Genomic DNA, 55706 nt, shown 5'->3' with positions numbered 1-55706 from the left:
TCGTACTTCTCATTTAACAAATCTTGAAGCTCAATGTTATCCGGCAATTACTTCACCCTCTCTCTCCTCCTGTAACAGCACAAACGCCTTAAAGGCAAATTGCCACCCTTCATCGCCCTTCTCAATCAAACCCGTCCCCGACGCTAGTGGGACGTTGTTTTCATTCACGAGAACCGCTTTTTCAATGTCGCCAACAGGTTCGTCCTCAATTTCGATGTAATGCTTTAAAAATCCGTCACGAATGACCGTCTTCGTGATTGGATACTCATATTCTTGACCGGCAATCGTGATGATTGCTTTCTTAGCTATGGTTGCTGCTAGGCGACGGATCTCCTCAACCCAATACTCTTCTATTTTAAATTCAAACAAAATTATCCATCTCCTTCCGCATAGAATTCGCCACACACTGGATGGTGGATGCCAAAGTCATAGAGTTCACCTCTTGCAACCGCGCCTCCCGCTAATGTTGTGACGCGTTTATTAAGCGGCTCCATATCCCCGGTCACCGGGTAACGCTTGATGTAATCGTACGTGTCGCTTTTCACTTTCGTTGTATCTAAGTTGATTTGATAAGACATTCTTTCAACCACGGGATATTCGACTATGTAGTCATAACCGTCATCAACTACACCGAGTTGTCCGACATTGAATTGCCCGAACTCTTTTTCTCCACTGAATTCTCCACATGTTTTATAAAATACAGGGTAGTCATACGAGTCATCAAACACCAAGATATCTCCACCGTCGAGCACAATTACAAACCCATCAAACCAACTTCTAGTGTTTTTATATTCCATCACCAATCGCCGCACGTCATCAATGTTGGATACTTCTCGCGTAGGTTGCAATTCCACGGCAAAATGATATGGTTCCGCGTCATACTCAAACCACTCGACCACTTCGCCTCTCAGCCCGACCGCTTTCAACACGCCCTCAATAGCGTGTGGCGTACCTTTATGCCGGTGCAACTCAATGGACGATTCTAGCAATCTGATTTTATCCTCCAACGAGCGAGCAAGAAGTAAACCTTCCTCAGCACGATGCATATGATTTTCCCAAAGCAAATGGTCAATAACTTCTTCGGGTAATTCATGTAGGTTTTTTGTGTAATTAAGTTTGTAGGCATACACATTCAAGCGATTTAATTCACCCGTTAATACTTCTGCTAATTTGGCTACTTTACCATCCCGCAATAAATTTTCGGGCATAACATCCTTCAATTGTATCGCTTTAAATTCAATCATCTTCATCACCGCCGAACGCTATATCGACCGAAGCCTCATGTGCGACGTGACCCTTTAAAACTACGGTGAATGCCGGAGAAATCACCTCGACCCGTTTGGCGCCCGCCCTTACACAGTCTGAAATCAACTTAGACGGGTTAATGTCACGCCCGATTTTCGACTTTTGCCACAAGATATAATCCTGTACAGCCTGTTCGATATTTTGTTGAATTAAAGTTTTATCAGCAGCGCTACGGTCGATGTAATAGCGGAACTCTAAATCGTATTCAACCACAGTCGGCGCACCCACAGTCACGTTGTCGGTCAAAGGCCGAACTTTACGATCACTAAGCATTTTCAAAACAACTTCAATTATTTCTTCGCTCGGTAATTCGCCGTCCTCCATCAAAACTTTAACGTCCACATAACCGGGCTCCGGACTACCAACATAGACATCAGCAATGGCAGCAGACGCACTTCTTGCGAAGTATTCATAAGCACCATCAGGACCTGCGGTAGACAATTTCTCGGGAGATTGCTGAATGCGCGCACGATAAACGTCGTTGCCTTCTTCCTCCGTACCACCAGCAGAAACAGTTACATTTTCAACCCTCTGAATATAGACGAGCGGGTGCAACATTGTATCGATTTCCCCTACCTCATACCCGTTTCCAACCTTCCCTGGAGTTTCACAGGAAGCTCTGACATCGACGAAATTCGCCCAGGGCTGAATGACACCCTCCTCAAAAGTTTTAAACAGTAAATCTCCGTCGGCTGTCACGACTGTATTTCGCGGAATTATTTTAGCCACACCCATTATCTCGGAAATGTAAAAACGAATAACCGTTGTTGCGGGCTCATTCCCCAAGCGAGGAGTATTCCACGCGTAACCTTTATGATCAAGCACGCCGTCACGAGAATAACGCAGTAAGTTCTGTCGAGCAGAATCATTTATAGCGACAGACTGTTGCACAACAACATTAGCTATTGACAACAAAAAAAGTCTAACGGGATCGGCTTCAGCGAGCGACCTCTTCGTCAGACTTTCGTATCCAGAAATTATTCCTTCAGTAATTTCCCTTGAATTAGTTTCTATAAAATTAACTTCGGGTAGCACAGTATTGCTCAAGTGATTTTCACCCCTTCCTTAATTCGGATGGATAGGATTGGTTGCAAAAAACCATCCATTTGCTCACTAGCAAAGCGCACCTCTTCGACGATAACACGACTTTCGTATAACTCTACTTTTTCTATAATTTCCCCAACTAATTTGGATTGCGCAATGATATTTGGATTGTCCAAATAAGCTGCACTAGTCCCGAACTCACGGAAGAGGGGGACAGAAAAAAAGGTCGTCGAAATAATCGTATAGACGTTTTGAAAAATTTCTTCAAGCACTGTAGCTGGGGAGAAGTTGATTTCTTTGGGGTTCATCGTGACGGTATAGATCATACGTATTCCTCCAATGAAACAGCAGCTTGAGCAACTAACACATTGCCTCTGTTATCGACGCGTAAGAAATCTACTTTCACGTCTTGTAAACTCCACTTCCCAAGCCCAAAGCGCCGACCACCAAGAATGAATTGATAAGCCTTACCATCCCGAGCCATCCGTATCAAGTCGTCAGATTCTTTCCTTGGATTTATGCCATGCATCACGTCGAAGCGCATTGTGAATGCTAAGGTGCTCAAATCGGGTCCTAAAAATTCCGCAATGGGTTTTTTTCCAACCACATCATGTTTCGCCCATCGCCCAGCTTCAGTTCGACTCAATCCGTCAAATGTCTTTACTTGCGACTCCGAAACCGCAAATACTATCAGTCCAAACGTCCCAATCATGACGCCACCTCTTTCTTAGGGGACAACCGAACCGGAAAATGTGCCTACAAATAACGGCGCCGACACTGTTCCGCCCACGGATAAATTACCGCTTATATTCATGTTCCCGGTAATATCCACATCACCGATAACTGTAATAGGATTGGTATTTTTAATCGTAAGTATTTTCTCGGACACATCATATTGAATGAACGTCCCGTCCTCGAACCATATCCCTTTTTTGCTAACATCTCCAACTGGCACTCCATCTACATCGGAATACGAGGAACCAAGAATAAATCCGGTCTCCATTCCGTTGCCTAAAAAAGCACACAGTACCGTTTCGCCTATGTCAGGAAGCCAGTAATGTTTTGTTCTCATCGTTTGAGCAGTCACGATGTGTAAATCATATGAAACAGTATCGTCTCGATCTTCAAAAAAAACTTTTGCCGTACACTTCTGCGCATCAATAGATGATACAACGCCTATTCTGATCGCCTCGGAAACTTCTTCTTTCCCTCCAAAGATATCAATAACTGAGCACCTCCCGAATACTGATACTAACCACGTACCCGTTGTTAGTGACGTGAGATGTACTTTCAATGAAGTATTTCCCGTCGAAAGCCTTGAACCCCTCGATGTTGATTGTCATGCCTTGTACAAGAGTCGTGTCGCCAATAAGTGTTAGCTTGCCAGTTTTCGCTTGTTTATTCTTATTACGTACAGCTTTCTTCGCCCACCTAATCGCTTCGGCTAAAGATTTCGCTCGTTCGTTTAATTTTAGCGTTGGGCCTTTCTCCACTTTTGGAACGTCGTAAACGTATTTTAAATTCTTTTTTTTGCTTGAGTCGAAATATGAAATTTGAACTTTTTTATATTCTTTATCCGCTGCCGCGAGAGTAAACGAGTACCCTGTGATATCACTCTCTCCGCGTTTAATCGTGCGCACAGAACTTTTTGATTCATAACTTTGCTCATCGTATAAGACAAGTTGCTCTTTAGTGACTTTTACAGAGATTCCTTCTTTTTTTGCCCGTTTCTTCAAAAAGGCCAAGTCCGTTTCTCGAATTTGGTCTACACGATCGTACAAATAGTCCGGAGCATCGTATAAAAGAGTTAATCCTGCGCTTGCCGCAATATCGCCCGCGATTGTTGAAAACGTCGCTTTTTCCCATACTCTGGATCGCTTCGAGTTTTTTCCGCCATCTTTATACGGGATTGACAGTGCTTTAATCGTGAGAGTGTCCGGAGGTCCTTTAAAATCGATTGTATCCACGTGAAATGAACCGCAATCCAATCTCTTCTTTTCTCCTTCTTTTAGCCAGTTCTCAGTCTCTATCACCGCCGTTATTACGTCGCCTTTTTTCATCAACCAATCTCCGTGCCACTTTCCATCGCGATCTTGTAACGAGATTTGAATATCGTCACCAGCACCCTCATTGTCCGCATAAGTGAAATGTGTTAAAAATCCTTCAAGCGATTTTGAAATATTCACACCGTTATATTTCAGTATTGTCCGCACTCTGCGCACCTTCATTTACCTTCACCTCTTCTTAGCCCCAAGGTGGAACGGATGCCGAAGCTTGCACTGTATCAATTTCCGGGGTCTGAATGACAACCCCGGCTCCAAATACTGCAATAGCAACATGCTCAATGTTCGCCTCTATAAGCTGTTCCATGACATAGCCTGTTCCGTATATTCTGTATGATATCGAATCCCACGTATCACCCTGTATTGTTGTGTAATTCAACCGAACGCCCGCCTTTCAGCATCTAAAAGTTGTTCTTTCAGCTGATCAAGCAAATTATTATTCGAGTTCTCAAATGCTTGTTCAACTTCTCTTTGCCCTTGGCCCCCCTGAATTATGATGGTCGGCTCATTGCGCAAATGGATTACAGCTTGACCGCCACTATTATTAGTAACGCTTCCAGTTGGAATGTCGAAAGGGCTCTGCTTAGAAGAGTCCTGCATTCCGCCATCATCGAACATGCCTAGCGCTCGGCCCGTCTGAGCCCATAAATCTATTGAACGTTTCGAATTATTCCAAGGGATGACCGACTCGGTATCTCCACCCTCACCAATCCAAGCGAGTTCCGGAGCAGACACAATACCACCTTCCGCATAGCCTTTAACTTTCCCCATAGCCTTCACAGCCGCTCCTCTAATAGGTGCGGGAATCATGTCCGTGACAGCGTTAATTACCGCACTTCCCATTGACTTAATGCCGTCAATCAATCCGGTAATCACTGATTTTCCGGTTTCGTATAAATTAATTCCCTGGAAAAAGCTAATAATGTTATTCATGATTGTTTCAGCCGTCGCTTTTATAGCATCCCACGCCCCGGACCAATCACCCTGCAGTAACGCCATAGCAGTTTGGATGACACCGTTAATAATAGCTAGCGCGTTTTCAATGAGCATCTGAATATAAGGAAACACGATTTGAACGACCGCCAAAATCGCGTTAATCGCCGGGATTAACACGCCATTTATCACAGCTATTAATACCCGCAAGACGGTAGCTATCACCGGGATTATCATCTGAACAACGGCCAACACGACAGGTAAGACAGCTTGTATCACGGTCAGAATCATTGGGATGACCGTCTGCACTAATTGTAAAATAACATTAATTACAATCGTGAGGAGCGAGGTGAATACAGGTAGCACACTCTGAATTATGGTCAATATAATCGGGAATACCATCTGGATAACACTCAGAATTAAAGGAATAACCGTTTGTACTAACAACAGGATAACCGGTATGATAGACGACAACAATTGCACTACTATCGGGATAACCGTACTTATAATCGTCATAATTAAAGGGAATACCATTTGCACAACACTTAGAATTAAAGGTAATACAACTTGTACCAATGTTAGGATAACCGGTATAAGTGACATTATCGTCTCAGCAATTAAAGGAATAACCGTGGTAACAATGGATAAAATCAATGGAAATGCCATCTGGTAGACTTCAAGCAATGCCGGCACGAGAGATACGATGGCCGAAAAAACGTCGACTAAAGCGCCGAAGAGAACAGGGCCTAATTCAGCTAATGAAGCGCCAACTTCCGCAAATACTGGAGCCATTTCGGCAAAACTTTGCGAGATCACTTCGATTGTCTCCGTTAGTTGTGGCCCGACCTCAGTGGCGAATTGCGAAATACCGTCGCTAAAGGCATCAATGACTGGGGCGAACGCTTCTTTAACCGCGCCCCATGCGGAAGATATTACCCCTGCCACATTTTCATTTGTTTTGGATAAACGGAACAAAAAACCCACTAAACTAACGACTGCAGCTATGACCCAACCAATCGGGCCACTAATCCCTAGGAAAGACAAGCCAATCGTCGTTAGCATCGGGGCCGCCATGGATAATATGCCAGGCAAACTCGACAGTCCTGTTTTAAAACTATCGACAAAGTTACCAATAATCTCGCTAACCTTGCTTATTAACCCTTCCCCAAAAACTGCACTAACTCGCTCACCGACACCACTAACGCCAGACACTAAATTGTCCCACGCCGCCAGTGTTATACTCTCGATATAACTAACTGCATTCAAAACTACTGTTCTCACTTCCATAAGCGACGAACCAATAGCTGTGCCGGCGTCACTCACGCCTGACACAAAACTCGCCCACATTATCGGAGCTACATCTTTAATGTAATTAACAGTATCCAAAACAATCTCTTTCACTTTTAAAAACGTAGAATCGACTATATTTCTAAATGCTTCGGATTTCTTGTAAGCAACAACAAACGCTGCCCCCAAAGCTATTACCGCAACACCAATAAAAATGAATGGATGTGCGAGTATCACTGCGTTCAACGCAGCGAAAGCAGCCGCCATTACCCCGACAACGCCCGCAACTCCACCACCATGAAAAGCATAAGTCAACATGGCGATTTGGTGAGCGCGAGTTATTGCTATACTTAGCTTTTGCACAAGACTAAATGCCAAAATCGCCGTCTTTGCCGCTCTGAATGCTTTGACTGTAGTAGCCAAAGAGGTAATCAACGTTCCTGTAATGATCAAAAGAGGTCCAACGGCTGCCGCTACACCAGCAATTACCATCGTCGTTTTAATTGTACTTTCGTCTAGTTCGGAAAACTTATCAATCCACACGCCCAACTTATCGACAACCACCAACACCATGGGGAGTAATATAGTTCCAGTGGTTATAGCTACATCAGTGATTTTATTTTTCAGCGTAGCAAGTTGCGAAGCTGTCGTGGCATAACGTTGAGCAGCTTCGTTAGAGAGCGCAGTGTTTTCCGCCCAAGCTTCGTTGGCTGTATCGACTGATTCTGACAATAAATCAGATGCTCCTGCCATACGCAAAAGAACATCTTGTTCGCGAATACCTTTGATTCCTAAAAAAGCAAGAGTTTCCGCGAGATTTCCGCCTGCAGCCGACGAGTCGCTTAGTCCTTTTGTAAACATATCAAGTGCCGCGATAGGATCGTTGTTCCAAGCCGCCGCAAAATCCTTAGCATTGGTTCCAGCCGCTTCCGCGAAATGGTCCAAAAACTTTCCGCCCGTCTTAACGGCAGAATTCATCTTTTTGAGAATGGTCGTCATCGCGCTTCCGCCCGCTTCAGCTTCAATCCCCAAACTGGACATTGTTCCTGCCAGCGCCATGATTTGCGATTCCGTCAATCCGACTTGCTTACCTTGAGCCGCTAGTCTCATGGACATATTCACAATTTCCGCCTCAGTTGTTGCCATTGAGTTTCCTAGCGCAACGACAACAGATCCAAGTTTGTCAAATTCTGTTTGCGGCATCTGTGTGATGTTTGCGAATCGCGCAAACGCCGTAGCTGCTTCATCAGCCGTTAAGTTTGTAGCAACTCCTAAGTCGCTCATCGTGCTTGTAAAAGCTAGAATGTTTTTATTTTCTATGCCTAACTGCCCGGCTGCTTCTGCTATTTCAGCCAATTCACTGGCACTTGATGGCCCAGCTTTCCCCATATCACGAATACCTTTTTCAAGTGCTGCAAACTCATCCTCTGTTGCTTCGACTGTTTTTCTCACACCAGCGAAAGCTGATTCGAAATCGACAGCTGCAGCAATTGAAACTGCACCCATTGCAACAATTGGAGCAGTAACAGTTTTAGTCAAAGTTTTTCCTGCACTCTTCATTTTCTCTCCAGCCTTGATCAAGCTGTCCATAGAATTATTGGCTGTATTAAATGCGTCATTGAAACCTTGTGTCAGTTCTGCACCTAGCCTAAAGGCTACTTCAAAAATTTTTGCCATCAGCTACACCTCATCCCTGCATCTCCTTTATCGTCGCCACCCATAGAGCCAATCGCTTAATGGATAAGTCCATAAAGAAATCTACAGTTGTTTTGGATTTAACGGCGCAAAAAAGAGCGGATCTCCTAATCCGCTCTCCTGGGCTCTCATTTAACCCTGCGTCAACAAAAAAATCTGAACCTTCATAGTGATGCTCGCATACTCATTCGCGCGCAAAGAGCGAATTAATGCAACGTTAACTTTCCCGGCTTTCGCAGCCAACAATGCTTGGTATCCTTTAGACATTTCCTTTAGCGGTGTTTGTGCCGCGGTCGAAGGGTTCTCACTAACGAACTGCACTTCTGCCACTTCTAAATCCTTCCCTGTCAAACTATCTAAATCCAAGGTAATTCCTTCATACGTCACACCCTCGAATGAATGTGGCTTCGAGAAGCTGATGAAATTTGGGTCAACAACTTTCCCCTCCATTACTTCTACCTCTTCTACTGCCTTTTCTTTTTTATCTATCATTTTCTCCATCTCCTTATAGTCCTAGATTTTTTCTTACTTCTTCAAGCGCATCCAAGCCGTCGACGAAAGAAATAAAGTTGAATTTATCGATTTCTATCAATTTCTTTCCATCAATTTCAAGTTTGTAATAAACGACTTCCAATTCATTGGCAGTGCCGGTAGTTGCTCCGACTTCGAATTTACCGGATTCCAACGTTTTCGGGATTGCCCGCAGCGTCACTTTCACGCCTTGATGCTCATAGGCACCATTGCCCGCATTATAGATTTGTTGTGAACCTCTGAAATCAAGCGCGTGCGTTTTTTGCGCCGCCAGTGTAACCGACGACCCGTTAAGCGTGCGCCAGTTCAACTTAGTTGTCATAGAGCCATAGTGCCCGATAACTGGGCTGTCAATTTCACCAGCAATGCCGGCACCTTTTACCGTGTCCGTCAATGCTTCTAAAGATGGCAATTCCAAATCAACGGTACCGAGAAAATCGGTACCGTTGAGGAATGCGGAGTAGTTCGTTAGTTTTTCTGGAATTTTATTCGTCATTCAGTTTTCCTCCTCATCCAAATAGCGTGCTGAAATAACTTGGATCAAATTCTACTAAGAACTCAATCTCTCTTGCCGGTGTAGGTGGTGTAGCATAAACGTGAAATGTCACTTTGCCATCGATTAATGACGCCAGTGGATTTTCAGATTCCAAGAATTCGACACGACCACCGAGCAATTGTCCTCGCGCGGACATTCCGTTTAACCAAATATTGATACTGTCTATCACGGTTTCAATCAGTTTTTTATTGGTAGGCGCATCAACCTTTTGCCAGTACGTCAAAATAAGCGTATTTTGAATAAAATTCATCATACGCCGAACCGGTATAAAGCTATCTTTCGGGTCTGTTACACCTGGGTAAATTGCAGTTCGGTTCCCCCAAAGTTTCCACCCACCAATGAAGTTTAACGCTGTCACAATACCTTCTCCGTTTAGATATGCCGCTTGGTCTTGCCCGAGCGTAATCTCCGTCCCGTCTTCCAAGACTGCACTGTCGGCTTGTAAATTCTGATTAGACGGAGAAACGTACGGAATATCACCGTTAGCCGCATCTGTCCGATTAATAACACCAGCCGCCTGCGTACTCATGTGGTACTGCTTCCCACCGAGTGACACCTTCGGCCAAAAGGCTGCTTGGTGCGTAGATACGATATTATTGTCATTTTTGTACGCCGCCGCATTCGTATAATTTGTAACCCCGTCAACTCCGGTGGGAATATCAACAAGCCCGAGTGCTTTGAATAGACCGTTAATGTTGTTTGACTTCGCCCCGATTACAGCGGCTACTCCCGTATCCGTAGAGAACTTAGGTGCCAGTATTAACCCAGGCACTAACCGGAACAAAGGGAATACATGATTGACTAATTCCAATCCTTTATATTGCCCATCGACCGATACACCACCGATGATATTCGTAACATCCACCATCGATGGATCAATCACTTCGAACTCCACGGCGATTTCATCAGCTACACTTGTGAAAATATGCAAGTAACCATCATCGTCGAATTCGGTTTCATAATCCTCTTCACCATAAGTTGTCGTTCCGTCCGAATTTTTAACAACAAGCGTTTTCGGTAAAACCCCGTGAACTTTAAGTAAAGCCTCTTGTTTGGTTACAGTGAGAGTAGCCGGAACTCCTGGCTTTTTATGAATCTTCGGATCTAAGACATTTATGAATACTGCCGGCGCAACATTAAATAACGAGAAATGAGACGACATGAATTCGCAAAGCGTGTAATCCCCGAAGTTGTCGCTATAACCCAATTGTTGCACCGCTTCTCCATACCGATAACAAAGTATCGGCTTGTTAACAAGCGGGTTTTCTACTAAATTCACCGGGGCCGTTCCAAATACGATTGGCAAGCCGGCTGATGTAGAGACCGATGGCACAATGGACGTCGGGATTTCCTGAGTGCTGACTCCGTGTTTATAGGCCATTTTTATTCAACCCCATTTCGTTGCGCACTGATAAATTCAAGCACTTTGATATAATTACGGTGTTCGATAGTACCCTTCGTCTTCGTGCGTGGTTCAGCTGTTGTCAATTCCGCAATGGGGACGAACAGCTTTTCAACAGCAGGACACTTCTCAATCAGCGATTCGATATTTTTCGGAAAATCCGATTCAACGACTGTGTAAGTTGTCAATTGCAACATATTTGGACCAATAAAAATGCGCTGCACCTTTTTAGGTGACAGCGCATTTTTAACTTGTTCTGAAGTAACTAGTACTTCTTTCTTTTTAATTTCAACCATGAATAAATCCTCCTGGATTCGTATTTATGAGCGTATGTGATTCCCACATTGTTTCTATACCTACGTAGTAATAAGGGTAGGTATTTTCTTCGACTGTCGCCCAGGAAAACGGATACTTTGCAACATACCGTTTATCAATCAAGGGGTCTTTGTTGAAATCCCCCATGATCGCTTCCATCACCGCCAACGCATCATCAAAGCCTTTTCCGCCCAAGTCTTCATTTTTGATTCCGATTACTAATTGCACAACATTTTCTTGCGTCCCATGGTTTTCTTCTTTCAACCCATTTGATAGTTTCACGACAACGAATGGATAAAGCGCTTTTTCGGAATCTTTATCCTCCGAATAGTCATTTTCATCCATGTGTTGTTCGGGCACATTTTGCTTAAATATCTTAAATGGTGCCAAGTCGTTATATCCGGTTCGCAAAGGAAAGTCTTTTAAGACTTCTTGCAAGCGCTCCATTATTTTGTTTTGCAAATCAGCCGGCGTCATCTGGTCAACCTCCCAATCTTGCTAAGAGTCGATTAATCTCGTGATCCAATCGACGTTCGAACGTTTCACTAGCTTGATTATTAATTCTTTCTGCGATTGATGATTCACCCGCCATTTGTGGTACGGACGGCCCAAATAGCTTATTTATCGGCAGCCTCTTCTTCGTTTTGCGTTTAAATATCTTTGGTCCGCTAATATCCGCCGCAAATGCACCCAATACTTTTTTCAATTGACCTTTTTTCACAGCGACCTTAACCTGTTTTCGGCCCAATTTCGATGTTTTGAACTTATCCAAAGGAATTACTCCGCCTGTGGATTTTACAGACGCCCTCAAATCTCCTCGGTTGGCAGTTCTTTTTTTAATAGTTCCCTTAACATCTCCGGCTTTTATCGTGTATTCCTTTCTTACTTCCTTGTTCAGATTGGTCGCCACATTGGTGACCGTTCGGTTTAATGCAGCAGAAATTGCATTCGGTGCTTTATTCGGAATTTCAGCCAGTCGCCTTTGAATGTCTCTGAATGCAGCATCATCGATGTTTATAATGACGCTCATCCTGTGAACCTCGACAATTCTATCGTCAAGATGCCTAATTGCTCAGCGACCGTATCAATTCGATACTTTTTTTCATTAAAGTTCATAATTTTGTTCGCTTGTGGAATATGCCCGAAAAAAGTTCTTTCTATATAGAAAAGAACTTCACTTTTCGATAATCTGTCTGTATCCGTATTGCTTTGTTTGGACAAATTGCGCCTTTCCAACTCTTCATCATCTAAGACTACGACCGCTAGAACTCCGTTAATTAACGCAGGTTCACCGAATTCGGAAGGGTTGATAAATGTCCGGGTGTCACTTTTAATGAAATCTTTAAACGTCTTCATCGGAAATCACCTTCGTGACTTTTGCTTTTTTCGTAGTCACAACATGTAATTTCGCAGATTTATTATCCACTAGTTTTTTCGCATATTCATTTTCACAGGAGAATACTTCGTTCGGCTCAATGATTAACCCGGCATTAGATACCGGGACCAACGCTACTAATATAACAGCCATTCAATTTCACCCCTCAGCCGATTTTCACACGAGCAATCGCTCCGGATGTCGTTTTTGAATCAACGGCATAACCCGCAGCAATCGCATCGGTATCCACATCGGTAATTTTCCCATCTTTAAAATATACGTCCTGTCCGACCGTTAGCGCAGCTGTCGTAATTGCAGGGACATCGAATACACCAATAACATTCACCCCACCAACCGCGCCGACAGGTATGTCGGTTGCGGCCACCCCGATTCGTGACGTTAATACAACAACGTCATTCGGAGCAATTTCTGCTAATGTAATATTTTTATAATCGATTACTTCACCGCGTTGCACATAGTTTGCTTTACTCATTGCTCATTCCCCCTTATTGTCCTGGATTCTTAATAGCCGTTTTGAAATCGACGACAGAGACGCCGTAATCCATGTAAATGTCCCACACAAAACCTAATTGACCTGCAGGCGCTTGTTTCATGACGATCGTCGGCATATCGACACCATTCAAGAAATCGACTTGAATTGGTGAACGGAGTTTATCAGCAGTTACATACCACTCCTTCTCTCCATTCGCAGTTGCGTCATCAAGTTCTGCATCCGATACGATAGTAAGCCCGTTATGGAACGGGTTCAACACGTTCGGATTAACTGCAGCGGGATCTACCGGCGTTCCGATTAATTGACCAGCAGCCGTTTCAAGCGACGTAGGTACCAGCATAAAGCGAGCAGGAATATTCAAATTCACGTCCCCGCCTACAGCTTTTTGTTTTTTTAACAAACGGCGCGCCTCAGACAACGCCGCCACACTCGGCGCACCGCCTGTCCCAATTAAATTGTTATGATCTTCATGGAACAATGTTTTCCCATCCCATACAGATGGATTTTTAGCCAACGTTTGGTATACAAGGCGATTAATCCCCAATCGTGCGGATTGAGCATACAATGCCGGCAGTGCTTGAATGAAATCAACATCATCATTAATAAACATTTGACGCGACATTGTGAACTGGCGACCAAACGTCAACAGTTGACGCACAGGACCTTCAGCCGCATTCGGCGTATCGTGTTTCAATTCACCGTTTTCCCCTACTAGCAACAACTCACCAGCCGTACCTGCTTGATAAGTTTTTGTAGGACGGAAATCATTTAACGTGCCCGTCTTGACCCACTCTTGATAAGTCGTTTGCGCTTCTGTGTAAGCTTTTTCAAACGTTGTACGCGCCGTCTGGTCAATGATCCCCGTGAATAGCGATGTTGGCGTTAAATACTGGCGCAAAAGATCATCGTCACTCAAGCGGTAAGTATTTTCTACCCCCTCCATGCGCAGCGTCTCTTTTGCCAACTCTTTCAGCGTCATGCTACGGAAATCACTAGCTCCAGCGGCAGGCTTTTCCAATTGTACGCCAACTCGAAGTGCTAATCCGTCCGCCGCCGCTTCACGGAATTTGTCTTGCTCATCCTTAATAATGCTAGTAGAAGACGGTTTTCGTGTTTTCATTTGCTTTTCAAGCACAAACTGGCGCACTTGGTCGATGGTAGCCCCATCGTCAACATACTGCGTCGCATCCATATCAAAGTCCCGGCAAAGCGTTGTGATATCCGACACGCGTTGACGTTCTGCCAATACAGCCGCTCCGGATCGCTCATTGCCCTCATCCGCAGCACGCGCCGCGTCAATCTTTGTTTGCAACTCTTCAAATTCACGTTGTTCTGCATCATTCAAATCACGTTGAGCCGTTTTCGCCCCGTTAATGATTGCTTGTTGACGCGCTAACATTTCTTTTAATCCCATACTTATTTACCTCCAATATAATTTTGATTTATTTGCATTTGTCGTTCATAAAGCGAATAGTCTATTGATTTTTCAATAACTACCTCAGTTTCTTCTTCCTCTTCTTCCATTTCGCGCCCAACACCTACGGTGGGATCAGCAGGAACTGACACAATACTAATCTCGTAAGGTTGCCATTTGAGCCCGATACTACACGGTCCTGGATGCTTACCGTCAGTCGATACACTACCAGCCGCGACCTCTTCCCAATTCTCGACACGGTAACCAACACTGACAGCTTTCAATGTACCCGACCGCACTTTTTGATAAATAACATCACTTTCAGCGTCTTCATCAAATGTGACATTTGCGTATCCGCGATTGTCCTTAACCCAAGAATTATCAATTCTACCAATCACTTTGTCGCGATTATGATTGTACAACACGCATCCAATTTCGTTTAACCGACTCAAATCAATGGCGCCTGGTTCATGCGACAAAATTTCATCTCCGAACCAACGTGTATATGGTTCTTCTGAAGAAAAAGAAAGTTCAAATTGACGCGTCTCCTCATTTAGCGCTTTTAAATCAATCGTCAGCTCACGATTCATCGTCTGTTTCTTCTGTTTCGATTGCTTCGATTGCCCCTTTTTCATTTAACATCACCCCCTTCTCGCGCATATACTCAATCTCGAGCGCGCGTTGGTCAATAATTTCACGCCAATCCTGCCCGGTACTCGCAGCAATCACCTCTAGCGTTGTTTGGTTCGTTTCAAGTTGGATTTTATTTGCATCAGCTTCTTTTTTCGGATCAATCCATTTCATTCCCGGTGCCACCCATTCGTGTTTCAAATACATTGATTTATTTTTAAAAAAGTCCGGAATATCGATTTGTCCGGACAACACAGCCGCTTCAAGGAATTCTTCGTAAATATCTCGCAAAAAATGGTCCTTCAACGATTGTTGTTCCATAGAATAAGTCTTTTGGTCTTCCAAAAGCCCTTGTCGAGCACTACTGTAGTTCACTTGGGACATGTCACGCGCAGCCACTTCATACGAAATACCTTGTGCAGACCCTGTTAATCTCTGTTGTAAACGCACAAAATCAGCAGCACTAGCACCTTGTGCCGGTGGTTGCACTACAGAAACATCATCACCGGGATTTAGTTCCATAATCATCCCTGGTGTAAGTGACTTCCCTTCGTAACTCATCCCTTTGGCGCCCGCCGCTTGTCTACCTATACCGCCAGCATCCGGTGACGCTCTTCTTATGAACACAGACAAGAGAGCCGCAACCCGCTCCTTCACGCTGACAGCTTCCATGTATTGATTTGTGTCGCGTATCCGAGGCAACGTGGACGATAATTCAGTAATCTCACGAATTTGTGACGGTCTTTTCTTTTTGTACAAGAAGATTACATCTTTAGCGGGCAAGCGCTCGGAAACTCCAGTGTGATTACCGTATGCATCATATTTTTTCAAGTAGTATGCGATAGGTTGATTGTATTCGTTATACTCAATACCATTCACCACGCGCTTAGCATTCCCACCAGTACGCATTGTGTCTAGGTCATCTACCTCGAATAGTTGCAATGTGAACGGTACGAATCCATTTTCCATGTACCGCTTAACTAAAATTATCGCGCCATCTACACGCTTCCGACGGACAACCATTTGACACATTTCAGAAAATGATTGTTGCTGAGTTACATCGCAATACTTTGGACGTGTCCACTCTTTAAATAACTCTTCAATCTTTGTGTCGAGCTCTTCGTTTGTCGTTTTCGCCTGCAACCTAAAGCCGGTGCCAACCACATTACGTTCAAACGCCAATAAAATACTTTCTAAAATATCACTATTACGTTCTAAATCCCGGCTCCTGGCTCGAATAGTATCACGGTATACTTTGTCGACAGTTTCCGCACTTGCATTAACAGCACGCCATCCTGCGTTTAACCGGTCATCGCCACCGGCATCGTAACCACGCTCTAAATCTTTCATACTACCGCGCCACGCCGCACGCCTGTACGCCTTTTCGGGAGAAAAGATGGATATTGTCTTATCAAGCAAATTCATATCCATTACCTCCTGTCAAACACCGCAACGAACGTGTTTGCTAATGTGTTCGATTCTGCATTTTCATAATTCTCCTGGGCTTTCAAATCTTTTTGACGTTTGTAAAGTAGCGACAAATCAGCGCGTTTTAAGCGCTTCGAACCGATTTGGTATTCTTGACCGCCGATTTCGATTGCGGCAATTGCATCGTTTATTTGTTGTAACTGTTCACTGATGCTCACAATTATTCACTCCTTTTATTTAATCCAATTATCCGTTTTGCCCAACCAATCATTATTGTAATTAATTGCATCCGAATTGACCTTTTGCTCTTGCGGCACTACTATTTCCTCTTCTTCTTCCTGCATCAAACTCAGGCTCCTAACGCCCAGCACATCCGCGACCGCGAGCGCGTAAACTTCGCAGTCCAAATAGTGGTTATCAGCATGTGACGTTTTCGGTACCCAAACTTCTTTATGGACACCGCCGCTGCCCTTACTTTTCACCTTATGTTCTGCTGTTACTTGTTCGGCGTAATCAAAATCACAATCTTTATACACCATCCAACTTCCTTCACCGTTCGGTTTCCTCATTCTTGACGCAATCATATCTTTATATTTCCCGCCATCAACAAGCAGCAAGCGCATCCCATACGCACTTGAGTGCGTTTTATTAATTGTGCTTATTTTGAAATATGAGTGACCACCGCCAACACCTTTAACCGGTATGGCCCACTCGCTATTTCTTGCGCAAAACTCATACACGTCATCCGTCTGATCTCCCGAATCGACTCCGCAAAGATTAACCATCAACACGTCACCATTACTCTTCTTAAATTCTGAGTTCATGACGCGCTCTATTTCTTTCCAACCAAACACTTGGCCATGCGCGATATTTTGACTCGTGATATGCGAGCCCCAAGCACGGACTGTGAAATACAAACTCGTTTCTTGGACATCCACACCGGCAGTTAAAAATTCCGCCCAATCTGGTACCACAAATTGCTCATATTCAGATTGACGTTCCATTACCATGTCTGCACTTGTCTTTAATTTAGTATCTTCCCACGGTTCTGCAAGCCACGAATTGACAAAGTTCTGCAATGCTTCACTATCATTTTTAGTACTCATGAACTCTTTTGCGATTTCACCAAATCGAACAAATGGGGAGTATAGTGTATTCATCCAAAAAGCTATCTTCCGAGGGAACTCAGTCTTTTTCTCAACAACATCCCATCGGCCGTAACGAATCATTTGCGCTTTTTGGCGGTCATCAATGGTATTTCCGCACTCTTGACAAGCATAAAAAGCATGCTCCGCCCGGTCCGTCTCAGACATATCATCACCTTTCGGCCATTTGATTTGCCCGAATTTTAATTCGATGTATTCGCCACAATGAGGACACGGTACTTTGAAATGCTTAACGATGTCTGCGTTTTCTTTAGCTTGCCAGATATGGCCTGTCCGTAAAGTAGGTGTAGAGGTAATAAATATCTTTCTGTTGGTGAATGTCTTAGTTCGTTCGCGAGCCAGTCTAATTGGATCTGCTTCTTTTTTCGTAGCCCCCGGATATTTGTCTACTTCATCCATAAACAAATATCGGATAGGTTTTGACGAAAGGGACGCAGGGGAATTGGCACCTTCGAGCGTGATATACATCCCTTCACACTGCAACTCCAATTCTTCCGACCTATCATCATAATATTTCTCGCTTAACCCCTTCGAAACTCTCAACATCGGACGTATACGGTTTTTCGATACACTCTCAGCAAGATCTTTGGAGGGGTAAACAATCATGGTAGGACTAGGATCTTGCATGACAATATATCCGAGCGCATTTTGCAGCGCTTCAGTTCCACCGACCTGGGTAGGTTTGATGAATATTATCTCTTCGGTTTCAGGATTATTAAACTCGTCCATAATTTCATTTAGATAAGGTGTGACATTATTTCGCCACGGCCCTGGTATCGCGCTTGATTTACTGTCTAGAATTCTATGTTTTTCAGCCCACTCGCTCACTTTTAGTTTTTCGGGTGGTCTTAATGCTAATAAGGCAGTGGAGATAAATAAGGGCCATTCACTTTTTCTTTTTTTTCGCACTGTATACACCATCCACGCTCATTTGTTCGAGCGCATCGTTTATTGTGTCATTTAATTCTTGTTCGACGCGACGCGCTTCAATGGGTTCTACATATCCGCCCACCACGTTAGCTAATTTCCGTGACAACGACATCGCTGATTTTTTAAATACCATGAAGAACCGCGACAATTCATCTTCAACGATTTCTTTTTCAATATACTTGCCGTCTGCAATATCTGTTTTTATTCTTGTCAGTTCGGCTTGTGCTTCTTTGTAGGCAACTTCTGCCACCAACTTTTTCTGCTGGAGATTCACGGATTTTTTCGCAACAGGGTCATCACTACCAGATTGAATCACACCCCGCCATTTAATGACTTGCTGCAAATCCCACCATCCACGACTATGTTGAGGACAACCCTGCCGTTTCCAATTGGTCAACGTTTTGTCGGTAACCTCAAGAAAGTTGCACAGCCGGTTCGACGTGATTAATACTCTGCCTTCCTCTTCTCGAAAGCCATCCACGTTCCGACCCCATTCCGTAGTTCCGTAGTATTTTTTTTTTTATAAAAGTGGTCGACTTCCGGGGCTCGCTAGCCCCGTATGGCCTCCCCCAGCCGGAGGGACCCAAAGACTTTTTCTGAAAGTTTCGAGTGGTATCCGCCCCTGTGGTGGCAAGGCTTTTCGTCTCTTCGTCCGTTCATCATTGTGCGCCTTCTGCAACGACGCTCTTACTACTAGCGGGCAGTCGGGTGACGGATTTATACGGGCTACCCATATCTTTATATTGTGTGTAACTCAGAGCGCACCCACGACCCCTTGGTACTGCTGTGTTTATAATTTATTTTAGGCTCAGTTCAGAGTTTCAATTTTTATGAGTAATTGATGCGGACAAAAAGAAAGATTACGGAATGGTTTATAGGTTACTATTCATCACCACTTCGTCTAGATAATCCTGTTCTACTCCAATATAAAGTAGGGTAGTTGTTGGCTTATCGTGGTTGAATAGTTTCTGTAGCGCACCCACATCTTTATCCCTCTGGTAAATGTGATAACCAAATGTCTTTCGCATTGTATGCGTCCCTATTTCTGACAGCCCGATTTGTTCCGCAGCTTCCCTCAATATCTTATAGGCCATACTTCTGCTAATTGGTTTATTGATTCCTTCTCTGCTTTTTAGTAATACCTCATTGTCTTTTTTGTTCTGTATAAATCTGTCCAATGATTTTCGTAATGCCTTATTAATAGCAACACGCCTTACTTTTCCTGTCTTCTGTTCAATCACCTTTATGTGGTTCCCTTTGACGTCTCTCACTTTGAGGGGAAGGATATCAGATATCCTCAACCCCACGTTGATGCCAATCATGAACATGATGTAGTCGCGTTCACTCCTGGCGAGCAATACTTTCTTTAGTTCTGCTATTGTTTCTTTATCGCGAATGGGTTGGACGAATTGCATCAGCAAACACCCTCTCTCGGAATATTAACTATTGCCTTTGCGATTTTCTTATCAGCCCTACCCAACATAGTCTTTACGCTATTCCTTGATATCCCTAACTTATCGGCAATGGCATATTGAGTTAAACAATGCCCTCTTGACATTAAATAAACTTCAACTTCCCTTTCGGTTAATGCAGTGAGTGCGAGATCAATGATATCTTTATCTGAAGACGAAACGACTGACTCCCTTTCGTGTCCGTCCCATTCGTACACGGGCTCTTCACTCCTAAAATATCTTTGCATTAACATCGGGTCAAAGGGCCGCTCTCTTTCGTAAGCCGCCCTTCGCTCAATCCCACGGATATTGGACGGACCTTTTCCTGTCCGCATCCAAGTTAGGGAGTATTCTAAATTACGTACCCAACTAGCAACTACGCTCCTATCTTGTTCCAATGCACCAGCAGCCTCTTCCGCCTCAAGTCGCCTTTCATCGCACAGCGCCTCGTTGCGAGAGATGGATTCCTGCTCTTTAATTCTTTGCTGAAGTCCAAATAATATCTCTTTAGTTTCTTTTAGATTCTTTTTGTATTCAGAAATTAGATCCTTCAAACGGACTTCCCCCTCGCACTACTTTTTGCGGATGGCTCCGCCTTTTCCGCGCTTGTAGGTATCGCGATTAGTTCCCATCAATTCACGTAAATCTCTATCCGATAGGCGTTCTTTCGCTCTTTTAACAGGTGGTTCGGTGGGTTCAGTTCCAGAAAACCCCTTATCGAATAACTCATTCGACAATGTTTTCATCAATACTTACCCCGACGTTTCGCGAATGCCGACCCTGTGAAAAATGCGTAGATTGTCGCAAATAGAAATCCTGCCGCGAACGTCGCATACGTCACGTAGTTAATGCCGAATTCCGTGTAGTATTTCAAGGACAATGAAAAGGTGACTACCACTTTTGAAACCCAAAAAGCAGCGAAGTTGTAAGCCACCAAACAGACAAGTGTTGTAATTATTCGGATCATAGGAACAACACACTCCCCGCGAAATAGAGTAAACCCCAAGCAAGAACGCTAGCTGACGTATCTCGTAACTTTTGGTCCTTTCTTTCCCCAATGACTATCAAAAATGAAATGAAAATGATAAATAACAAAATAATTTGGAATGCAATGACCATCATTTTTCCTCCTCAACGAATAATTTTTCGAACCAAGTGCTGCGGTTTACGATTAATAACTTGATGCGAAATCTTCTTCCTACTGAAATCCCTCTTATGATGATGGCGAACAACGAACTGCTTTTCCCCTTCAAGCTGATACCACTTAATAGCAACCGTTTTAGTCTTTTCCCATAGATTTCGGAAGAACTTCGCTGCTCGCTCAAGAATCTCTCGAAACGCTTGCGCAACTGGTTCAAATGCCTCTAGAAAATCTTTTATCGCCTCTCCGAATGTCCCGGCCGCTTCAATCTCTTCACGCTTTTCTTGATTGATTTCCATCGCCTCTTCCTCCTTTTGATAAACAAAAAGGACGCCAAACAAGCAATTAAGCCTGTTCAGCGTCCAGTCGGTTCTTCCGTGGTGGACTAAATATGTTATTTTTTCATCCGTCGTTCTGCCTTCTTCATTCTCTTTTCTACCCTCTTCTTTTTCCTTTTTTCCACCCGTTCGAATTCTTCATCCAAAACATAGAACAGAGCATCCACGCCTATAGCCGCGATACGAATAAAGGCTATCATAACTAAATATAGAAAAAAGAGAACCAGAATTACACCAATGAACGCCGCCCCTATTCCTGTGAGAATCATGTTATATAACCTCCTGCCCTTCAACCCTCGTCCGCTGACTACGGTCCACATCAAGCACCTCGCCATTCTTCCAAACGATGACGTCCTCCCCGTGTTCTTTCGCAGTTAACTTAGTCAGTTTTCCTCGCTTCACGACATAGGCTGCACTCTCTAACAAACTAATTTCCACAACCGATTCAGACATTCTTTCCTCTCCAATTCGCTAGATAGTATAAAGAGAAAGGCTCCGAAAATCGAAGCCTTGTTGAAATTAATCGATAATATATACTTTTTTCTGCTCAATTGCCTCAGCAAGGTGCTCAGCCAAGTATGCAGCGATATTCGCCATCGCGTTCAGTTCCCAAGCGCCGCCATCCGCTTCGAACAACCCGACTTGTGCGCCTTCACTTAGTCTCAAAATAAATTCGGATTCCGGTTGGCCAACTTCGACAAATGTCCGGAAAGGCTTTAATGCTACAGGATTAGGAACAGATTCTATTCCCAATGTCGCGATTCCTGTTTTAGCAGTCACCCTTTGCGTTAATCCGTCGTCGCTTTGCGTAACTGTATTTTCTTCCGAAATTGAACTGATCAATTTCAATATTTTATCCTTGTCGTCATTTTTTACGAAACAAGCCTGCAGCATGACATTGAATTTCTCGCGAGGCATGTGACGTTCGAACGTAATATCCGGCAATAGCGCATTCGCACTAACATAAGTGCGACGGTCATTCACGTCATTCAGTGCGTCAAACACACTGACACTCGTCGGCGATACCACATGAATCATTACTGGACGTTCATGATCAAAGTTCGACTTCACATAATCAACGAGACCCGAAAGGCTACGAATTTTAATCGAAGCGACATCATGTTCATTGTCCAATTGCGTAAGGCTGATAGTTGAATAAATATTTCCGTTCGCCTCAACAATCTCCGGGCGCTTCAAACCTAACAAATACTGAGTAAATTCTTTCAACATTTTACATTCCTTCTTCCCGTTTTGTTTTTATTTATAAGCAACGACATTAGTCGGAACTACCGTAGGGACTTTCTTCGATTCATCCTCAGGCTTTTCTCCGCGATCAGTGAGAATTTCAGCATTATTATCAATGTACATTTGCCCTGGTGCGCCGCTTTTCAACTCCGCGCCAGTAACCTTTCCGTTATCACCCATATCAATAAGGAGTTCTGTTTCAATGGCTTTCGCAGGAGAAATCTTACATTTCGTCTCTACTGTCACACTTGCCAAGCTCCGGTTTTCATTACTTTTCAATACGATATTAACAGTTACGCTGCGAGCCTTTTTCGGGTCTGTGTTGGGATCAGCAATATTTTCAAGCACTTTTTGTAGTTCGATATTCACTTTCTCAGCCAATGCGCCGTTCGCGAAACTATTTAAGTCGACAATGTTTTTCATCTTTTCCCATCTCCTTGTTTTTGCATCAAACGATCATAAACTTCTGAAAGCTTTTCGTCGCTCAATGATTCTAGGTAACTTTCCGAGTACTTGGTCATCAGTGTGCAAGTGAAAACTTTTTCATCGCGTTCAGCTTTTCCCAATACCCCAGCACACCCTTTCAAAGTTTCATAGTTTTTTCACAGTGCCTATATTAACGTTTCAAGTTTTCAACCAACCAATCCAGAAGTTTATCGATTTTAAGAGATTGAATAACCGTATTTAACAACTCATTGCATGCTTTTTCAAGATCATCGAGCGCCTTCACTTCTTCTTTCGACGGCCTAGTAAACAACAAAAGGATGATCACTCCGACAATCGTAATTACCGTCGCTATCAATAGTTTTAACAATCTAATATCCCTTCCTTCGCTTTATGCTCGTACTGCGATGCAAATCATTTTTTATCCATCCAATAACTGAACCAAATTCCGATTAAAAACCCGATTAATAATGTCATATCGAGCTATCTCCTTGCTCGCCTACTGTCACTTCTACGAACTCAAAGTTTTCCATCATGTTCGTATAGCCAAAGTTCACAATCGCGTCTTTGCCGTAATTCCTAATCATGATACTTTCATATTTTTTCAAACCCTCAATCGTGTAGTCTTTGTCATAATAGATAGTCGCTTCTTGCAAGTCGTCTGTGACAAAATCACATTCGTCATCGTCCCGAAAATAGTGGTCGCCTATCATTTCAATCTCTTTCGATTCTTCTTTCAAGCGCAATACCCAAGCATCTTTAACTGCCATTTCTCTTTCCCCTTTCTTACTACGCATAATGTGCCTATTATTCAAGCAAAGGTCTTTTGCTCACGACTTCAAGGGCTTGCTGCTCAGTAAAACCCTCTGCAACAAGGGCATCGTAACGGGCCTTGAACAATTTCGCATTCATCACTTGCTGCTCCAACATGTACGGCAATAGATTGCGGAAATTATCTAGATCCATCTGAATTTTCAAGTGTTGCATCGCGTTATTAGGTTCTTGTTTATCACTCATTTTTACTTTCTCCCCTTTTCACATTTCATTTTTCCAATCAACAACTTTCACGCTTCCGCTGAATTCCGAAATGATTTCGTCCTTCATCGACGCATCTTTATACATGTACTCGTATCCAGATAATTCAAATTGGACAAATCCTTTAAATCGAGCTGGCGTATGACCCGCAGTAATTCTTAACCAATGGAATCCGTCGCTGAGCGGACAATGAATTAGTTCCGGGACCAACTCAGCATCCATTATCAATAAGTCGTCTAATGTCATTTGGTTCACCCTTAAACACCCTCTCTCAGCATCTTTTATAATTCTTTTTAGCTTTTTGTGCTAGACGAATTCCGTCTGCACGACCGTACCAGTAACCGACATCCACTCCGTCAGAGTAGCCCGACTTCCCGCCTAACCAATAAAACATAATGGCAATCGTGACGGCCGATAGGATAAAAACAAACGCCATGTAGTTTTGCCCCTTATAAACATTTTCCTATTGCACGAATCTTTATAGCCGCAGAACATCCGCATTGATATTCCTTCGCAGACGCGCTTGGTCCGAGGGAACCTTCGCAATTGCCACATCGCTCTTTATCCAATCTATCTATCTGCTCATAGGCTCCGATGCGAATTTGGCGCATCGCACGCCTTTCTTTCCGCTCCATTGGATGCATCGTTCTTCTCCCTCTGCTCGTAATAAGCCTTGGTGCCTTCCGCAACCCGCTGCAACCGTTCCGTCTCCGACATTTTCGGTGTATTCAAGGCTTTTTCTTCCGTCCAACCCATTTTCGTTATCCGCATGTTTACTGTGTTAGGTGTTAAATTGTTCACTTCCATGACTTCTAGTTGCTGTTCCGTCCATCTTCCGGTTTTAGCCTTTTGCGTAGCTGCTTTCTCCTCTGACCATCCATCGATTTTAATCCGATGGTAAAACCGATTGCGTGCTATACCGTTCTTTGTCGCGGTTTCTTCCCACTTGACCCACGCAAGCCCGAAGGACGATATATTTCGCAACGGCTGGGTAACTGCTCGATCAATATCCCACTGGTAAGTAGCGACTCGTTGGTATACAGCGCGCTTGCTAATCCCGTTTGCTTCAGCAGTTTCATAATCCTTCGGCGTGATGTAGTCGTATCGTTTTTCCATTCTACTCACCCTCTCAATTTTCATTCTTAGAACGGCAAATCGTCATCCGCTACTTCAATCGGACCACCACCCGTTGAAAATGGATCGTTATCTGTTCGGGAGTAGTTTTGTTGAGTTCCTTGGTGAGACGCCCCGTTGTCAATCCCCGAACTATTTCCACCAGTAGCTTTCCGTGGTTCGAGAAACTGCGTACTATCCGCTACGACCTCCGTGGTATAAACACGTTTGCCGTCTTGCCCTTCGAAGCTACCTGTTTGAATACGGCCATCCACTCCGACCAGGCTCCCTTTTTTCAAGAAGTTTGCGACATTCTCAGCCTGCTTCCTCCAAGCTACGCAACTGACAAAATCAGCCTCTCTTTCTCCTGACGCACTTTGGAAAGCGCGATTGACTGCTAATGTGAAGCGAGTGACAGCAATTCCGGTTTGCGTATATTTGAGTTCAGGATCTTTTGTTAAACGTCCGACTAAAACGACACGATTAATCATGCTTTGCCCCCTAACAAATGAGCGTCTTCGTAAATGTTGACAAGGATTTCAATCCGGTCGTTTTCTTCGTTAAGCAGAATGTCGTCCCAATGTTCTCTGTTGGCACTGATATAAAAAGCTCCACCTTGGTAAATCACCCTGTCTATCACCACTTCACCATCCTCTGCACCAGTCGCTATATCCCCCTCATAAATCTCTCGACCATTTTTGTCTTTTAGTCCCGTGAACTGCCAACGACCAAGAATCGAGTACCTGCCTGAGTGTAAATATTCCTCCATTTCACCATTTGTGATTTGGTCTAGTGAGTAGTACAACAGAATTTCAACTTGATCACTGACATGCAACACTAGAAAACGAAACTTAATTTCCCTCATTCCATCACCACTTTCTTAATTGCTAACAAGCTACGTAAAGAGTAATAATCCAACTTCTGCAACGATTCACCATTGCGCCCTTCCGTAACTCCTAAGTTGACCAATTCCTCAATGAGATTGAGTCTTTCCGCTTTAGTCCTCACGTTCTTCAAGTGTTTGCCCCTTTCACGAATCCCCTTGTAATTCTTTTATCAACGCTTCACGTTCCGCATCGACTTCTTCTTTCGATTTCTCGGGAGTAGACGCGTCTTTTTTCTTTTGCTTGTCCTTCCCAAACCATTCAGGCGTTTTCTCTTCACGACCTGGTCGATAGTTACGATTTCCGGAAGATGCTTTCGCTTTTGTTTTCTCTGCCTCGCGTTTCTTTTCAGATGCGAGTACTTGTTCAATACTAGTAATCTTTTTGTTATGCCAATCTCGTAAAATAGCTTCTGCATAATTCCAACGTAGGGCACCATTTTCCACAGATGTTTTCATAGCATGAATCACCAACTCTTCGTTCGTATCATCAATCCACGAACCAATCTTTTCACCAACATGTGGCGTAAGGATTCCGAATCCATTCTTTTCGTAAAACAAAAATGGGGTTTCAGCAATTTCCTTTTCCTCTTCCACACCCGCGTTAATGTTGTTGTTATTAATCTCTGAAGTACTCTCTGTAGTACTCTCTGGTAATGGTCTACCCAAGTTGGGTGCTTCGACTACCTGTTTTGGGTGCTTCGAGTACTCACTTTGGGTAGTCGACTCTACTTTTCGTGAGTCGACGTCTTCATCTTCGATTTCCTTTATTTTTTCATAATCAATTCGATACCATTTTGTTTTGTCAATCGGAAGACTATTAAAATTACCCGAGATCACTAATTGCTTATCTTCAAGACTTTTAATAACTCTTCGAATCGTATTGATACTCCAAAAAGGAAACTGCCCTTGCCATTCTTTCGCGGTATTATAAACCCATTTGTGACCCTCTTCGATATTCACACTGCGATCAATCCAGTAATGTAATTGTTGTAAGAATATCGCTTCCGAGAGTCCGACTTTCGTTGCAAGGGACGGCATAACCAATAAAGGTTTCTCGTCCATAAGTAGTTTCGACATAAATTACCCCTTCTTTCCTTGATTATTTCGGGGTTCTTAGGTACAATGAATTTGTTGAATATTGTAAGAACCTTAGAACTCGCTGTATCCGCAGCGGGTTCTTTTTTATTCATTTACCTCTCACCACTTTCAGTAATTCCAATTAACGAATAGTTCCGGTCCGCCATCTCCTCGCGTAGCCGAATAACCCGCATCCTCAAGAGCCGTTAAGAAAACATCCAGCAGTCGGGGGTCTTCATCCACGAACAATTCAAATCTCGATTCATAACGACCAACTAAAGCGTTCTCCGTAATATCCTCAAGCAGTCGTCTGTACGCTTTACTTTTTAATGCATTTTCCACAAAAATAATTTCGTTCGCCTCAGACAAAACTTTTAAATCAGACGCAGGCGTTAACTTAAATAATTCAATTTGGGGCGACTTTATTAATTGTTTGCTAAAGTCTTTTTTGTCATCAGAGGGCAGAGACTCAGAGTTCAAAGCTTCAAGGACGGGGCGAAACCCGATATACGTATAGCGAGACGCCGACGTACTGTAGTACCAGTAGCGCGCCGAATCGAAGCCACGAAGAGCGCGGCCCGAGCCAACCTCATGATGCGACTCTTGGCACCAACTATACGTATAAGCCCAATTCCAGTACCGATTATGTGTCCCGTTGAACGATTCTTCTGATACATATTCCCCTAAGTCCTCGTTTGTCGGGAACGGGAATGAAGACGTTGCCGTCCGGTTCGTAATAAATGAATCCCACTCATTCGAATGCGGGAATCCACCTAACTCGTAATCCCCATCCAAAGGCCTGTTCCCACCAGTTAACACGCGTAATAGATAGCGTTTCCCATACAATTTAACCTCTACACCGGATATTAAGCCTTGTTCATTTAACTCATCCCAAGAAATGTGCGACAGTATGTTTCTGTCAGCGATTAAAAGGTCTTTCCCGTCACATTTTGCAGGTATCCACGAAATTACCTTATGCGGAGAACCGTTATGAACAATCCCGATTTGTCCGCCATCGTACCTCGGTATATCCCCCGGAAATGGAGCGTGAGTTCCTTCGTAACCCCACGGTTTCTTAGGAAACGGCAATACTTTTCCGTCGACCGAAAGTGCGCCGAACTTTATTTTTTCAGCAAGATTTCCACTCATTTTTTCTCCAACCCCTCACGTTTTTATTCCAACTTCCAAGACTCAGCAAAGCGTATTGCAGCTTGGAGATCTTTCCGCTTCAAGTTTTTATACGAGTCCACTCCGAACTGTGATTTAATATCTCGGAACAAACTACCAAACAATTGTGAGCTAGGTAGAGTTGACCCAATCGAGTACACTCTTTTAGCAACCGCTTTATGCAACCGGACCTGCTCCCCGCGTTCTAACGTGCTTCCTGTCGGCACAAAACCCACTCTCCTTTCACGCTGCCTCGCTTTGTATTTCCTTTTGTATATATTCCCACTGGTTCGGCATCGCAGTTTTCAAATCGACAATCTCCGCGGTACTCATGATGGCGAAAAACTTCACACCGCCGATTAACTTGGAGATTTGGTACGAGTACTCTATGGAATTTTGAGTCTTTATTTCAAAATCAATAAATTCCGCTAGGAAAGATTCGGGAGTCATCATGACGCGGCTGTTACGTTGATATATATCGACGCTAATTACGTTGCGTTCGTCTTCTTCTACGCGTACTTGTAGGTGCTGAACAAGATCCGCGATTTCATTAATATCTATCGTCATTTCGTTCACCTGCCTTTCTTTTTGTCGATTCCATCGAGAGTGCCGGGATATAGGGGGATGAATAACCAGTACGATTTTTTGGAGGAATCAATGGCTTCCCGGCGCCTCTCGACGGAATCGACACTATGTTTCTGCACAGAGAATCATAGTTACTTATTAGACGCACAACCGCTTCAAGATTGCGCGTAAGCATTATCTTCTACCTTGTCCGCGCTTTCGGCCGCTTCGACTTCCCGTCGTTTCTTTTCAAGTAAACGCGGGACAGATGTTCTCAGACAAAATTGCCACATAGCCGCTTTTACGTCTTCCGGTATATGATGTTCGCTCACTCTGTTCCCTCCCTCTCTATAACTCCTTTATTCATGCCGATTCTTTTTTGACATTATCCTTTGCCAAATGCAGTCCGAGCTTAACGCCTTGGAACATTGCACTCATTTGAATTAATTCTTTTTCCGACAAACTTTTCAAGAAAGTAGCCATTTCTTCTACGCTTGGCTGTTCTTCGATATTTAAAATTACGTCCATGCTCTTTCACCTCCCGAAAATCTTTTTCAAAACAATCCTTATTTATCGGATTAACCATATAATAATACAGATTATCTATTAAGTCAACGATAATCGACAAAATAATATAGATTATCCGATTATTGTGTGGTATAATAGATTTGTAAGGTACATAAGGAGGTGCAAACGTAATGAAAAAGGGACTTGCTGATACCCCTGAACGAATTAAGTATTTAAGAGACGAAGTTCTACAGATTAAACAGAACGAGATGTCTCTTATACTTAATCTGAAACAAGGATCACTATCTGACATCGAACGAAAAAAAACAAAAACCGTTACCGATCGTGTCATTAATGACATCTGTCGCGAATTCAATGTCAGCGAAGAATGGCTCCGTAATGGAGTGGGGGAAATATTTGTACAACCAACCGCTTTCTCACTTGATGCATACGCAATAAAAAGCGGTCTCAGCGAACTAGAGACCGACATCATCAAAGGGTATATGGGACTCGATAAGGACATCCGCAAAGGAATCATGACTCACTTCAAAGCTATATTCGCTAGCCACGCCGAAACGGCCGCTACAATAGAAGACGATATTGAAGATGAAGTCGAAAAATATCGCGCAGAGTTGGAAGCAGAGAAAAAAGGGGCAATATTATCAGCTTCCGAAGAGGCAAGAAGCAAATCCAGTTAAAAAATGAATCTAAGGAACTTAATTTCTAGCGCTAGAAATTAAACTAAAGAGTGGCTCATATGCTGCTCTTTTGTTCTATATATAGAAAGGGAGTTTTTGAGGTGCAAGAAAAAACAAACCTTTCCGTCGGCATTTATGTTCGCGTGTCGTCCGAGGAAAGAGCGAAGGAAGGCTATTCGATAGACACGCAAACGCGGCTGCTCAAGATGTTTTGTGAGTCTCAGGGGTGGACGAAGACGGAGTTGTACGTGGACCCAGGCCATTCAGCGAAGGATATGGATCGTCCCGAATTCAAGCGATTAAAAAAAGATATTGAAAACAAAAAAATAAATATCCTATTGGTTTACCGGTTGGATCGCATGACCCGCAACATTCGTGATCTCTTCGACATTTTGAGTCTACTTGACGAACATGGTGCCGGCTTTAAATCCGCCACTGAAAACTATGACACGACCACAGCGATGGGCAGAATGTTTATCGGTCTTGTTGGGCTGTTGGCTCAATGGGAACGCGAGAACCTTGGGGAGCGTGTCACAATCACGATGAAACAGAAGATATTAATTGATAACGAAGCCTCAGGAGCTCAACCTTACGGATATAGGATTGAGGATAAAAAAAGAGTTATCAATGAGGAGGAAAAAGAAATCGTGCTCTTGATGATAGAGCAGTTTTATTCGATCGGAAGCGTCGCTGGCGTGGCGCAAGAATTAAACCGGCGCAATATACCCACTCGAACTAAAAAGACGAGCTGGAGCCATCAGACCGTCCGACAAGTACTGCGTAATCCTGCGTTGTGCGGGACGGTTGTGTATAGCGGCGAAATTGTCGAAAATGCATTCGAAAGTATTTTGACGCCGGATGAATTCGGAACCCTATCACGTCGGATTGAAAAACAAAACATCATTAGATTGCGCGCACCAACAAAAGGTTTGTTTTCCGGCATGCTAAAATGCCCTCAATGCAATCGCACGATGGTCAAAGCATCCGACACGTATCGTTGCAATAAATGTTATGAAAATAATAAAGGCTTGATAAAGGTAAATGAGAAATTCATCAAAGAGGCGTTTTTGAAGTACGTTCGACATAACAGCGAACTTGACCCGGCTGATCAAAACAAAAAGAAAAAAGTCGCGAGGTCAATTGGCGAAGAGATTTCTAGATTAGAACAAAAAAGAGCAAAATACCAACAAATGTACGCTGATGATTTCATGACCTATATAGAATTCCAACAGAACTTAACAGATAACGAAAAGGAAACGGCTCGACTGCGAAACGAGCAAATCGAAGGAGAGGAAGAAGTTAATATTGAGGAAGTGAGAAAGTATCGGTGGAAGCTAACCGAAAGCTTTGATTCCTTCACAAAAGAAGAGGCGATTGAGTTTACAGGATTATTTGTAAAAGAAATTTCCTTCAACAGGACATGCATAAAACACGATAAGAACGGGGTTCCCAAGGCTTATGAGTATGTAGTCACCGACGTGAAGTACAAAGGGTTATAGTTGCAATGAGGGGCATCCAATATTAAATACAGTTTGGTTCACTGAGTTAGCAAGCCCTTTGTATTTATCCGCAACAATTTCCATTGCAATAGCGCTTTGAATCGGATTCCCCGCATTCATGAGTGCCTGACGCATAAGGAATCCGAGTGATGCTAACAACAGGGATGTCGTATAGGCTGTTAATAGTAAAAATGGAATAGACAGCATTTGGAATAGGATAAGTGCTTTCACTTTCCCAACCTTTTTCACTAATGCCGGACCAATAAGCATAGCTACCGCCGTCATCGCAGATCCAAGTGATAAAATAAGACCAATGTATGCATTTGAGGCATCAAATCGGTTTGAGAAATATAAATTCAAGTACGGCACAACAAGACCTGAACCAAAACCAATCAGCAAACTCGCAAATGAGAAATGGAAAATCAGAATGATATTCCGTCTGAAGCTGCTGTCGACTTTCTCAATCTCTTCTTCCACAGGTTCAACGGACGTTTTCTTCACTTGCACCGGTTGAGGCGGCTTGTTTTGAAGTTTAAATAAGGGAAGTAAACCAATGATAAAAATGGTTGCCCCCGTTAGAAGCGCCCAACGAATCGCATCAGCTGCATCGAGAGCCAAGAGGACTTCTAGTACGTCAGCGATAACGCCCCCAAGCAAACTGCCGATAACATTCGCAACCGTCATGAGAGCGAAGTGGATACTAAACATATGGACCCGTTCGGCGGGTTTAGAATTTTCGGCGAGGAATGGCACACCCGAAACTTGCACGAATGCCATGAATAACCCCGTCAGAAATGCTGCGTAAATAATTGGCGTTTCAGCAACAGCGACACTTCGGTAAAACAATGTCATTCCTCCGAAAATTGCACCGCCGACAATCATCCATTTCCGACCGAATTTATCACTTAGAAATCCGGCTGGAACGAGCATAATTGCCGAAGCCAACGCAGTCATAGAAATGACTTTTCCGTTAATAGTTTCAGGCATTCCTAACTCTTTTATATAGAGATTATACATGACCATGAATACACCCATGCCGATCTGGATGAGCACGTTCGCTAGCATGAACAGCCTGACGTTTTTATTGAATGAAGATATTTTCAACTTCCAATCCGCAAACCATTTCCCCATGCTACTCCAACTTTCCATACGCGATACTTCGTTACTCTAAAGATACGTCTTTCAGAATAGTTTTTCAACAATAAAAATGCATCGTGCCAGTTATTGACACCATTTGCACCCTTCAAATTGTGGCAACAGCTGGCACCACACACCGGGTAGTACGGGCAACAATAAAGCAGTCACTTGGAGCTTAATCACAAAGAAAAAAGGAACTTCCCACTTACACGGAAGTCCCCTTCGTCATATCCTTGTCATTCAACTTTCGGAGTACCAGAAGTTCCCGCCTGCAATTTATACATTTGAGCATATTGCCCACCAAGCATAAGCAACTCATCATGTGAGCCTTGTTCAACAATCTCCCCGCGATCTAACACTAAAATACGATCCGCGTTCTTAATAGTAGAGAGTCTATGGGCAATGATGAACGTTGTACGCCCTTTTTTCAGTACGTCCATCGCATGTTGGATGATTTCCTCTGTTTCCGTGTCGATGTTGGACGTCGCTTCATCCAGAATAAGAATGGCAGGATCGAACGCAAGCGCCCGTGCGAATGAAATAAGCTGGCGCTGTCCAGAAGAGAGCGTACTCCCTTTTTCCACAACTGGCTCGTCAATTCCGCCTGGCAAATGTTTCAATACCAGTTCCCCACCGACTGCATCTAGCGAATGTTGCACTTTTTCGCGTGTAATGCGTGAGTCACCTAAGCTAATGTTCGACTCGACTGTCCCACTAAACAAGTAAGGGTCTTGCAGAACAATACCCATATGATCACGAATCGTCTGACGTGGCATGTCACTGATGTTTAGTCCGTCAATCGTAATCTTCCCTTTCGAAGCGTCATAGAAGCGGAACAGTAAATTCATGATTGAACTTTTTCCCGATCCAGTATGGCCGACAAGTGCGACCGTTTCTCCCTGCTTTGCTCCGAATGAAAGATCCTTTAAGACATATTCTTCATCCTTATAAGCGAACCAGACATTCTCAAAGCGGACATTTCCCTGGTAACGGGCGATTTTGTCGTCGCTTACCGGCTCCCCTTCACGGTCCAATAATTTGAAGACACGCTCTGCCGCCACAAGTGAATGCTCGAGACGTGCGAACTGGTTTACAATGCCCGTCACCGGGTTGAACAACCGTGTAATATAGTCTACGAAAGCATAGAGCATCCCAACTGAAATGAAACTTTCTGTGGAGATCGAAGCACCGCCAAAATACCAGATAAAGAACACAAAGGTCAATGACCGGATTACGTCGACAAGGTTATGTGAAGTCGCCGCCTCCACTTTTAGCAGTTTGTTCTGATAGCGGAAGTGTTCATCATTCAAGTCACGGAATTCCTCTTCCATCTGCTTTTCACGACGAAATGCTTGAATGATTGTCATGCCGTTGATTGATTCATTAATCATCGCATTCATGTCACTCACTTTTCCGCGGATGATATGGTTAACCTTCGAAGCGAATTTTCTGTATGCCTTCATCCAAATATAAAGTATTGGTAAGACAAATAACGTGATAGCACCCATTTTAGGATCCAAAATGAACATTGCAATGAAGATTCCTGTAATGTACATTCCGCTAATTGCGAACTGTGAAACGACCGTCACATATAAGTTACGGATTGCTTCCGTGTCATTTGTAATTCTTGCAACAACTTTCCCAGCGGGCAAATTATCAAAATAGCGGATTGGTAATGTCTGAATATGTTCGTAAAGATCATTACGCATTTTCTGTATGATACGGTTTGCCGCCTGTTGCATCAATAAATACTGGAAATACCTAAGTATCGCAGTGACCACAGCGAGCCCGAAAAAGATGGCCAGCAGCTTGGCAATCGGAGCGAAATCCATGCCCCCGCCAGTGGCCCCTGCAATGTGGTCATCAATGATTTTCTTGGCAATCATTGGTCCCATTAGATCCGCAGCGACTGCGAACGCAAGAAGAATAATACCTGTCAGTAATAATTTTTTATAGTCAAGTGCGTAATGGAGTAAGCGTCTACCGGTACCCATATTATTCAACCTCCCCAATCTGTTGGCGGTCGAATTGTTCTTTGTACCAGCCGTTCATTCCAAGTAAGCCCTCATGTGTTCCCTCTTCAATAACACGCCCATCGTCAAGTACGATAATCCAGTCTGCATGCTGAATAGCAGACAGTCGGTGTGTTGTAATAATTGTCGTTTTTCCAGAACGTTCCGTTTGAATATTTTCTATGATTTTCGCTTCCGTTTTCGCATCGACCGCAGAAAGCGAGTCATCTAAAATAAGAATCTCCGGATTTTTCACAAGTGCTCGTGCAATGGATATTCGCTGTTTCTGCCCTCCGGATAATGCAACACCCTTCTCTCCGACAAGTGTTTCAAGTCCTTCAGGAAGCATTTCAAGATCTTTTTCAAAATAGGACAGACGAATCGTTTCCGCAATGTCCGCTTCGGTTGCATCGGGTCGTCCGAATAAGATATTATCCCTGACTGACCGTGAAAACAGAACGTGATCTTGCGGGACGTAACCAATCCAATCCCTTACCTGATCTTTTGTCATTGACTGCATTGGTACTCCCGAGAAGACGATTTCCCCTTCTCCGGATGGATATTCACGCAGTAGCTGTTTGACGAATGTCGTCTTTCCACTACCGGTTTTTCCAACTATCCCAAGCGTATCGCCACGTTTCAAATGGAGCTTAATAGCATCCAAGTTGACCGAATGCGACGTCGGATAAGTGAAAGTAACATCCTGGAAACCTACACTATTAGGTTGTTCAACATTCACGGGATGTTTAGGATCCTTCACATCTTCCTCATAATCAAGCGTCTCTGTCACCCGGTCGAGTGACGCATTTCCGCGTTGTAAAACGTTAATCAATTCACCGATTGCAAACATCGGCCAAACAATCATCCCAAGATAGACATTAAAGGTAACGAGATTCCCTAGCGTCATATCACCAATGGATACAAGGTAGGCCCCGTAACCGAGCCCAATCATATACGTCAGACCTGTCAGTACTTTCGAAATTGGCATGAACAGCGCGTCAATCTTCTCGACGTGCATGTTTTTCTGATAGACATCTTCCGTCATATCAGCAAACCCTTTTTCAGATGCACGTTCCTGGACGTATGCACGAACAACCCTTACACCCGCGACTGCTTCCAAGACGTTATCATTCAAATCACCGAACGCCTGCTGTGCCGTCATATATCTTTCGTGAATTTTCTTTCCTAAAACCTGCATGATAAACGCCAAAATCGGAAGCGGTAAAATCGCCACAAGCGTCAATTTCCACGAAACGAGAAAGCCCATCGTCAAGACTAGCGTCAGTAAATAGAGCGTCGAATCGACAAGCGTCATGATGCCGAAACCTGCCGTCTCAGATATTGCCCGTAAGTCATTTGTAGAACGGGCCATCAGATCGCCTGTTTTATTTTTCTCATAAAACGTGGGGGTCATTTTCAGAAAATGATGCATAAGCTTTCCCCGTAATTGCCGTTCGATTACATAAGCCCCGCCAAATAATTGGTATTGCCAAACATAGTTACTTGCATAATTGAAAAGCATAATTAAAAACATAGAACCAATAAATATAACAAGTAATCTTGCTGTCAACGTCTGTGTATAGATCGAGTCAATTGCCTGCCCGATTAGCCAAGGTGGAATAACAACAAGAATATTCGTCACCATCAGCAGAATAAGCGCAACTGTGTACCTCTTACGATTTTCTTTAAAAAACCATTTTAATTTAAATAGCACTGAAAACATAATTCAATCAACCTTCTTCCCTATTCTCTTACAGCTATCCGCTTTCGAGAGATTCCTTTTTCAATATTTTCCTTTGTTGTTTGATGATTATCATCGTCAACACTCCTTTTCCTATTAGTTAGTCCAACTTTATGCAACACGCAATGCGTGGAAACACCAATTTCTCTTTAGATTAAAACAAAAAAAGAGCACACGCTTCTTAAGATAAGCGTGTGCTCATAAAAGGAACGGCAAAGCGCGCCGGTCCGGGTTTATTTAGTGTTAAAAACTAAAACACGGATAGGTACGGTTTCATTTTATTGTTGTTGTTTTGGAACACGTATACTTTTTTCATTTTCCGTACCTCCCTTTCTATTTCGAGTAACTAACTACTTGTAGGTTATCATTTCCATTTCAGAGTTGTCAATACTTTTCGAAAACAGAATTACTTCAACCATTTTCTATGATGTAATCCTCAAGTCAGTGAGAATCTTACTGTTCGTTAATATTGGATAAATATATGAATGAGTTAAATTGAATATGACACCAACAGAGAAATACGTGATGAATAACAGCTACTATTATATGTTGAACAAATGAATACAGCGTATGCGCTTTACAAGAGCTTTTGGTAGGCCACTGAGAAGGTCCCAATAATTGGAGTGAAATAGAACTCCTACCAATACCGCTTCGACGCTTTGTGGATGCCTCCCGCGATAAGCCAGAAAGAAGACCACTTTCAGTCTTATCGCTCCGGCTACCACGAAGTCGCGCCTTCGCTGGATGGTCTATTTGAGAAAGCGCATTTCATCCCAGATAATTATATATGTTGAATCTGGTATATATACTGAGCGAAGGCGCCTTAACAGGGGTAGCCGAAGCCATAAGACTGGCGGCGAAGCTGCTTGGCTTAGGGCGGGAGGCATCCCCGAGCGTCGCAGCGGTTCAATGGAATTCTTTATTTCAATTTATATAGTATCAACTAGTAATCACAGTATAATCTCGGCATATACATCTCAAAATCATATTTTCCTCGATAATGAACACCCTAGCGCAGGCATCCCCAAAGCGCCAAGCGTTCTACAATCCACGCCCCGAATTTCATTGAGGCTTGAACAACTTCTATGAACTTTTTCTTATCCTTTTTCAGAAGTCCTGCTATACCGCCTTACCTGCAAATATACGTAAGACAAGAGTATCTATTTGTTTTTTTCTTGAAAATAAATTATCATAGAGTTAACTAAGGATTTTACCACTATAGGAGGTGTACACTTTGTTCTCCCCCTCATTTGGGTTCGGAACAAAGTAATTATTTGGATATTGCCATACGATTGACAGCATTTGCTGTCTTGATCGCTCTCACCGCATTTTTTGTTGCGAGTGAATTTGCAATTGTGAAGATTAGATCAACACGGATTGACCAACTGGTTGCGGAGGGTAACCAGCGTGCCGTAATTGCGAGAAAGGTAATTAGTAATCTGGACGAATATTTGTCCGCTTGCCAATTGGGGATTACGATAACTGCTCTCGGACTCGGGATGCTCGGGGAACCAACTGTAAAACTAATGTTAAAACCGATTTTCTCTTATTTCGATTTAACAGCTAGTACTTCCAGTATTCTTTCATTCATTATCGCATTCACATCGGTAACATTTTTGCATGTTGTTATAGGTGAATTGGCTCCTAAAACGATCGCGATTCAAAAAGCGGAAGCCATTACATTGTTATTTGCAAAACCGCTTATTTTATTTTATCGCCTCATGTACCCTGTTATTAAAGGTATGAATGGTTCTGCACGTTTCTTCGTTGGACTGCTTGGCTATAAATCGATTTCTGAATCAGAAGTCGCTCATACAGAAGAAGAACTTCGAATGATTTTATCAGATAGTTTAAAAAGCGGCGAGATTAACCAAGCCGAATATAAATATGTCAATAAGATTTTCGAATTTGATGACCGGATTGCCAATGAAATCATGGCCCCTCGGACAGAAATGATATCAATCGAAAAAGATATGACATTACGTGAAGTATTCGATGTGATGGGTGTTGAACAATATACACGCTACCCTGTCACGGATGGCGATAAAGACCATATTATTGGTCTGGTCAACATGAAAAACCTATTGACAGCATTCATTAAGGAACCAGACACAGCTGGCCATCAACCAATTGTTAATTATATGCAACCGATTATACATGTCATCGAATCGATACCAATCGCCGACCTTCTACTCAAAATCCAACGAGAACGCATTCATATGGCGATTCTAATGGATGAATATGGTGGAACTTCAGGCCTTGTAACTATCGAAGATATTTTAGAAGAAATCGTCGGTGATATTCAAGACGAATTCGATATGAATGAAGTACCAGAAATTCAAATTCTCGGGGAAAACCATTACATTTTAGACGCGAAGATGCGCATCGAAAATGTAAATGACATTCTCGGTATTTCCATTAACGAAGAGGACATCGATACAATCGGCGGCTGGATCATGACCCAACGCTTCGAAGCAATCCAAGGTGAAAAAATTATTGAACAAGGGTTTGAATTCATGGTGAAAGATGTGGATGGTCATCATATTCTCTACCTAGAAGTCATCAAATATGAACAGGACTCCACTGACAGCACTTCAGAATTGTCAATGGAATCCTAACTAAAAGCGTCTTCCCTATGGAGGACGCTTTTTTTGTCCGATACGATACGCTCCCACCTTCTCAGCTATATTTCAAATGACCTGAAAAGTCTGTATTGACTTTCTTCTTGCGTCTTGTTATTATTAATTCAACTTACAGAAAGCAGGTGAAGTTTTATGGCTATTATCATTGTACCTATTGCTAATTTGATCGGACCCATACTTTCACCTGCCGTGCTTTTATAATAAGCATGCTTATTCTGTTATGCGCGTGAAAGCCGTGGTGTCCGATCAAAGGACCCACGGCTTTTTTATTGTCTAGCTACAGGCGCCTTGCGCTTTTCTAGTACGCACATAACAGGAGGAATATAAATTGATTAATTTAAACGAGTACGGTTGGAATTTATCCCATGAAACGAACTGGGATGATATAAAAGACGGATTAAAAATGAAAAAATGTACGCCTGGGCGTGTCACACTCGAGCATAAAAGAATGTATCGGGTTGTCACAGCTGAAGGTGAATGGCTATCTGTCTGTTCGGGTGCGATGCAGTACGAAGCCGATGAGCGACGAGACTTTCCAGCTGTCGGTGATTGGGTCGCAGTGGAAAAAATGCCTGGTGAAGAACGTGGTATTATCCATGACATATTACCGAGAACATCTCTGTTCTCCAGAAAATCCGCTGGCACAATGATTTCCGAACAAATTATCGCAGTAAATATCGATATCGTTTTCTTGGTCATGTCGATGAATAAAGACTTTAATGCTAGACGACTCGAGCGTTATCTGGTTGCCGCCTATGATTCAGGCGCAAGTCCCGTCGTCGTATTAACAAAGAAAGACGTATGTGATGACCCTTCCCACTACATTGAAGAAGCACGGAATATAGCTATGGGCGCTGATGTTTTCGCCGTGAGCAATGTTACCGGTGAAGGAATTGACGAATTGACCGCACTGTTAGATGGTGGAAAAACAGCGGCCTTATTAGGTTCTTCAGGTGTAGGGAAATCCTCTCTTACAAACGCCATTTACGGCGGTGAAACGATGTTCGTTCAAGATATCCGTGATGATGACGATAAGGGCCGGCATACGACGACCCATCGTGAACTCGTTAAGATTCCTGGCGGCGGTGTATTGATTGATACGCCAGGGATGAGAGAGTTTCAGCTGTGGGACAACAGCGAGAGCCTGGATTCAGGTTTTAAAGACGTGGAAGCATTCACCAATTCATGCAAGTTCAATGACTGTCAGCATAACAATGAACCCGGATGTGCAGTACAGGAAGCACTTGCTACAGGTGCTTTACCTGAAGACCGCTATGCGAGCTATCTGAAACTCCAAAAAGAGTTGGCATTCCTTGAACGAAAAATGGATGCCGCCGCTCGATCCGAAGAACGGAATAAGTGGAAAAAGATAACAAAAAGTATGCGCAATCATCCTTCGAAGAAGAAATAAGTAAAGAGTCACTATATGAGAAGGGCTGATCTGTTAGTCGATAAATTATCGACTAACAAGAACAGCCCTTTTTTTGATATGTATATTGATTGTTATCACCGCGTTGATTTGCTTTATCACCGTCATCGGGAGGTTTATCACCGCCATGGACCTGTTTATCACCGTCTTAAACGAGTTTATCACCACCATCGAATTCCTAGTAAGTCGGAAACTACTTTTTGCGTTACAAAAAAACAGCCACGTACACCGGGTTTACCGGTATGCATGGCATTTTTGCTTTCAATCCTTTTTATACTCGATATGGTACACATCATGACGACGATCTTTTAGTTGCTTCACGGTACCGTCCTGACGCTGGCGACGTAATATCTCGAGGTCGACGTCTCCAATAAGTACCATTTCTAAATTTGCATTCGTTTCTCCTACGATGCCATCCCGAGCAAACTCGAAATCGGATGGAGCGAATATAGCTGATTGTGCATATTGGATATCCATATTTGCCGTCTGTGGCAAGTTTCCGACCGTGCCAGAAATAACAGTGTAAATCTGATTTTCAATCGCTCGGGCTTGGGCACAATAACGGACGCGCAGATACCCTTGTCTATCTTCTGTACAAAATGGTGTGAAGATAATATTGGCACCCATATCTGTTGCAATACGTGCCAATTCGGGGAATTCAATATCATAACAAATTTGGATGGCGATTTTCCCGCAGTCTGTATCGAAGACGCGAACCGCATCTCCTGCACTAATTCCCCACCATTTTCGTTCATTTGGCGTAATGTGAATCTTATATTGTTTTTCGATTGACCCATCACGACGGAACAAATACGAAATATTGTAGATTTCTTCATCCTCTTCCTCGACAAAGTGAGATCCACCAATGATATTCACGTTATAACGGACTGCAAGATTCATGAACATCTCAATATATTGCGGCGTATATTCAGTCATTTTACGTACTGCTTGGCTCGGCGATATTTCATCCATAAATGACATAAGCTGAGTCGTGAATATTTCCGGGAAGACGACGAAATCGGAGTTGGCATCAGACGCGACGTCAACGAAGTATTCACACTGATGAGCCATGTCGTCGAATGATGAAATCTTGCGCATCAAGTATTGGACAACGCAAATACGTACTGGATAACTTGTCTTGAAATGACGCTTCGTCAGCGGTTTATAATCAACGTTATTCCATTCCATAAGTGTTGCATATTTCTTCGATGCTTTATCGTCCGGTAGATAGTTTGGATTAACCCTCATCAACGTAAAGTCATTCATCAGTTGGAACGTCAGTACAGGATCATAGATTTTATGGCGCGACACAGAATCTACATATTCACGCGGCGACATTTCTTCGGCAAATTTATGGTAGTTCGGGATCCGACCACCTAGGATAATCGACTTCAAATTGAGCTCTCTCGCAAGTTCTTTACGTGCTTCATACAAACGCTGTCCGACCTTCATACGGCGGTAGCCAGGATGCACCATAACTTCGATGCCGTACATATTATAACCGTCGGGATTATGGTTTGTTATGTACCCTTCATCAGTGACATCATCCCATGTATGGCGGTCGTCATACTCATCGAAATTGATGATTAGACTAGAGCATGAACCGATGATTTCCCCATCCAATTCAGCAACCATCTGTCCTTCCGGAAAATTTTCTAAATGACTCTTTAGATGCCCCTCTTCCCACGGTTCCATACCAGGGAAACATAATTCCTGCATACTTAAAAGCCTCGTTATATCCTCAAATTTCATCTGACGAATAACCATACTTATTTCAAACTCAGACAAATCAAATTCTTCACTCATCCGAAACACCTCTTCCCAACCTGTATCTCTCCATTATACCGCAGTTGCCCCTACAGTTAATAATGTTTTACTTGTTTAATACGACACCCTATAATCAAATGTGTATGTAGTTTACCAAGCAGGAGATGATTGTATGCAAAAACGACTAGAAAACAGTCTCATTGTTATTTGGACAGTTTCATTTGTCGCAACGCTCGGTTCGTTATACTTTTCGGAAGTACGCGGATATGAGCCCTGTACGCTCTGTTGGTACCAGCGGATTCTGATGTATCCAATCGTACTCATTTCAGGTGTCGCCCTGTTCCAAAAAAACGCACGAATTGCCTTGACTCTAGCTGTTTTCTCGATTGTTGGTGGAAGTATCTCCCTCTATCATTATGGAATTCAAAAGCTGACTTTTTTGGGCAATAGTGCACCTACTTGTGGAAACGTGTCTTGTACAGGACAATACATCAACTATCTCGGATTCATCACCATTCCATTCTTGGCGCTTTTGGCATTTTTAATCATCTTTATTACAAGCCTTTTCATGATGAAATGGCAGAAGGAGTCGAAGTAACTTGAAAAAATTATTAATCATTGGCGGTGCTATTGTCGCGGTCTTCATCCTCATTGTCGTATTATCGAACAAAGCGGACCAAGCAAAAATGAAAGACAATCCATATGGAACGGATAATCTTGAAAAACCAACAATCGATTTGATCGGCAATGAAAACTACAGCAACATCGTCTTGCCAGATACTCTGTTCAAAAAAATCGAGGCCGGTGAATCAGTAACGGCCTATTATTTCCACCCTGAATGTCAATTTTGCATGGAAATGACACCTGTTTTGATGCCAATTGCAAAAGAGTTGGATGTCAACGTACTGCAATATAACATGATGGAATTTGGTGATAAAGCCGGAATGGATACAGACTATAAAATTGAACGTTGGCCAGCCCTCGTCCACTACAAAGATGGTAAAGAAGTCGGACGTATGCTCGGTGCACAACCCGAGGAAAATATCCGTGCATTTTTCAATGAATTCGAAGGCAAATAATATGGAACGAAGTCTAAGTTCGCTGCGTCCTGCGGCAACTAGGAGGGATGAAGTACAATCCCTCACGCTTCATGACCTACATCCTGTAGGCCCACGACTGGAAGGAATGATTTAAATGGCTTTATTTCATTATAAAACACAAGAAGACAATATGACGGTTGAATACTTGCTCAAAGATAAATGGCAAGGCGGTAAAAAGACGGTCCACCTTATGCGTATGGCCAAGAGTGTACTAGATTCGAACGGCGAACCCGTAGACGACTGGCGCTTACCTCTCGCGAAAGGTACAGAATTGGTGTTTACTTTCCCTGATGCAGCTTCCACGTATATTGCTGATGAACAAGTTGAACTTACCGTACTTTTTGAAGACGAGCATATCCTGGCAGCTGTTAAACCTGCTGGTATGACAACACATCCCGATGGTCCAAGGGACAAAGGTACACTGATGAATGCTGTCATGGCATATGTTAAAAACAATGGCGGGGATTATGCCGAGCATATCCATCGTCTTGATAAAGGAACTTCCGGTGTTGTTCTCGTTGCGAAGCATCCAATTGCGAAGGCACTCTTCGACCGTATGATTGAGAATAATGACATCTCACGGAAATACACTGCAGAAGTTGACGGTTACTTGAAACGACCTAAAGGTTCCATTAGACTTCCGATTGGAAAAGACCGCCATCATCCAGCCAAACGAATTGTTTCAATGTCTGGACAAGCCGCTGTTACAAACTTCCGGCTTATTGAACGTAAAGAAGAGACGTCCATCGTAGAAGCTGATCTTGAAACAGGTCGGACACACCAAATCCGCGTACATTTATCACATATTGGATACCCAGTTACAGGCGATACACTATATGACGGCAGTGAAACGGAAGACGGTCATTATCGGTTAACTGCAACTGCGTTATCGTTCATCCATCCATTTACAGAAGAACAGACGCTTATTGAAATGAAAAATATCTAAAAAATGCCATGGAGAGTATTTCTCCATGGCATTTTTTTAATAAATTGCACTTAGTTTGTGACATCCTCAGAACGCGGCATTTTTAGTCTAGGTACTCCTAAGTTCGCTCCTACTGAATCAAATTAAAACGCTAGTTGACGGATTCCATTCTCAAGACGCTCATCAACTTCTTTTGCATCTTCAATATGTTCCACAATTAGATTATGTGCTTGTGAGAATAAACTTTTCGCACCGTGAAGTTCATGTTTCACTTCTTCGGACAGTTTTTTCTGTTCTTCAATCATTTCTTGAATAGCACCAATGTCACCTTGGCTTACCTCAATCGTGCTTAGGATGCTTTCAATTTTTAATGCAGTTGCCAAACTTACTTCGACTCCTTTTTCAACGAGCTCAGCACTTTTCCTTGTAGCGGCAAGCGCTTGCTCGATTTCATTGCGAAGTGAAGAAGTTAATGTTTGGATGTTTGCCGTACTATCCGACGTGCTTTCTGCAAGTTTCCTTACTTCTTGGGCAACGACCGCGAACCCTTTTCCGGATTCTCCAGCCCGTGCCGCCTCGATTGACGCATTCAATGCAAGCAAATTTGTCTGCGCTGCAATATCTTCAATGACGCCGACAATTGACTGTATCTCAACTGATCTAGCGCTTAAGTTCGTCATGTTCTGTTCGGAAGCTTGAATTTGGATTCCCAAATCTTTGATTACATCGGCTGTCGCCTTTACCTCTTTCGTTCCTTCTGATGCTTCTTTAACCATGCTATGAGATTGTTCTTCAAGTGAACGACCTTTTTCAAACAAGTCCTGTGACTTTTCCGAAGTTCTTTCGCTTAGTTCACCTACGTTTTCAAACCTTGTCTCAATCTGACTAACTGCTTCACCTAATACGTTATGTTGCGCGTTTACTTTTTCATGCTGATTAACAGCAGCATTCAGCTCGCTTTTTAAGTCAGTTAAACGTCCTTGATCCTGTTGTTCTTTATCTGAATACGCCAACTTCAAACGGTCAATTTCTAGTTGAAGACGATCATCCTCGATACCCTTTTTCTTGCTTCTGAACATGGTAATCAATTCCTCCTACACCCTTTTTTTTATCATACCATAAAATACCTCATTTTGAATGTAGTATTTGTGCTAAAAGTTGCAATACTATGAATAGCATTAAGACTTATGACACATATCAGGCACGCTAATGAAATTAGTATGAATCCGGATTGGTTCCCGTCCGCTCATCGCGATTAAGTGCGTTAATCGATGCCATTTCTTCAGATGACAGTTCAAAATCGGCAACTTCATTATTTTCACTTATACGTTCAGGTGTCACCGACTTTGGAATAACGATGAGATTATTTTGCAAATGCCATCTGATAATAACTTGCGCAGGTGTTTTACCGTACTGTTCGCCGATAGTAAGAAGCGTTGGTTCTGCAAGTAGCTTCCCACGTGCAAGCGGTGACCAAGACGTCACAGCAATTCCATTCTCTTCGCAAAACGCACGGAGCGGTTCCTGTGTTAGATACGGATGGAGTTCAATCTGGTTCACCATTGGCGCAACATTTGCTTTTACAAGGATTTTTTCAAGATGATGGGCATGATGATTGGAGACACCTGTTGTACGGATCAGTTTTTCGTCATACAACCGTTCAATCGCTTTATAAGTGTCGACATATTTTTCTGACACAGGCCAATGTGTCAAATATAGATCCAAATAATCTAAGCCTAGTTTCTTCAATGAAGTCTCGAATGCGCGGAGTGTCCCGTCATAGCCCTGATCAGTATTCCATACCTTCGATGTGATGAACAGCTCTTCCCTTGGAACACCAGAGTGACGGATCGCTTCCCCCGTTTCCCTTTCATTCTCATAGATTGCCGCTGTGTCAATTGCGCGATATCCTGTTTCTAGTGCGTATGTAATTGCTTCGACAGTCTGACCCGGATCCGTCATCTTATAGACGCCAAGTCCTAATTGTGGCATTTTCACACCATTTGCTAGCTCAAGTGTTCCGTTGAATCGTTTTGTCATTTGAATTTCCCCTTTCGAAACTTATTCTTTAATTGTACAAGCGGCATTCGAATATTACGAATTACCTGATTGCATTTCAGAGTTGAATTTTAACGTAAAAACGAATATTATTGTAAATGTACTTCATTTCGTTCGTATTCTGAAAGGAGATTTACATTGTTTCATTTAAAAAAACATAATACCACTGTGAAAACGGAAGTATTGGCAGGAATGACAACTTTTTTGACAATGGCCTATATTGTCATCGTCAATCCGATTATTCTCGCTGACGCCGGCGTACCATTCGAGCAAGTATTCATTGCGACAATTATCGCTGCGGTTATCGGTACACTTTGGATGGCACTTTTCGCCAATTATCCAATTGCAATTGCACCAGGAATGGGATTGAATGCTTATTTTACATCGGTTGTTCTCGCATCTGATGGTCAACTCGACTACATGACTGCTTTTTCTGCAGTATTCATAGCTGGATTAATATTTGTTCTGTTGTCCTTGACTTCTTTCCGTGAAAAATTAATTGAATCAATTCCTGAGAGTCTGAAGCTCGGGATTACAGCTGGGATAGGGTTATTCATCGCCTTTATCGGCTTGCGTCTTTCTGGACTCGTCGCTCCACATGAGGCGAACCTTGTTAAGCTTGGCGACCTTACGTCTCCGCCCGTTCTACTCGCTTTGTTCGGCCTTCTCGTGACGGTTATTCTTATGACTTTGAATATCTATGGTTCGATTTTCATTGGAATGGTTCTAACCGGAATTGTCGCAGTCTTTACGGGTCAGCTCAAATTTGAAGGTGCCTTATGGAAAATGCCTAAATTGCCGGAAGGGATTCTTGTTTGGAATCCGATTACTGCATTCGGTGACGTCATTTCACATGGTTTGTATGGGGTGGTTTTTGCCTTTCTCATCGTTACCTTGTTCGATACCACCGGCACGATGATTGGCGTTGCAAAACAGGCTGGCCTTATGAAAGGCAATAAGCTGCCACGTGCACGTCATGCATTACTTGCAGATTCTGTTGCAACAACATTCGGATCGATGTTCGGTACGAGCCCAACAACGGCGTACATCGAATCTTCATCTGGTGTTGCAGTAGGTGGCCGGACAGGATTGACATCACTGACTGTCTCTATCCTCTTCCTTGTCGCGGCATTTTTCGGTCCACTCGTCAGTACATTGTCTGGTGTATCTGCAATCACAGCTCCTGCTTTGATTATCGTCGGAAGCTTGATGATTGGTGCAGTGAAAGATATTGATTGGGATTCATTCGATGAAGCATTCCCAGCCTTCCTCGTTATTCTAACAATGCCACTCACTTCGAGCATTGCGACAGGAATCGCTCTTGGTTTCATCACATACCCGCTATTGAAAGTTGTGAAAGGGAAAGGAAAACAAGTTCCTATCCTGTTATATATTTTCGCGGTACTGTTCACCTATCAGCTGCTCTATTTACCACATTAAAAAATACCCTTCCGTTAGTATTCGGAAGGGTATTTTTTACATATTGATTTAGCGTCTAGAAGTGATAGCCGACATTACGAGCGCTCCTGCAGTTAGTAGGTGCATGAACCAGCCAATGAACGGAATAGCACTCACTATGCTCGTTACGAGACCTAGGATGGGTGCTGCCTTACCCTGCATGTCCCGAATTGAAAGCAGTAACGTAATTGCATGTAAAACGAACATGACACCCAGCACTGAATATCCGGAGCTTATAACAAAAACTCCTCCAATGATTGGAATTGCAAGAAAACCTTCTGCAATTGCCGTGATCCATTTCATTCCTGTCGAGTAATTTTTCATACTATATTCTACCTCCATATTATTTAAATCGTTATGTTATATACGGACAAGCCGACAAAAAGTTTCATTTTTCTTGGCTCTGTCACAATTTTTCCTGACGGTCGTTTCAATTCCATTTAAAATAGGGTATACTTAACGAAGCTACTAATGAATTTACAGGAGGTACCTATCATGACAGTAATTCTAATTATAGGTGTTTGCTTTGCATTCCTATCTGCAATTTTCACAGGCGGATACGATGATAAACCGGGCAAGGTTAAGATACCTGGCCTAAAAAAATAACAATAAGTAAAACGGGACATGCCTTCAGGCTGCCCCGTTTTTTTTATACCAATCCTGGATAAGATTGTTGCCTAAGCGCTTCATATATAAGTATCGCCGCCGTGTTCGATAAATTAAGCGACCGAATGTTGTCGTTCATCGGGATTCGTAGACACCGTTCTTTATTCTCCTCTAAAATTTCTTCAGGAAGTCCGCTCGTCTCTTTACCGAAGACGAAAAATATATCTGTTGCACCATCAGAATAATCGAATGCAGTATGAGTCCTTTCACCGTGTTTTGTCAAAAAGTAAAAAACAGCATCGGGATTCGCCGCGAATAGCTCACGAATTCCTTCATGATATGTAATATCGACGTGCTCCCAGTAATCGAGCCCCGCACGTTTCAACATTTTGTCGTCCGTCGAAAACCCAAGCGGTTTCACAAGATGAAGTTTCGCTCCTGTTCCTGCGCATGTCCTTGCAATATTCCCTGTGTTTGCAGGGATTTGTGGTTCAAATAACGCTACGTGTATGGCCATCTCAGTGATTCCTCCAATTAAACTTTTTTACTATAGATACGTTGAAATATAGAACCCCATTGATTTTTTTCTGCTCCCCCTTGTAAGAAGCCTTCGTTTAGTTTATATAGGCATTCATTTCTTCAGTATATAAGTATCCGCTGCCTTTTCTAATTCAGCACGCACTTCCGGATCTTCCTCTTTCGATAATGCTTCCTTAATCGCTACATATCCTTCTTCCAAACCAATTCGACCAAGTGCCCATGCAATCGTACCACGAATGACGGGTCTCGGATCGTTCTCTAACATACTGATCAATTCTGGTACCGCAGACTCCTCCTTGAAATGTGCGAGTGCAATAATTGCATTTCGCTGAATCGGATTTTTTCCGCGCCAAGATCCTGATACATGTCCAAATTTCTCTTTAAATTCTCGATTCGACAGCCTAAGCACTGGTTGAAGAAGCGGCTTCGCCAGTTCAGGGTCTGCTTGGAATGCTTGCTGATGCAAATTATGCTTTCCTTTATTTTTCGGACATACCGTTTGACATGTATCACACCCGTATATCCGATTACCAAACTCCGCACGAAATTCTTCCGGAATTGGCTTTTTCGACTGTGTAAGGAAAGCAATACAACGCTGCGCATTTAATTGGCCTCCCTGAATCAATGCACCAGTTGGACATACGTCAAGACAAAGTGTGCAATCCCCACATTCATCTTCCATTGGAACGTCCGGCGCAAAAGGGATATTGGTAATCATTTCACCCAGGTACACATACGAACCGAATTCCGGCGTAATTATTGAACAGTTTTTTGCCGACCAGCCAATCCCCGCCCGTTCTGCAACAGCGCGGTCTGCAAGCTCACCCGTATCTACCATCGAGCGAACCTTTGCTTTAGGTGCATGTTCTAGTATAAATTCCTCAAGCAGTCTCAGCTTTTCACGAAGGACTGTATGATAATCTGTTCCCCATGATGCACGGCAAAAAATACCCCGGCGCTCGCCTTTTTTTCCTCTCGGAGAATCTGCCATTTTGGATGGATAAGCTACAGCAATTGCAATAATGCTTTCTGCTTGATCAAGCAAAAGAGCAGGTTCTGTCCGTTTATCTAAATCCTTTTCTTCAAAACCCGACTGATAGCCTAGTTCTTGCTGCCGCTTCAAGCGGTTTTTCAACTCACGAAATGGTGCAGCTGTTGTAAAACCAATTTTGTCGATGCCGATTGACTCCGCATAGTCCCTCACTGACTGTTGCAACTGAACAGCATTCACACTGTATCGCCTCCACTATGCTACTATTGAATTAAACTATATAAAGGGTGAAGTCATTGATTATTGAAATGGATATGAAGCTTTTAGGTGCCGTACCCGGATTAAAATTGGGCATTAATCATTATACCAAAATTACAGTGTCAGAATCGCCTCAAATGCTAAAAGGAAAATTGCAATTATTCCAAGAGCAACTTTTCTTTGAGCTGGAGAACAAGTCCGTCCCCGAATTCCCTGGCATTAAAGAATGGCGTACTGTGTGGAAAGCACTTGGCGCAGACTCTAATCGATACCGTCATTCTACAGAAGCACTTATGCGCCGGATTAAGAAGCAAAACTACATCGATCCATTCCACAATGCTGTCGACTTGAATAACTTCTTTTCCTTGCAGCACGAAATTCCAGTAGGCATCTATGACCTCGAAAAAATTGTCGGCGATATAATCGTTACTTCAGGGACAGAAGAGGATGGATATGATGGATTGAATGGTCGTTTTAATTCATTACAAAACATTCTACTGTTAAAAGATGATTATAGCCCATTCGGTAGTCCATATGTCGATTCTATACGCAGCGCTGTAACAGAAGATACGACAGACGCGTTACATATCTTCTTCCTACGCCCGTCCATGGATGCTACTGAAGCGTTTGAACTGACAACAGCATGTGGGAACATGTTTACTAGTCTTAGTGGTGGAGATGTTCGTTCATATGTTTTGCACGAGGGACAAACTTCCATTATAGTTGACTGACAATGTTTCTAAATGGGGGGAATGAACAAGTGAGCAACATAACACTCGCTGAAGCTGTAAAATTAAAAAGTGTTTTAACAAAACGAATTCATGAGCTTGAAGATGAAATGAGACGCGTAGCCTTTACGAATGTAGAAAAAGGCAACACCCCTGATCAAGGACCACGTAGCCTTAAAATCGTAGAAACAGAATTGGATGAAGTCCGTTTAGATAGTCGAGTGCTCGACCGTCTCATGTATCGTGCCAATATCGATAATGAAATCGAGTTCCAAGGGCAACAACTTGCGATTGTCGAAGCGATTGAACTTGCCATACAATTGCGTGCAAAAGCCCGCTTTTACAAAGAACTCTCTATGGCAGAAAAAGAAGAGATTCAATACGGCTACTCTGAAGGTACGGTCGTATACCGTGTTGCTTTATTCGTTCCTGAGGATTATCGGGTGAAATCATTGCAAGCAGAAAAGGATGCACATAAGTTATCTAATTCTATTAATGCAAAAAACTATTCGATTGTCTTGAAATTTGATGATACGAAGTACTTTTAATGCCCTTGGAAAGGTGAGACTCCTCTCCAGGGCATAGAGTAGGGATCAATCCAATTTAAATTGCAGGCAAACCAATAACCTGTCACCATTTACTTTGTGACCAATCCCCAATGACCAACCAAGGCAATTGCAATGGACAACCCAAACTAGTGTCATCGGATCCCCTCTATGAAAATCGCTCCTTACGCTTCGGCGGTAAGGAGCGATTTTGTTTACTACCCATTTTTGAACCGCTGTGTTTTCTCACCATCTATTAGTAACGTCCAGGTTCCACTCTCTAGAAAACTTGTGCCACCAAGTTTATCAAGTCGACTTTTCCTGATGAAATGCATCTTACTCATTTTCTGCAATATGCTTCAGAGCTCTTGCTCGACTCACAATAAAGTTTCTCATATAGCTTTCCAAAAACAACTTATCCGCAATAACACCAATCACTCCACAGGGTGATCTATATTGAAATCTGTCAATCATCAGAGTACCATTATCCTTCTCAATAAACTGATGAATATGGTGAAAAGAGTGGAATGCTCCTTTCACCATTATGTCTTCAAACATATACGGTCTATCCATCACCGTTACTTTGGCAGTTAGTCTTTGTCTTATACCGAAATGAACGGCCTCCCATGTAACAATATCCCCGGCCAGCAATAAACCTGTTGTCACCCCACCGACAGCCTTCTCTTTCGTCCCCTCTGTTGTACGGGTATGAATATCCACGTCTCGTGCAAGATCAAAGCAACGTTCTACCGAGGCTTGAATGAACTCCTGGTGTTCAATTAATGGCATAATGTTTCCCCTACTCTCTATTCTTTTATCTAAATATATATTGAAATAAAGAATTAAATTACATTGAATTCTTTAAAGTGCTAGGGGTAGCCAAAGCCCACGTTCGCTCAGTTAAGTCAACTTATATAGTAGAAATTAAACACAAAAAAACACAACCGAAGTTGTGTTTTTCATCTGATACCCGAGGCCGGACTTGAACCGGCACGCCTTACGGCATCGCATTTTGAGTGCGACGTGTCTGCCATTCCACCACTCGGGCATAACACTATTTAGTTTACGAACAACGATACATAAGAAAATTGGAGGCGGCAACCGGAATCGAACCGGTGGTAAGGGTGTTGCAGACCCATGCCTTACCGCTTGGCTATGCCGCCGTAGATGATGGAGCGGAAGACGGGATTCGAACCCGCGACCCCGACCTTGGCAAGGTCGTATTCTACCACTGAACTACTTCCGCGAAACTGGGGTAGCTGGATTCGAACCAACGAGTGACGGAGTCAAAGTCCGTTGCCTTACCGCTTGGCTATACCCCAAAAAGATAAATGGGGCGACTGAAGGGAATCGAACCCTCGAGTGTCGGAACCACAATCCGATGTGTTAACCACTTCACCACAATCGCCATGATATCTAGTTTGTTTTAATTGAATATAAAATGGGGCGACTGAAGGGAATCGAACCCTCGAATGTCGGAACCACAATCCGATGTGTTAACCACTTCACCACAATCGCCATGATATATAAGTTTGTTTTAATTGGATAGATAAATGGGGCGACTGAAGGGAATCGAACCCTCGAGTGTCGGAACCACAATCCGATGTGTTAACCACTTCACCACAATCGCCATAATATTAGATTATACTAAAAAAAATGGCAGGGGCAGTAGGAATCGAACCCACATCAAAGGTTTTGGAGACCTCTATTCTACCGTTAAACTATGCCCCTAAAACTGGTGGTGGGGGGCGGATTCGAACCGCCGAACCCGTAGGGAGCGGATTTACAGTCCGCCGCGTTTAGCCACTTCGCTACCCCACCATATAGGTGTAAATGGTGCCGGAGAAAGGACTTGAACCCTCAACCTACTGATTACAAGTCAGTTGCTCTACCAGTTGAGCTACTCCGGCACAAATATTAAAATGGTGGCTCAGGACGGAATCGAACCGCCGACACAAGGATTTTCAGTCCTTTGCTCTACCGACTGAGCTACTGAGCCACATATTTGGTTTACATTAAGATATTAGCTTATTCTAAACCTTATAAGAAAAATAAAAATGGCGGTCCCGACCGGGATCGAACCGGCGATCTCCTGCGTGACAGGCAGGCATGTTAACCGCTACACCACGGGACCATTTGGTTGCGGGGGCAGGATTTGAACCTGCGACCTTCGGGTTATGAGCCCGACGAGATACCACTTCTCCACCCCGCGACAACAATATAATGTATTCATTTGATAAAGAGCTAATCATTTACATGTCAGCTATATGATCTGCTGTATCATGATAAAATTTGGTTGCGGGGGCAGGATTTGAACCTGCGACCTTCGGGTTATGAGCCCGACGAGATACCACTTCTCCACCCCGCGACAATAGTATTTATATAATTAAATATATGTAAGTTTCTTTAAGCGGTGAATCTGCTTAAAAAACTTAATGGTGGAGGATGACGGGCTCGAACCGCCGACCCCCTGCTTGTAAGGCAGGTGCTCTCCCAGCTGAGCTAATCCTCCTGGGTAAAATTGCGATAAGCGGCGCATCTCTTTGTCAGCTTCATTCGCTCAGTCAGTCACGTACTAATGTACGCTCCTTCCTTCTCCCGATTTTAACGAGAGTGTGCTATGCTCGAATTACTGAATTAAAGTCTACGTGCTTAATGATGAATTTCTAAAAAGTTATGGTGACCCCTACGGGATTCGAACCCGTGATACCGCCGTGAAAGGGCGGTGTCTTAACCGCTTGACCAAGGGGCCTTAATTTATCATTTATATGAATCTGGCGGAGAGCAAGGGATTTGAACCCTTGAAACAGCGTTAGCCGCTTACATGATTTCCAATCATGCTCCTTCGGCCACTCGGACAGCTCTCCTAAATGGCTCCGCAGGTAGGACTCGAACCTACGACCGATCGGTTAACAGCCGATTGCTCTACCACTGAGCTACTGCGGAATAATATTAAGAACATACATTAAGTATCTTCTTTTGGACTAACAGACCAGCGACGTCCTACTCTCACAGGGGGAAACCCCCAACTACCATCGGCGCTGAAGAGCTTAACTTCCGTGTTCGGTATGGGAACGGGTGTGACCTCTTCGCAATCGTCACTGAACTATTTTCCACAAGACAAGATTAATTATATCACACCTTGTTGTTACTTGCAAGCGTTTTTACAAAATAATTAATTTTGTTCGCTCAAAACTGAATAAAACAGACATTGTGCTACACAGAATCAGGGTAATCAAGCCCTTTTCAAAATTGGTTAAGTCCTCGATCGATTAGTATCCGTCAGCTCCACACGTCGCCGTGCTTCCACCCCAGACCTATCAACCTCATCTTCTTTGAGGGATCTTACTTACTTGCGTAATGGGAAATCTCATCTCGAGGGGGGCTTCATGCTTAGATGCTTTCAGCATTTATCCCGTCCATACATAGCTACCCAGCGATGCCTTTGGCAAGACAACTGGTACACCAGAGGTATGTCCATCCCGGTCCTCTCGTACTAAGGACAGCTCCTCTCAAATTTCCTGCGCCCGCGACGGATAGGGACCGAACTGTCTCACGACGTTCTGAACCCAGCTCGCGTACCGCTTTAATGGGCGAACAGCCCAACCCTTGGGACCGACTACAGCCCCAGGATGCGATGAGCCGACATCGAGGTGCCAAACCTCCCCGTCGATGTGGACTCTTGGGGGAGATAAGCCTGTTATCCCCGGGGTAGCTTTTATCCGTTGAGCGATGGCCCTTCCATGCGGAACCACCGGATCACTAAGCCCGTCTTTCGACCCTGCTCGACTTGTAGGTCTCGCAGTCAAGCTCCCTTATGCCTTTGCACTCTACGAATGATGTCCAACCATTCTGAGGGAACCTTTGGGCGCCTCCGTTACTCTTTAGGAGGCGACCGCCCCAGTCAAACTGCCCGCCTGACACTGTCTCCTGCCCCGATAAGGGGCATGGGTTAGAAGTCCAATACAGCCAGGGTAGTATCCCACCAACGCCTCATCCGAAGCTAGCGCTCCGGA

The 55706-nt window shown here is 43.3% G+C and carries 71 protein-coding genes, 18 tRNA genes and 2 rRNA genes (2 of these 91 cut by a window edge); 10 read left to right on the top strand and 81 right to left on the bottom strand.

Translation table 11 applies throughout. The features are described from left to right. The 51 genes from MKX62_RS11780 to MKX62_RS11530 all read right to left on the bottom strand — a co-directional run. Nucleotides 1-47, bottom strand: the 5' end (the start) of a protein-coding gene (locus tag MKX62_RS11780) for a hypothetical protein (RefSeq protein WP_340741485.1). 325 nt of this gene lie to the left of the window's left edge; 47 of the gene's 372 nt are visible here — the first part of the coding sequence; the start codon lies at nt 45-47; its stop codon lies beyond the left edge, outside the window. After that, nucleotides 37-369 (bottom strand): hypothetical protein, encoded by a 333-nt coding sequence (locus MKX62_RS11775; protein WP_340741484.1) that lies wholly within the window; start codon nt 367-369, stop codon nt 37-39. Before MKX62_RS11775 ends, MKX62_RS11780 begins: the two co-directional genes overlap by 11 nt. Before the next feature lie 2 nt (nt 370-371). After that, nucleotides 372-1244, bottom strand: coding sequence for a phage tail protein (locus MKX62_RS11770; RefSeq protein WP_340741483.1), 873 nt, complete (start codon nt 1242-1244; stop codon nt 372-374). After that, on the bottom strand, nt 1237-2352 hold the full coding sequence (locus MKX62_RS11765) for a baseplate assembly protein (RefSeq protein WP_340741482.1): 1116 nt from the start codon (nt 2350-2352) through the stop codon (nt 1237-1239). Before MKX62_RS11765 ends, MKX62_RS11770 begins: the two co-directional genes overlap by 8 nt. Further along, nucleotides 2349-2675, bottom strand: coding sequence for a hypothetical protein (locus MKX62_RS11760; RefSeq protein ID WP_340741481.1), 327 nt, complete (start codon nt 2673-2675; stop codon nt 2349-2351). Before MKX62_RS11760 ends, MKX62_RS11765 begins: the two co-directional genes overlap by 4 nt. Beyond that, nucleotides 2672-3061 carry a phage tail protein gene (locus MKX62_RS11755; RefSeq protein ID WP_340741480.1) on the bottom strand — a complete coding sequence of 130 codons (390 nt, stop codon included), beginning with the start codon at nt 3059-3061 and terminating at the stop codon, nt 2672-2674. The genes MKX62_RS11760 and MKX62_RS11755 overlap by 4 nt, the downstream gene beginning before the upstream one ends. Before the next feature lie 15 nt (nt 3062-3076). Next, nucleotides 3077-3643, bottom strand: coding sequence for a phage baseplate assembly protein V (locus MKX62_RS11750; RefSeq protein ID WP_340741479.1), 567 nt, complete (start codon nt 3641-3643; stop codon nt 3077-3079). Continuing rightward, nucleotides 3570-4577, bottom strand: coding sequence for a phage late control D family protein (locus tag MKX62_RS11745; RefSeq protein WP_340741478.1), 1008 nt, complete (start codon nt 4575-4577; stop codon nt 3570-3572). Before MKX62_RS11745 ends, MKX62_RS11750 begins: the two co-directional genes overlap by 74 nt. A gap of 16 nt (nt 4578-4593) precedes the next feature. Then, nucleotides 4594-4791 (bottom strand): tail protein X, encoded by a 198-nt coding sequence (locus MKX62_RS11740; RefSeq protein ID WP_340741477.1) that lies wholly within the window; start codon nt 4789-4791, stop codon nt 4594-4596. After that, nucleotides 4788-8309 (bottom strand): phage tail tape measure protein, encoded by a 3522-nt coding sequence (locus tag MKX62_RS11735; RefSeq protein WP_340741476.1) that lies wholly within the window; start codon nt 8307-8309, stop codon nt 4788-4790. Before MKX62_RS11735 ends, MKX62_RS11740 begins: the two co-directional genes overlap by 4 nt. 150 nt (nt 8310-8459) lie before the next feature. After that, nucleotides 8460-8819: a phage tail assembly protein gene (locus tag MKX62_RS11730; protein ID WP_340741475.1), complete on the bottom strand. Its 360-nt coding sequence runs from the start codon at nt 8817-8819 to the stop codon at nt 8460-8462. Nucleotides 8820-8832: 13 nt separating this feature from the next. Next, a complete protein-coding gene (locus MKX62_RS11725; protein ID WP_340741474.1) occupies nt 8833-9354 on the bottom strand; it encodes a phage major tail tube protein in 522 nt (173 codons plus the stop codon). Between the two features lie 13 nt (nt 9355-9367). After that, nucleotides 9368-10795 carry a phage tail sheath family protein gene (locus MKX62_RS11720; protein ID WP_340741473.1) on the bottom strand — a complete coding sequence of 476 codons (1428 nt, stop codon included), beginning with the start codon at nt 10793-10795 and terminating at the stop codon, nt 9368-9370. A gap of 2 nt (nt 10796-10797) precedes the next feature. After that, nucleotides 10798-11112, bottom strand: coding sequence for a hypothetical protein (locus MKX62_RS11715; protein WP_340741472.1), 315 nt, complete (start codon nt 11110-11112; stop codon nt 10798-10800). Then, nucleotides 11105-11608 carry a hypothetical protein gene (locus MKX62_RS11710; protein ID WP_340741471.1) on the bottom strand — a complete coding sequence of 168 codons (504 nt, stop codon included), beginning with the start codon at nt 11606-11608 and terminating at the stop codon, nt 11105-11107. The genes MKX62_RS11715 and MKX62_RS11710 overlap by 8 nt, the downstream gene beginning before the upstream one ends. 4 nt (nt 11609-11612) lie before the next feature. Continuing rightward, a complete protein-coding gene (locus MKX62_RS11705; RefSeq protein WP_340741470.1) occupies nt 11613-12161 on the bottom strand; it encodes a phage tail protein in 549 nt (182 codons plus the stop codon). Beyond that, nucleotides 12158-12487: a hypothetical protein gene (locus MKX62_RS11700; protein ID WP_340741469.1), complete on the bottom strand. Its 330-nt coding sequence runs from the start codon at nt 12485-12487 to the stop codon at nt 12158-12160. Before MKX62_RS11700 ends, MKX62_RS11705 begins: the two co-directional genes overlap by 4 nt. Next, nucleotides 12474-12659 (bottom strand): hypothetical protein, encoded by a 186-nt coding sequence (locus MKX62_RS11695; protein WP_340741468.1) that lies wholly within the window; start codon nt 12657-12659, stop codon nt 12474-12476. The genes MKX62_RS11700 and MKX62_RS11695 overlap by 14 nt, the downstream gene beginning before the upstream one ends. A 13-nt stretch (nt 12660-12672) precedes the next feature. Continuing rightward, nucleotides 12673-12999, bottom strand: a complete 327-nt coding sequence (locus MKX62_RS11690; protein ID WP_340741467.1) for a DUF2190 family protein — start codon at nt 12997-12999, stop codon at nt 12673-12675. Nucleotides 13000-13012: 13 nt separating this feature from the next. Then, nucleotides 13013-14434, bottom strand: a complete 1422-nt coding sequence (locus MKX62_RS11685; RefSeq protein ID WP_340741466.1) for a phage major capsid protein — start codon at nt 14432-14434, stop codon at nt 13013-13015. 2 nt (nt 14435-14436) lie between these two features. Beyond that, nucleotides 14437-15069, bottom strand: a complete 633-nt coding sequence (locus MKX62_RS11680; RefSeq protein WP_340741465.1) for an HK97 family phage prohead protease — start codon at nt 15067-15069, stop codon at nt 14437-14439. Continuing rightward, on the bottom strand, nt 15014-16414 hold the full coding sequence (locus MKX62_RS11675) for a phage portal protein (protein ID WP_445683550.1): 1401 nt from the start codon (nt 16412-16414) through the stop codon (nt 15014-15016). Before MKX62_RS11675 ends, MKX62_RS11680 begins: the two co-directional genes overlap by 56 nt. Before the next feature lie 80 nt (nt 16415-16494). Beyond that, nucleotides 16495-16710 carry a peptidylprolyl isomerase gene (locus MKX62_RS11670; protein ID WP_340741463.1) on the bottom strand — a complete coding sequence of 72 codons (216 nt, stop codon included), beginning with the start codon at nt 16708-16710 and terminating at the stop codon, nt 16495-16497. Between the two features lie 15 nt (nt 16711-16725). Then, the gene (locus MKX62_RS11665; protein ID WP_340741462.1) at nt 16726-18567 is read right to left on the bottom strand and encodes a phage terminase large subunit family protein; all 1842 of its coding nucleotides are present in this window, start codon (nt 18565-18567) and stop codon (nt 16726-16728) included. Next, on the bottom strand, nt 18545-19069 hold the full coding sequence (locus MKX62_RS11660; RefSeq protein ID WP_340741461.1) for a hypothetical protein: 525 nt from the start codon (nt 19067-19069) through the stop codon (nt 18545-18547). The genes MKX62_RS11665 and MKX62_RS11660 overlap by 23 nt, the downstream gene beginning before the upstream one ends. Before the next feature lie 391 nt (nt 19070-19460). Beyond that, complete coding sequence (locus MKX62_RS11655; protein WP_340741460.1) at nt 19461-20003, bottom strand: site-specific integrase; 543 nt, start codon at nt 20001-20003, stop codon at nt 19461-19463. Next, nucleotides 20003-20593 (bottom strand): sigma factor-like helix-turn-helix DNA-binding protein, encoded by a 591-nt coding sequence (locus MKX62_RS11650; RefSeq protein WP_340741459.1) that lies wholly within the window; start codon nt 20591-20593, stop codon nt 20003-20005. The genes MKX62_RS11655 and MKX62_RS11650 overlap by 1 nt, the downstream gene beginning before the upstream one ends. Nucleotides 20594-20611: 18 nt before the next feature. After that, the gene (locus MKX62_RS11645; RefSeq protein ID WP_340741458.1) at nt 20612-20785 is read right to left on the bottom strand and encodes a hypothetical protein; all 174 of its coding nucleotides are present in this window, start codon (nt 20783-20785) and stop codon (nt 20612-20614) included. Next, entirely contained in the window at nt 20785-21006 is a 222-nt protein-coding gene (locus MKX62_RS11640) for a hypothetical protein (protein WP_340741457.1), read from the bottom strand. Before MKX62_RS11640 ends, MKX62_RS11645 begins: the two co-directional genes overlap by 1 nt. Continuing rightward, a complete protein-coding gene (locus tag MKX62_RS11635) occupies nt 21003-21158 on the bottom strand; it encodes a hypothetical protein (RefSeq protein WP_340741456.1) in 156 nt (51 codons plus the stop codon). The genes MKX62_RS11640 and MKX62_RS11635 overlap by 4 nt, the downstream gene beginning before the upstream one ends. Nucleotides 21159-21170: 12 nt before the next feature. Then, complete coding sequence (locus MKX62_RS11630; RefSeq protein WP_340741455.1) at nt 21171-21479, bottom strand: hypothetical protein; 309 nt, start codon at nt 21477-21479, stop codon at nt 21171-21173. A 95-nt stretch (nt 21480-21574) separates the two neighbouring features. Further along, the gene (locus MKX62_RS11625) at nt 21575-21787 is read right to left on the bottom strand and encodes a hypothetical protein (protein WP_340741454.1); all 213 of its coding nucleotides are present in this window, start codon (nt 21785-21787) and stop codon (nt 21575-21577) included. A 1-nt stretch (nt 21788) separates the two neighbouring features. After that, on the bottom strand, nt 21789-21971 hold the full coding sequence (locus MKX62_RS11620) for a hypothetical protein (RefSeq protein ID WP_340741453.1): 183 nt from the start codon (nt 21969-21971) through the stop codon (nt 21789-21791). Nucleotides 21972-22037: 66 nt separating this feature from the next. Continuing rightward, nucleotides 22038-22748 carry a hypothetical protein gene (locus MKX62_RS11615; protein WP_340741452.1) on the bottom strand — a complete coding sequence of 237 codons (711 nt, stop codon included), beginning with the start codon at nt 22746-22748 and terminating at the stop codon, nt 22038-22040. A gap of 27 nt (nt 22749-22775) precedes the next feature. Next, entirely contained in the window at nt 22776-23186 is a 411-nt protein-coding gene (locus MKX62_RS11610; protein WP_340741451.1) for a replication terminator protein, read from the bottom strand. Beyond that, complete coding sequence (locus tag MKX62_RS11605; protein WP_340741450.1) at nt 23183-23329, bottom strand: hypothetical protein; 147 nt, start codon at nt 23327-23329, stop codon at nt 23183-23185. Before MKX62_RS11605 ends, MKX62_RS11610 begins: the two co-directional genes overlap by 4 nt. A gap of 50 nt (nt 23330-23379) precedes the next feature. Further along, a complete protein-coding gene (locus tag MKX62_RS11600; RefSeq protein WP_340741449.1) occupies nt 23380-23577 on the bottom strand; it encodes a hypothetical protein in 198 nt (65 codons plus the stop codon). Nucleotides 23578-23680: 103 nt separating this feature from the next. Next, the gene (locus tag MKX62_RS11595; RefSeq protein WP_340741448.1) at nt 23681-23977 is read right to left on the bottom strand and encodes a hypothetical protein; all 297 of its coding nucleotides are present in this window, start codon (nt 23975-23977) and stop codon (nt 23681-23683) included. A gap of 37 nt (nt 23978-24014) precedes the next feature. Beyond that, entirely contained in the window at nt 24015-24224 is a 210-nt protein-coding gene (locus MKX62_RS11590) for a hypothetical protein (RefSeq protein ID WP_340741447.1), read from the bottom strand. Nucleotides 24225-24242: 18 nt separating this feature from the next. Beyond that, nucleotides 24243-24488: a hypothetical protein gene (locus MKX62_RS11585; protein WP_340741446.1), complete on the bottom strand. Its 246-nt coding sequence runs from the start codon at nt 24486-24488 to the stop codon at nt 24243-24245. A gap of 25 nt (nt 24489-24513) precedes the next feature. Continuing rightward, complete coding sequence (locus MKX62_RS11580) at nt 24514-24678, bottom strand: hypothetical protein (protein ID WP_340741445.1); 165 nt, start codon at nt 24676-24678, stop codon at nt 24514-24516. Between the two features lie 146 nt (nt 24679-24824). Beyond that, a complete protein-coding gene (locus MKX62_RS11575) occupies nt 24825-25358 on the bottom strand; it encodes a hypothetical protein (protein ID WP_340741444.1) in 534 nt (177 codons plus the stop codon). Nucleotides 25359-25384: 26 nt separating this feature from the next. Next, nucleotides 25385-25846, bottom strand: a complete 462-nt coding sequence (gene ssb, locus MKX62_RS11570) for a single-stranded DNA-binding protein (protein ID WP_340741443.1) — start codon at nt 25844-25846, stop codon at nt 25385-25387. Next, nucleotides 25843-26220, bottom strand: coding sequence for a YopX family protein (locus MKX62_RS11565; RefSeq protein ID WP_340741442.1), 378 nt, complete (start codon nt 26218-26220; stop codon nt 25843-25845). Before MKX62_RS11565 ends, ssb begins: the two co-directional genes overlap by 4 nt. Then, nucleotides 26217-26372 (bottom strand): hypothetical protein, encoded by a 156-nt coding sequence (locus MKX62_RS11560; protein ID WP_340741441.1) that lies wholly within the window; start codon nt 26370-26372, stop codon nt 26217-26219. The genes MKX62_RS11565 and MKX62_RS11560 overlap by 4 nt, the downstream gene beginning before the upstream one ends. A gap of 13 nt (nt 26373-26385) precedes the next feature. Next, the gene (locus MKX62_RS11555) at nt 26386-27318 is read right to left on the bottom strand and encodes a DnaD domain-containing protein (protein ID WP_340741440.1); all 933 of its coding nucleotides are present in this window, start codon (nt 27316-27318) and stop codon (nt 26386-26388) included. A 129-nt stretch (nt 27319-27447) separates the two neighbouring features. After that, entirely contained in the window at nt 27448-28467 is a 1020-nt protein-coding gene (locus MKX62_RS11550) for a hypothetical protein (RefSeq protein ID WP_340741439.1), read from the bottom strand. A gap of 23 nt (nt 28468-28490) precedes the next feature. Further along, complete coding sequence (locus MKX62_RS11545) at nt 28491-28712, bottom strand: ORF6C domain-containing protein (protein WP_445683528.1); 222 nt, start codon at nt 28710-28712, stop codon at nt 28491-28493. A 16-nt stretch (nt 28713-28728) separates the two neighbouring features. Continuing rightward, a complete protein-coding gene (locus MKX62_RS11540; protein WP_340741437.1) occupies nt 28729-29052 on the bottom strand; it encodes a hypothetical protein in 324 nt (107 codons plus the stop codon). Between the two features lie 173 nt (nt 29053-29225). After that, complete coding sequence (locus tag MKX62_RS11535; RefSeq protein ID WP_340741436.1) at nt 29226-29381, bottom strand: hypothetical protein; 156 nt, start codon at nt 29379-29381, stop codon at nt 29226-29228. 31 nt (nt 29382-29412) lie between these two features. After that, nucleotides 29413-29577 carry a hypothetical protein gene (locus MKX62_RS11530; RefSeq protein ID WP_340741435.1) on the bottom strand — a complete coding sequence of 55 codons (165 nt, stop codon included), beginning with the start codon at nt 29575-29577 and terminating at the stop codon, nt 29413-29415. Nucleotides 29578-29747: 170 nt separating this feature from the next. Here MKX62_RS11530 and MKX62_RS11525 point away from each other — a divergent pair, with 170 nt between their 5' ends. Then, the gene (locus MKX62_RS11525; RefSeq protein ID WP_340741434.1) at nt 29748-30254 is read left to right on the top strand and encodes a helix-turn-helix domain-containing protein; all 507 of its coding nucleotides are present in this window, start codon (nt 29748-29750) and stop codon (nt 30252-30254) included. Nucleotides 30255-30355: 101 nt separating this feature from the next. Beyond that, a complete protein-coding gene (locus tag MKX62_RS11520) occupies nt 30356-31753 on the top strand; it encodes a recombinase family protein (protein ID WP_340741433.1) in 1398 nt (465 codons plus the stop codon). On the opposite strand, the gene MKX62_RS11515 is transcribed toward MKX62_RS11520, so the two are convergent. The 3 genes from MKX62_RS11515 to MKX62_RS11505 all read right to left on the bottom strand — a co-directional run bounded on the left by MKX62_RS11515 (nt 31748) and on the right by MKX62_RS11505 (nt 36625). After that, nucleotides 31748-32902 carry an MFS transporter gene (locus MKX62_RS11515; RefSeq protein ID WP_340741432.1) on the bottom strand — a complete coding sequence of 385 codons (1155 nt, stop codon included), beginning with the start codon at nt 32900-32902 and terminating at the stop codon, nt 31748-31750. The two genes, MKX62_RS11520 and MKX62_RS11515, sit on opposite strands and share 6 nt — an antisense overlap. Nucleotides 32903-33126: 224 nt before the next feature. Then, entirely contained in the window at nt 33127-34884 is a 1758-nt protein-coding gene (locus MKX62_RS11510; protein WP_067205885.1) for an ABC transporter ATP-binding protein, read from the bottom strand. Nucleotide 34885: 1 nt separating this feature from the next. After that, nucleotides 34886-36625, bottom strand: a complete 1740-nt coding sequence (locus MKX62_RS11505; protein ID WP_067205882.1) for an ABC transporter ATP-binding protein — start codon at nt 36623-36625, stop codon at nt 34886-34888. A gap of 1310 nt (nt 36626-37935) precedes the next feature. Between MKX62_RS11505 and MKX62_RS11500 the strand changes: the two genes are divergently transcribed. Beyond that, nucleotides 37936-39261: a hemolysin family protein gene (locus tag MKX62_RS11500; RefSeq protein ID WP_067213830.1), complete on the top strand. Its 1326-nt coding sequence runs from the start codon at nt 37936-37938 to the stop codon at nt 39259-39261. Nucleotides 39262-39616: 355 nt separating this feature from the next. After that, entirely contained in the window at nt 39617-40696 is a 1080-nt protein-coding gene (rsgA, locus tag MKX62_RS11495) for a ribosome small subunit-dependent GTPase A (protein ID WP_370569991.1), read from the top strand. 279 nt (nt 40697-40975) lie between these two features. On the opposite strand, the gene MKX62_RS11490 is transcribed toward rsgA, so the two are convergent. Further along, complete coding sequence (locus MKX62_RS11490; protein WP_067205879.1) at nt 40976-42520, bottom strand: bifunctional GNAT family N-acetyltransferase/carbon-nitrogen hydrolase family protein; 1545 nt, start codon at nt 42518-42520, stop codon at nt 40976-40978. 133 nt (nt 42521-42653) lie between these two features. Here MKX62_RS11490 and MKX62_RS11485 point away from each other — a divergent pair, with 133 nt between their 5' ends. The 3 genes from MKX62_RS11485 (at nt 42654) to MKX62_RS11475 (ending at nt 44527) form a co-directional block, all read left to right on the top strand. Next, nucleotides 42654-43079, top strand: coding sequence for a disulfide oxidoreductase (locus tag MKX62_RS11485; RefSeq protein WP_340741431.1), 426 nt, complete (start codon nt 42654-42656; stop codon nt 43077-43079). A gap of 1 nt (nt 43080) precedes the next feature. Continuing rightward, the gene (locus MKX62_RS11480) at nt 43081-43560 is read left to right on the top strand and encodes a thioredoxin family protein (RefSeq protein WP_340741430.1); all 480 of its coding nucleotides are present in this window, start codon (nt 43081-43083) and stop codon (nt 43558-43560) included. A gap of 115 nt (nt 43561-43675) precedes the next feature. Next, entirely contained in the window at nt 43676-44527 is an 852-nt protein-coding gene (locus MKX62_RS11475) for an RluA family pseudouridine synthase (protein WP_067205872.1), read from the top strand. A gap of 122 nt (nt 44528-44649) precedes the next feature. On the opposite strand, the gene MKX62_RS11470 is transcribed toward MKX62_RS11475, so the two are convergent. Then, a complete protein-coding gene (locus MKX62_RS11470; RefSeq protein WP_067205870.1) occupies nt 44650-45585 on the bottom strand; it encodes a methyl-accepting chemotaxis protein in 936 nt (311 codons plus the stop codon). 136 nt (nt 45586-45721) lie between these two features. After that, nucleotides 45722-46546 carry an aldo/keto reductase gene (locus MKX62_RS11465; RefSeq protein WP_340741429.1) on the bottom strand — a complete coding sequence of 275 codons (825 nt, stop codon included), beginning with the start codon at nt 46544-46546 and terminating at the stop codon, nt 45722-45724. 156 nt (nt 46547-46702) lie between these two features. Here MKX62_RS11465 and MKX62_RS11460 point away from each other — a divergent pair, with 156 nt between their 5' ends. After that, a complete protein-coding gene (locus MKX62_RS11460; RefSeq protein ID WP_340741428.1) occupies nt 46703-48004 on the top strand; it encodes an NCS2 family permease in 1302 nt (433 codons plus the stop codon). Between the two features lie 48 nt (nt 48005-48052). Here MKX62_RS11460 and MKX62_RS11455 read toward each other — a convergent pair whose 3' ends face one another. The 3 genes from MKX62_RS11455 to queG form a co-directional block, all read right to left on the bottom strand. After that, complete coding sequence (locus tag MKX62_RS11455; protein WP_067205862.1) at nt 48053-48346, bottom strand: hypothetical protein; 294 nt, start codon at nt 48344-48346, stop codon at nt 48053-48055. 325 nt (nt 48347-48671) lie between these two features. Next, nucleotides 48672-49145 (bottom strand): tRNA (uridine(34)/cytosine(34)/5-carboxymethylaminomethyluridine(34)-2'-O)-methyltransferase TrmL, encoded by a 474-nt coding sequence (gene trmL, locus MKX62_RS11450; RefSeq protein WP_067205859.1) that lies wholly within the window; start codon nt 49143-49145, stop codon nt 48672-48674. 114 nt (nt 49146-49259) lie between these two features. Then, nucleotides 49260-50399, bottom strand: a complete 1140-nt coding sequence (gene queG / locus MKX62_RS11445) for a tRNA epoxyqueuosine(34) reductase QueG (protein WP_338653566.1) — start codon at nt 50397-50399, stop codon at nt 49260-49262. Nucleotides 50400-50455: 56 nt separating this feature from the next. Here queG and MKX62_RS11440 point away from each other — a divergent pair, with 56 nt between their 5' ends. Then, complete coding sequence (locus MKX62_RS11440; RefSeq protein WP_422397615.1) at nt 50456-51148, top strand: B3/B4 domain-containing protein; 693 nt, start codon at nt 50456-50458, stop codon at nt 51146-51148. 29 nt (nt 51149-51177) lie between these two features. Further along, on the top strand, nt 51178-51693 hold the full coding sequence (locus MKX62_RS11435; RefSeq protein ID WP_338653568.1) for a hypothetical protein: 516 nt from the start codon (nt 51178-51180) through the stop codon (nt 51691-51693). A 333-nt stretch (nt 51694-52026) separates the two neighbouring features. On the opposite strand, the gene MKX62_RS11430 is transcribed toward MKX62_RS11435, so the two are convergent. The 21 genes from MKX62_RS11430 to MKX62_RS11330 all read right to left on the bottom strand — a co-directional run. Further along, entirely contained in the window at nt 52027-52479 is a 453-nt protein-coding gene (locus MKX62_RS11430; protein WP_338653570.1) for an SRPBCC family protein, read from the bottom strand. A 178-nt stretch (nt 52480-52657) separates the two neighbouring features. Beyond that, a tRNA-Leu gene (locus MKX62_RS11425) sits at nt 52658-52738 on the bottom strand. A gap of 41 nt (nt 52739-52779) precedes the next feature. After that, nucleotides 52780-52853 (bottom strand) — tRNA-Cys (locus MKX62_RS11420). Nucleotides 52854-52861: 8 nt separating this feature from the next. After that, nucleotides 52862-52936: transfer RNA gene (locus MKX62_RS11415), tRNA-Gly, on the bottom strand. A gap of 4 nt (nt 52937-52940) precedes the next feature. Continuing rightward, nucleotides 52941-53012: transfer RNA gene (locus tag MKX62_RS11410), tRNA-Gln, on the bottom strand. A gap of 10 nt (nt 53013-53022) precedes the next feature. After that, nucleotides 53023-53098, bottom strand: a tRNA-His gene (locus MKX62_RS11405). Between the two features lie 34 nt (nt 53099-53132). After that, a tRNA-His gene (locus MKX62_RS11400) sits at nt 53133-53208 on the bottom strand. Nucleotides 53209-53244: 36 nt separating this feature from the next. Continuing rightward, nucleotides 53245-53320 (bottom strand) — tRNA-His (locus MKX62_RS11395). Nucleotides 53321-53347: 27 nt separating this feature from the next. Further along, nucleotides 53348-53421: transfer RNA gene (locus MKX62_RS11390), tRNA-Trp, on the bottom strand. 5 nt (nt 53422-53426) lie between these two features. After that, a tRNA-Tyr gene (locus MKX62_RS11385) sits at nt 53427-53511 on the bottom strand. Between the two features lie 13 nt (nt 53512-53524). Further along, a tRNA-Thr gene (locus MKX62_RS11380) sits at nt 53525-53600 on the bottom strand. A gap of 13 nt (nt 53601-53613) precedes the next feature. Continuing rightward, a tRNA-Phe gene (locus tag MKX62_RS11375) sits at nt 53614-53689 on the bottom strand. Between the two features lie 59 nt (nt 53690-53748). Further along, a tRNA-Asp gene (locus MKX62_RS11370) sits at nt 53749-53824 on the bottom strand. A gap of 3 nt (nt 53825-53827) precedes the next feature. Further along, nucleotides 53828-53902: transfer RNA gene (locus MKX62_RS11365), tRNA-Met, on the bottom strand. Between the two features lie 81 nt (nt 53903-53983). After that, a tRNA-Met gene (locus MKX62_RS11360) sits at nt 53984-54058 on the bottom strand. Between the two features lie 68 nt (nt 54059-54126). After that, nucleotides 54127-54202, bottom strand: a tRNA-Val gene (locus MKX62_RS11355). Nucleotides 54203-54367: 165 nt separating this feature from the next. After that, nucleotides 54368-54442 (bottom strand) — tRNA-Glu (locus MKX62_RS11350). Between the two features lie 23 nt (nt 54443-54465). Beyond that, nucleotides 54466-54557: transfer RNA gene (locus MKX62_RS11345), tRNA-Ser, on the bottom strand. A gap of 4 nt (nt 54558-54561) precedes the next feature. Next, nucleotides 54562-54636 (bottom strand) — tRNA-Asn (locus MKX62_RS11340). Nucleotides 54637-54680: 44 nt separating this feature from the next. Beyond that, nucleotides 54681-54796, bottom strand: a 5S ribosomal RNA gene (gene rrf, locus MKX62_RS11335). A gap of 146 nt (nt 54797-54942) precedes the next feature. Then, nucleotides 54943-55706: ribosomal RNA gene (locus MKX62_RS11330) — 23S ribosomal RNA — on the bottom strand (it continues 2168 nt past the right edge of the window).

Source organism: Sporosarcina sp. FSL K6-5500 (assembly GCF_038005665.1).
Taxonomy (GTDB): domain Bacteria; phylum Bacillota; class Bacilli; order Bacillales_A; family Planococcaceae; genus Sporosarcina; species Sporosarcina psychrophila.
The sequence above is the reverse complement of the archived record's forward strand: the minus strand, read 5'-3'. Positions and strand labels throughout refer to the sequence as shown.

Coding starts and splice junctions, on each gene's coding strand:
- MKX62_RS11770 (WP_340741483.1), bottom strand. CDS start 1,244: ATGATTGAATTTAAAGCGATACAATTGAAGGATGTTATGCCCGAAAAT.
- MKX62_RS11760 (WP_340741481.1), bottom strand. CDS start 2,675: ATGATCTATACCGTCACGATGAACCCCAAAGAAATCAACTTCTCCCCA.
- MKX62_RS11755 (WP_340741480.1), bottom strand. CDS start 3,061: ATGATTGGGACGTTTGGACTGATAGTATTTGCGGTTTCGGAGTCGCAA.
- MKX62_RS11745 (WP_340741478.1), bottom strand. CDS start 4,577: ATGAAGGTGCGCAGAGTGCGGACAATACTGAAATATAACGGTGTGAAT.
- MKX62_RS11735 (WP_340741476.1), bottom strand. CDS start 8,309: ATGGCAAAAATTTTTGAAGTAGCCTTTAGGCTAGGTGCAGAACTGACA.
- MKX62_RS11730 (WP_340741475.1), bottom strand. CDS start 8,819: ATGATAGATAAAAAAGAAAAGGCAGTAGAAGAGGTAGAAGTAATGGAG.
- MKX62_RS11725 (WP_340741474.1), bottom strand. CDS start 9,354: ATGACGAATAAAATTCCAGAAAAACTAACGAACTACTCCGCATTCCTC.
- MKX62_RS11720 (WP_340741473.1), bottom strand. CDS start 10,795: ATGGCCTATAAACACGGAGTCAGCACTCAGGAAATCCCGACGTCCATT.
- MKX62_RS11715 (WP_340741472.1), bottom strand. CDS start 11,112: ATGGTTGAAATTAAAAAGAAAGAAGTACTAGTTACTTCAGAACAAGTT.
- MKX62_RS11710 (WP_340741471.1), bottom strand. CDS start 11,608: ATGACGCCGGCTGATTTGCAAAACAAAATAATGGAGCGCTTGCAAGAA.
- MKX62_RS11705 (WP_340741470.1), bottom strand. CDS start 12,161: ATGAGCGTCATTATAAACATCGATGATGCTGCATTCAGAGACATTCAA.
- MKX62_RS11700 (WP_340741469.1), bottom strand. CDS start 12,487: ATGAAGACGTTTAAAGATTTCATTAAAAGTGACACCCGGACATTTATC.
- MKX62_RS11695 (WP_340741468.1), bottom strand. CDS start 12,659: ATGGCTGTTATATTAGTAGCGTTGGTCCCGGTATCTAATGCCGGGTTA.
- MKX62_RS11690 (WP_340741467.1), bottom strand. CDS start 12,999: ATGAGTAAAGCAAACTATGTGCAACGCGGTGAAGTAATCGATTATAAA.
- MKX62_RS11685 (WP_340741466.1), bottom strand. CDS start 14,434: ATGGGATTAAAAGAAATGTTAGCGCGTCAACAAGCAATCATTAACGGG.
- MKX62_RS11680 (WP_340741465.1), bottom strand. CDS start 15,069: ATGAAAAAGGGGCAATCGAAGCAATCGAAACAGAAGAAACAGACGATG.
- MKX62_RS11675 (WP_445683550.1), bottom strand. CDS start 16,414: ATGAAAGATTTAGAGCGTGGTTACGATGCCGGTGGCGATGACCGGTTA.
- MKX62_RS11655 (WP_340741460.1), bottom strand. CDS start 20,003: ATGCAATTCGTCCAACCCATTCGCGATAAAGAAACAATAGCAGAACTA.
- MKX62_RS11645 (WP_340741458.1), bottom strand. CDS start 20,785: ATGAAAACATTGTCGAATGAGTTATTCGATAAGGGGTTTTCTGGAACT.
- MKX62_RS11640 (WP_340741457.1), bottom strand. CDS start 21,006: ATGATCCGAATAATTACAACACTTGTCTGTTTGGTGGCTTACAACTTC.
- MKX62_RS11635 (WP_340741456.1), bottom strand. CDS start 21,158: ATGGTCATTGCATTCCAAATTATTTTGTTATTTATCATTTTCATTTCA.
- MKX62_RS11630 (WP_340741455.1), bottom strand. CDS start 21,479: ATGGAAATCAATCAAGAAAAGCGTGAAGAGATTGAAGCGGCCGGGACA.
- MKX62_RS11625 (WP_340741454.1), bottom strand. CDS start 21,787: ATGATTCTCACAGGAATAGGGGCGGCGTTCATTGGTGTAATTCTGGTT.
- MKX62_RS11620 (WP_340741453.1), bottom strand. CDS start 21,971: ATGTCTGAATCGGTTGTGGAAATTAGTTTGTTAGAGAGTGCAGCCTAT.
- MKX62_RS11615 (WP_340741452.1), bottom strand. CDS start 22,748: ATGTTGAAAGAATTTACTCAGTATTTGTTAGGTTTGAAGCGCCCGGAG.
- MKX62_RS11610 (WP_340741451.1), bottom strand. CDS start 23,186: ATGAAAAACATTGTCGACTTAAATAGTTTCGCGAACGGCGCATTGGCT.
- MKX62_RS11595 (WP_340741448.1), bottom strand. CDS start 23,977: ATGGCAGTTAAAGATGCTTGGGTATTGCGCTTGAAAGAAGAATCGAAA.
- MKX62_RS11590 (WP_340741447.1), bottom strand. CDS start 24,224: ATGAGTGATAAACAAGAACCTAATAACGCGATGCAACACTTGAAAATT.
- MKX62_RS11585 (WP_340741446.1), bottom strand. CDS start 24,488: ATGACATTAGACGACTTATTGATAATGGATGCTGAGTTGGTCCCGGAA.
- MKX62_RS11580 (WP_340741445.1), bottom strand. CDS start 24,678: ATGGCGTTTGTTTTTATCCTATCGGCCGTCACGATTGCCATTATGTTT.
- MKX62_RS11575 (WP_340741444.1), bottom strand. CDS start 25,358: ATGGAAAAACGATACGACTACATCACGCCGAAGGATTATGAAACTGCT.
- ssb (WP_340741443.1), bottom strand. CDS start 25,846: ATGATTAATCGTGTCGTTTTAGTCGGACGTTTAACAAAAGATCCTGAA.
- MKX62_RS11565 (WP_340741442.1), bottom strand. CDS start 26,220: ATGAGGGAAATTAAGTTTCGTTTTCTAGTGTTGCATGTCAGTGATCAA.
- MKX62_RS11555 (WP_340741440.1), bottom strand. CDS start 27,318: ATGTCGAAACTACTTATGGACGAGAAACCTTTATTGGTTATGCCGTCC.
- MKX62_RS11550 (WP_340741439.1), bottom strand. CDS start 28,467: ATGAGTGGAAATCTTGCTGAAAAAATAAAGTTCGGCGCACTTTCGGTC.
- MKX62_RS11540 (WP_340741437.1), bottom strand. CDS start 29,052: ATGACGATAGATATTAATGAAATCGCGGATCTTGTTCAGCACCTACAA.
- MKX62_RS11530 (WP_340741435.1), bottom strand. CDS start 29,577: ATGGACGTAATTTTAAATATCGAAGAACAGCCAAGCGTAGAAGAAATG.
- MKX62_RS11525 (WP_340741434.1), top strand. CDS start 29,748: ATGAAAAAGGGACTTGCTGATACCCCTGAACGAATTAAGTATTTAAGA.
- MKX62_RS11515 (WP_340741432.1), bottom strand. CDS start 32,902: ATGGAAAGTTGGAGTAGCATGGGGAAATGGTTTGCGGATTGGAAGTTG.
- MKX62_RS11510 (WP_067205885.1), bottom strand. CDS start 34,884: ATGGGTACCGGTAGACGCTTACTCCATTACGCACTTGACTATAAAAAA.
- MKX62_RS11505 (WP_067205882.1), bottom strand. CDS start 36,625: ATGTTTTCAGTGCTATTTAAATTAAAATGGTTTTTTAAAGAAAATCGT.
- MKX62_RS11490 (WP_067205879.1), bottom strand. CDS start 42,520: ATGAGTGAAGAATTTGATTTGTCTGAGTTTGAAATAAGTATGGTTATT.
- MKX62_RS11485 (WP_340741431.1), top strand. CDS start 42,654: ATGCAAAAACGACTAGAAAACAGTCTCATTGTTATTTGGACAGTTTCA.
- MKX62_RS11475 (WP_067205872.1), top strand. CDS start 43,676: ATGGCTTTATTTCATTATAAAACACAAGAAGACAATATGACGGTTGAA.
- MKX62_RS11470 (WP_067205870.1), bottom strand. CDS start 45,585: ATGTTCAGAAGCAAGAAAAAGGGTATCGAGGATGATCGTCTTCAACTA.
- MKX62_RS11465 (WP_340741429.1), bottom strand. CDS start 46,546: ATGACAAAACGATTCAACGGAACACTTGAGCTAGCAAATGGTGTGAAA.
- MKX62_RS11455 (WP_067205862.1), bottom strand. CDS start 48,346: ATGAAAAATTACTCGACAGGAATGAAATGGATCACGGCAATTGCAGAA.
- trmL (WP_067205859.1), bottom strand. CDS start 49,145: ATGGCCATACACGTAGCGTTATTTGAACCACAAATCCCTGCAAACACA.
- MKX62_RS11430 (WP_338653570.1), bottom strand. CDS start 52,479: ATGCCATTAATTGAACACCAGGAGTTCATTCAAGCCTCGGTAGAACGT.